Here is a 53,291-nt window from a genome sequence, read left to right as displayed (position 1 = left end):
GCCTATTGCCTAAAAGAGGAAAAGCCGTCATTAGATTTAACATCGCAAGAACTTGAAATTTTAGAGAGTAATAATCTAATGTTGGCTTAACCAGATCTCAGGTTAGTTATTAATATTATTTAAATATCAATTGCCCTGTCTATAAAAGCGTCTATAATCCAGCTGCATTTGCTTGTAAAAGCGATTATTTTGGAGTTATAAATGGGTGATTTAATCGGGATTGCGTTATTAATCTTGATGAGTGCGTTATTTGCGATGTCAGAAATTTCGATTGCCGCTTCACGCAAAATTAAGTTAAGAGTAATGGCGGACGAGGGCAATGTTCACGCTTTGGCGGTTTTAAAGCTGCAAGAGCAGCCTGGGGCTTTTTTCGCCATGATCCAAATTACGCTCAATGCGATTGCGATATTAGGCGGGATTGTTGGCGAGCAAGCATTGTCTCCTTATATGCAAGAAATACTACAGCTGTTTTATCAAGGTCCATTACTTGGGCAAATTAGCTTTGTATTATCGTTTTTAATTATTACCTCGTTATTTATTTTATTTGCCGATTTACTACCAAAGCGTTTAGCGATGATTTTACCTGAGGCCGTTGCGGTGAGAGTGGTGACAATTATGCGCTGGGTTACTTTTGCGCTCACGCCACTGGTACTATTTTTTAATGGCTTAACCAATATTGTTTTACGGGTGTTTAAAGTGCCCAGTGAACGTGAAGATATTGTGACCACTGAAGATATTGTTGCGATGATGGATGCTGGTGCTGAATATGGCAGTTTACAGCAACAAGAGTATGATTTAATAGGAAATGTATTTGATTTAGAAGCGCGTTTTTTATCAAGCGTTATGTCACCGCGTGAGCAAATTGTTTATTTTGACATTGATGAATCTAGCGACGATATAGCAAATAAAATTATAGATCACCCGCACAATCACTTTTTAGTGTGCAAAGGCAATCTTGATAAGTTAATTGGCTCTGTTGAGTCTAAAGATATTTTACGCCAAGTACTCAAAGGTGAGGCGGCAAATATTAACGATGACATGCTTGATAAAGATATTTTTTTCTTGCCCGAAACATTGAGTTTATCTGAAGCGTTAAATGCGTTTAAAACCGCTGTACATCCTTTTGCGGTGGTAGTTAATGAGTATGCTTTGGTGGTTGGGATTGTTACGGTTAAAGATTTAATGAAAGGTTTTATGGGCGATTTAATTACTCATCAAAGTGAAGAGTTAATTATTGAGCGCGACGCGAGTTCTTGGTTAGTAGATGGCTTAACCCCGATTGTTGAGCTGGCGAAGGTACTTGAAATTGATGAATTTCCTGATCAAAATCATTATGAAACCGTGGCCGGATATTTAATCTATACCATGAAACATATTCCTAAACGCGCAGAGTTTGTTTTATTTGCAGGTTTTAAATTTGAAGTTGTGGACGTGGAAGGAATTCGTATTGAGCAATTACTAGTCTCTAGAGTTAATACTGACAACGAATAATGACAGCCAACATAGCTTAAGAGCAGCCAATGAAAGTTCATTGACTGCTTTTTTTATGGGTGTTGCTTAAATAACTCAGCTGTTATTTGTGTTACTTATCTATTCAATTGTAAAAATGTGTAAATGTTGCTCAGTAGCTATTTTTAATTGCTTTACTTTAGTTTAGAATGATCGTTCATTCTAAACTAAAAGGTATTTTACATGCAGCGTTCCCGCATCGCTTTTTTTGTATTTTCGGCCCTCGTTGGTTCTGTTGCTTTAAGTGGTTGTGATCAGGTTGCTGAACAGCCTAAGGCTTCTGCTCCTGCAGCGACACCTGTTGGTGTGGTCACCTTAACAAGCCAAGCTATTACACTTAAAAAAGAATTACCAGGGCGTGTTAGTGCGTTTCAAATTGCTGAAATTCGTCCTCAAGTAAGTGGTATTGTTCAATCTCGCTTATTTGAAGAAGGCACACAGGTTGAGCAAGGCCAAGCGCTTTATCAAATTAATCCTGACATTTATGAAGCAGAACTCGCAGCCAGCAAAGCGGCCGTTGCGCGCGCAGAGGCTAGTATTGCAAGCAGTAAATCTAAAGCGTCGCGTTATAAAGAATTACTAGAAATTAAAGCGGTAAGCCAGCAAGACTTTGATGAAGCCGATGCAGCATACAAGCAAGCACAAGCCGAGCTATTAACAGCAAAAGCACAGCTTAAATCTGCACAAATAAACTTAGATTACAGCCATGTATCTTCTCCGATTAGTGGTCAAATTAGTAAATCGAACGTTACTGTTGGTGCGCTTGTAAGTGCTAATCAAACAACGGCACTGGCAACCGTTACTCAGCTTGATCCTATCTATGTTGACTTAACGCAATCAAGCAACGAGCTAACTCAACTTAAAAAAGCCATTTCTTCTGGTTCACTAAGTGTTGACTCAAAAGCACAAGCCGACGTTGAGCTGCAAATGGAAGATGGCTCTATTTACCCAATTAAAGGCACGTTACAATTTTCAGAAGTAACTGTAGACCCAAGCACTGGGTCGGTAACTTTACGCGCTAAATTCCCAAATCCAGATAAGTTATTACTACCGGGTATGTATGCACGTGCCTCAGTGGTTGAGGGTGTAAAACAAGACGCTATTTTAGTGCCGCAGCGTGGAGTAAGCCGAAACACCAAAGGTGAGCCAACAGCGATGGTTGTAAGTAAAGAAAACACCGTAGAAAGCCGTGTGTTAAAAGTAGATAGAACGATTGGCTCTAACTGGTTAGTTACCGCTGGATTAGCTGATGGCGATAAAGTAATTGTTGAAGGCTTACAAAAAATTCGCCCAGGTGCGCCAGTTAGCCCTTCAGAAGTTTCACCGTCTGCAACAGCCGACAAAGCGCAATAACGGAGAGTTTTAATGTCACGATTTTTTATCGACAGACCCATCTTTGCGTGGGTGCTTGCTATCGTGGTTATGCTTGCAGGTGTGTTGGCTATTCAAAGTTTACCAATAGCACAATACCCGTCAATTGCACCGCCAGCAATTAGCATTACCGCTACTTACCCAGGGGCATCAGCTCGTACCCTAGAGGATACGGTTACCCAGGTTATAGAGCAAAAAATGAAAGGACTAGATGGCTTGTTGTATATGTCATCTACGTCTGAGTCGAGTGGTTCGGCTACGCTTACGCTTTCATTTAGCGCCGATACAGACCCAGACATTGCACAGGTACAAGTGCAAAACAAGTTAGCCACAGCTACACCGCTTTTACCAGAAGAAGTGCAAAGGCAAGGTGTATCGGTGGCTAAGTCTGCACGTAACTTTTTAATGGTATTAGGTTTTGTATCAAAAGATGGCAGCATGACCAATATCGACATTGGTGATTATGTTTCATCTAATGTGCAAGATATTATCTCGCGTGTTGAAGGGGTGGGTGAAGTTCAGCTATTTGGCTCTCAATATGCTATGCGTATTTGGTTAGACCCAGCTAAGTTGCAAAACTACAAATTAACCCCTGCTGATATTAGCACCTCAATTAGTGCGCAAAATGCACAGGTATCTGCTGGTCAATTAGGGGGCATGCCAGCGGTTGAAGGCCAGCAGCTCAATGCAACGGTAACAGCACAAAGCCGTTTGCAAACCGCAGCAGAGTTTGAACAAATTATAGTAAAAGCAAACGCTGATGGCTCGTTTGTTCGCCTTAAAGATGTAGCGCGTGTGGAGCTAGGTGGCGAGAGCTACCGTGTTGTAGCTCGTTACGATGGAAAACCTGCATCAGGCCTAGGTATTAAGCTTGCCAGTGGGGCAAATGCCCTTGATACAGCTGAAGGTGTAAAAGCTGCGATTGCAGAGCTTAAAGCGTTTTTCCCTGAGGGATTAGACGTTGTTGTACCCTACGATACCACCCCCTTTGTATCACTATCGATTGAAAAAGTGGTTCATACCTTAATAGAAGCAGTGGTACTCGTTTTTGTTGTTATGTATCTGTTTTTACAAAACTTCCGCGCTACGCTTATTCCAACGATTGCTGTGCCGGTGGTGTTACTCGGTACTTTTGGTATTTTGTACACGTTTGGCTATTCAATAAATACATTAACCATGTTTGCCATGGTACTTGCCATAGGCCTACTGGTTGATGATGCCATTGTTGTAGTAGAAAACGTTGAGCGTGTAATGAGCGAAGAAAAACTCTCTGCGCTTGAGGCAACACGTAAATCAATGGATGAAATTAAAGGCGCGCTAGTGGGTATTGCTATGGTGCTGTCGGCGGTATTTATTCCGATGGCGTTCTTTAGTGGCTCTACAGGTGTTATTTATCGTCAGTTCTCTATTACGTTGGTATCAGCAATGGGACTATCGGTATTGGTGGCGCTTATTTTAACACCTGCGTTGTGTGCTACGCTTTTAAAACCAAGCCATGTTCACGATAACAGCTCGTTATTCGGTCGTTTTTTCAGTGGTTTTAACCGCGGATTTGATAAAACTAATTCAGGCGCACAAAGTCTTGTCAGTCGTATGATCCGTTTATCTAAGCGCTATCTTTTATGTTATGGCCTTATTGTAGCGGGTATGGTGTATATTTTTTCAAGCTTACCAACGGCATTTTTACCAGATGAAGACCAAGGTATTTTGTTTAATCAGGTGTCATTACCAGCAGGCTCAACGACTGAAGAAACGCTTGAAGTAGTTAAAAAAGTAGAAAAACACTTTTTGAACGATCAATCGGATGCTGTAAATGGTATTTTCACGGTGACTGGATTTAGTTTTGCAGGTTCTGGCCAAAACTCAGCAATTGCCTTTGTTAACTTTAAGCACTGGGATGAGCGTCAAGGCGAAGGTTTATCTGTGCAAGCAGTTGCAGGTAAAGCAATGGGCTATTTTTCTACCATTAAAGAAGCGTTTGTATTTGCATTTCCGCCGCCAGCGATTGTGGAACTAGGTACAGCCAATGGCTTTAATATGTTTTTACAAGACCGTGTTGGACTTGGCCACGAGGCTCTACTGGCCGCGCGTAACCAGTTATTAGGCTTAGCAAGCCAAAGCCCAATTCTCGCGGGCGTACGACCTAATGGCCAAGAAGATATGCCAGAGCTCCAGCTTGATGTAGACCTTGCAAAAGCTCAGGCACTGGGCGTTTCGCAAGCTAATATTAACAGCACGCTTGCAACAGCCTGGGGTAGTAGTTATGTAAATGACTTTATTGATCGCGGCCGTGTAAAAAAAGTATACCTACAAGGCGATGCTGAATCGCGAATGGTGCCAGAGGATTTAAACAAGTGGTATGTACGTAATGATAGCGGTGATATGGTGCCATTTTCAGCATTTGCCAGTTCGCATTGGACCTATGGTTCGCCACGTCTTGAGCGTTATAATGGTTTTTCTGCTATGGAAATTCAAGGAACAGCTGCGCCAGGTTACAGTACAGGGCAAGCAATGGATGAAATGGAACGTTTAGTCAAGCAACTACCTAACGGTATTGCCTCTGAGTGGACTGGTATTTCGTTTCAAGAGCGCTCAAGTAGCGGTCAAGCGCCATTGTTATATGGATTATCACTGTTATTTGTATTCTTATGTTTAGCGGCGCTTTATGAAAGTTGGTCAGTACCATTTGCAGTAATGATAATTGTGCCACTGGGTATTTTTGGTGCGATTGTAGCCGCCTTTATGGGTAACTTATCAAACGATATTTACTTACAAGTGGGCTTATTAACCACCATAGGTTTAGCCTCTAAAAATGCCATTTTAATCGTTGAGTTTGCGATTCATAAAATGGAAGAAGGCTTAAGCTTAGTTGACTCGGCGATTGCCGCTGTACGCCTTCGCTTACGTCCTATTTTAATGACCTCAATGGCTTTTGTGTGTGGTGTGCTTCCATTAGCTATTGCCTCAAGTGCTGGTTCAGGTGCACAAAATGCATTAGGTATTTCAATTATTGGTGGAACACTTGCCGCCTCGTCATTGGTTGTTATTTTTGTACCGTTGTTTTTTGTTTTAGTACGTAGACTGTTTTCAGGAAAAGCTAAAACCACCTCGCAGGAGGAAGTATAATGAGTTTAAGAGCAATCAGTTTTAGTGCTTTTACTTTAGCAATTTTATCTGGATGTCAGTTAGCTCCTCAACAAGAAGCGCTAAATTTACCTGTCCCTGATGCGTATGCATCAGAGACAGGGGATGAGCAGGTGTCCTCGTTAAAATGGCAGCAGTTTTTTAATGATGAAAAACTTAAAACACTGATATCACAAAGTCTTGAGCATAATAAAGACCTACAAATAGCTGCTTTAAATGTTCAGCGCGTGCGTGGTTTGTATCAGATTGAAGATTCAGCGTTATATCCATCACTGGATTTTAATGCATCAGGAAGTCGTCAGCGTTTACCCGGCGATTTATCAGCAAGTGGTCAACCACAAATAAGTTCTCAATACAGTGCAACGGTAGGCATGACGGCTTACGAGTTAGATTTATGGGGTAAAGTACGCAATCAGTCAGAGCAAGCATTACAAACGCTTTATTCAACTCAGCTGAGCCAATACACCATGCAAGTGTCGTTAATTGCAGAGCTAGCTAATGCTTGGTTAAATTACGCGACCGATCAACAGTTGTTAGCGTTGGCACAAGAGACGTTATCATCGCAGCAAGCATCCTTATCATTAACCCAAAAAAGTGTTGATTTAGGGGCAGCTTCTAAAATTACGCTGGAACAACTTAAAAGTACGGTAGCCACAGCGAAAGTTGATATTGCTAAATACCAACGTTTAGTGAAACGCGATAAAAACGCGCTTGATTTATTAGTAGGTAAAACGGTAGGTGAGGATTTACTTCCAAGTAAGTCATTAAATTATTTATTAGACTTGCCTAGTGTGCCTGTGGGTTTACCTTCTGATTTACTAACGCAGCGACCAGATATAAAAGCAGCAGAGCATCAGCTGTTAGCCGCTAACGCTAACATTGGTATTGCCCGTGCAGCGTTTTACCCGAGCATTAGTTTAACTGCCAATGCAGGAACTGCATCACGTGATTTAAGTAATTTATTTGATGCAGGCTCAGGCACATGGAGCTTCATGCCATCGGTAAATTTACCTATTTTTAATATGGGTCGAAATCAAGCAAATTTAGATGTCGCTAACGCAGAGCAACAAGTTGCTGTAGCAACGTACCAGCAAAAAATACAGCAAGCATTTCGTGAAGTTGCTGATGTACTTGCGGATAGAGAAGGCTATAACGCACAGTTAATGGCTCTTGAGGAGTTATTACAAAGCCGAAAGACAACCTTTGAATTATCGCAGGCGCGCTACGACAAAGGGGTTGATAGCTTTTTGCAAGTGCTTGACGCTCAGCGAACTTGGTATAGCGCAAGGCAGCAATTGATCACGGGCCAACAAGCTGTGCTTGCAAGCCAAATCAATTTATACAAAGCGGTTGGCGGCGGCTGGCAGACCACTACTTCAACCGTTAAGTAAATTAGTACGCATAAAGCCTGTTAACAATAAAAGGTTTTATGCGTGATTAAAGTAATGCCCATTTAGCGTTTATTTTTTGTGATCAATGCAGTAAACGCTAAATATTTCGAGTTAAGAGACTCGATACTGGAGTTTCAAATGAAACCTAAAAATAAAAAACACCTAGATCCGGTGCAAGCACAAGCGCGTCGCGAGCAGGTATTAACCGCCGCTGCTGATTGTTTTCGTCGCAAAGGCTACCATGGCGCAGGTATGGCAGAAATAGCTAAAACGGCAGGGATGAGTGCCGGCCATATTTATAATTACTTTGAAAGTAAAGAAGCCATAATTGAAAGTATTATTGAACAAGATATGGAAGAAATGTTTTCCATATTTCAAGAGTTTGAAGATCAACCTGGCGATATTTTAACGGTGTTACTTGATGGCTTACACCATGGTGTGCAGCGTCATATGGACACGGGGGCCTGCGTTGTTGACTTAGACATGATGGCAGAGGCCAGTAGAAACAAAAAAGTCGCTTTATTACTGCGTGAGGCTGACACGCAAGCACGTAACAGAATGCGTGATTTATTAGTCAGTGAAAGTAGTTTAATAAAATCACATTCAGAGCAAGAACTTGAAAGCCGCATTAATGTGATTTTTTCAGTGATGGCAGGATTGTTATTACGAAAAATGCTGTTTCCTGAGTTAACAGAAGAAACCGTGCTTATTGCACTGCGTCCAGCGATGAAAACATTACTTATGCCGTTTGATAATTAATACGCTAAGTTATTAAGTAACCATGAATATTTGACCGTTACAATTGTAAAAAAGAAAGGGCTAGTCTTAGCTATAAACAGCTTTAAGGTTAATATTATAAATAAAGACTAGCTTTGAATAGCTGAAATGGAAACCGAAAATAAAAATATAACTTAGTATTATCAATGCACTAGGTTTTTTTGGCGGTTTGTTGTAAGCTTGCGTTTTATACCTGAATACAGTAAACAAGAATAGTTGCTTTTTGGCGTATTACTTGCAGTCTTTGAGCTATATTAAAAGCGTTAATTTTGCGTTACCAACTTTAAGGAGAGCACATGTGGGCTGCAGTAAGTTATCTTGTAACAGCATTAGTATTTATAGTCTTAGGGTTAACGGTTAACTCCATTTACTTTGCAGTTGCGTTTTTTTGGACCGCACTTTCGCTACTATTAGTCAGCGGTGCTTATTTTTTTAATGCGGGGAAAATATTCAGAAAGCGAGAAAATGGCGTTATCCCTTTTTACATTCGCTGGGCTTTTGTACCTTTTTTATTAGGTGCACAATTTTATAATGCGTGGTCACGCAAGCGCGACAAAGTACCGCCTATTCAACAAATAAACGATAATCTCTTTTTAGCATGTCGTTTGTTTCCCTCAGATATAGATACATTAAAAGAAAATGGTATTACCGCTGTTTTGGACGTTACCTGTGAATTTGATGGGCTTGAGTGGACATCTACCCAAGAAAATATTGATTATTTAAATATTCCTGTTCTTGATCACAGTGTGCCTACACATTCACAGTTAAACCAAGCCATTAATTGGATCCATCACCATATAAAGAAAGACCGTCGTGTTGTGGTGCATTGTGCATTAGGTCGCGGACGTTCGGTGTTTGTTATGGCAGCGTATTTATTGAGTCAAAATAAAGATGCGGATGTACATGATATTCTGGCACAAATCAAAGAAACACGTGAAACTGCTAACCTTAATAAACGCCAATTACGCCATTTAGTTAAGCGCCACCGTAAGGGGGAGCTACTGATAAAAAATAAAGCGTACTTAATTGCTAATCCAGTTTCAGGCACTAAGTTATGGTCTGAAAAAGAGCATTTAATTGTTGCGCGTTTATCTGCGTATTACGATTTAACTATTTTAAAAACTACACCGGAACAAAATGGCATTACATTGGCTAAACAAGCTATAGAGCACGAGCCTGATATTATAATTGCCTGCGGTGGAGATGGCACAGTCACTGAGGTTGCCAGTGTGTTGGTGGGTACATCGTGTCGATTAGGAATTATACCGTTGGGGACAGCTAATGCGTTGGCCCATGTGCTGATGGGAATAAAATCTAAATTTATTCCTGTTGAGCAAGCGTGCGATTTAATAATTGATGGTCAGACAAACCTGATCGATACCGCATATTGTAATAACGATTTGATGTTATTGCTAATTGGCATTGGCTTTGAGCATGCAATGATTGAAAAAGCAGATCGAGAGTCGAAAAATAAATCTGGCCAGCTTGCTTATTTAAATGGGTTTTTACATTCCTTTGGCGAGAATAAAGCGCAAAAGCTTATGGTCAAACTCGATGATAATGAGCCTGAAGCTATTAATACAAATAGCTTTATTGTCGCTAATGCTGCCCCATTTACAACCCTTTTAGCCCAAGGAGGGGGACAACCCGACCACCGTGATGGATTATTAGACGTAAACTGGTTAACGCCAAACAAAGATAATGAAACGACGGTATTGAGTATTGCTGAGCTAATGTTTAGCAGTATTACGCAAACGCATTTTGCCATTAACTCACATTATACCAATGCAAAGCGTGTTGAGATTAGCGCAGATGAGAGACTTAATTATGTGATTGATGGCGAGGTCAAATCTGCAGATAAAGTGGTGGTGAGCATTCAGCCAGCGTCGTTAAATGTAATATGCCAAGAGCAAACAACTGATTAGAAAGGCGTATGTATTACGCCATTGCTATTTTTTGAGCCTTTTATTTTTTAATAGAAGGCCATACAAAACCTGATGTATCAGGTTGTGAGGATTCTGACTGCTTAGTCGATTTATTTCTAGGCTTACGTAACGGCTTGTTATTAATGGTATGGATATAAAGCGCTTCTACTTTATCTCTTGCCCATGGGGTTTTACGTAAAAATTTTAAGCTTGATTTGATACTCGGAGAATCAGTAAAGCATTTTATGTTTACTTGTTCACCCATTGCTTTAAAGCCTAAACGTTGCTCTAGTTCTACAATAATTTGCTCTAAAGTTATCCCATGTAGCGGGTTTTTTGGTTGATTATTCATAGTCACACTGCTTTTTTAAACTGCATGTATTGTAACGTATCCCGCCGCACCTTAATAGTTTGGAGATGGCTGGCAGATTCCAGATTGTTAACCTTGATTAATTTACAGTAATAGTTGCAGGTTTCTTGGGGTAAATAAGGTTACCTTGCTTATCAAGCTTTAGCCAAATCAATTGACTGTTGTTATGTTGGGGGTACTTTGCAGCACAAATAAGCGAAACTGAGTGAACCTGCAGTATAGCTCCTTCGCTGTAACGTTTATTATCATACCAGCACTCAGTGTTTGTGTTTATAAGCTGGGTAGCATCAACAACAGGAAGCGTTTTTATTGTGCTAGCGAAGCTTAAAGCTGAAAAACACAAGCATAAAACAGTAATAAACGAAGTAAAATAATAACGCATCAAAAACCTCAAGGTGTTTAAAATAACTACACTTAGCAAAAAAACATGCTAGGGTAAGTAAGACAACTTCAGTAAAACACAGAACAATAAAAAGGTGAACACATATGCTATTTAATCAAACCATGATTGACGAATTTACGCTATTAGCAAAATTTCCACGCGAGAGCAAAATGCAAGGAATTAAACTCCATTCTGATGCTGAGCCGGCTTTGTTAAGTGCCGCACAGCGTTTGTTTGATAAGGGAGTGATAGACAGCCCAGATGGTGGCTATTTAACCGAACTGGGCTTAGATTTAATTGAGCATGTAACGGTAATACACAGTGTACTAAAAAGTTAATCTACTTTATTAGTTTGCATCAGGTTGATTTTCAGGGGCTGCATCAACAAAAGCTGCCAACTCATTACAACGCTGATATATGGCTGCTATTTTAGGGTAGGCAGCCATATCTACTTTAAAACGAATGGCATTAAATACCTGCGGTACTAAACACACATCAGCTAAGCTTGGCGAGTCGCCTGCACAAAATGTGTTTTTGCTATCTAGCATGCGTTCTATTTTTTCAAAACCCACTTCAACCCAGTGGCGGTACCATTTATTTTTTGCTTCATCATCAACATTGAGCTCACTACTTAAATATTTCAGTACCCGTAAATTATCAATCGGATGGATATCACAGGCAATAGCATAACTTAAATTGCGAATGTGTGCTTTTTGCCATGCATTACCAGGCAGCAATGGTGTTTCAGGGTATTGCTCTTCAAGGTACTCTAAAATTGCTAGAGATTGACCTAATACGCCGTCTTCTGTTTCTAAAGAAGGTAAAAGTCCTTGAGGGTTTTTCTGTAAGTAATCTGTGCTTTGTTGCTCTGATTTTAGTAAGTTTACTGGCACCAACTGGTGATCAATATTTTTGAGATTTAATGCAATGCGCACACGATATGCTGCCGATGAGCGAAAATAAGTATAAAGCTTCATAATCTAATTATCCTTGATTGCCATTAAAGTGTTTTTTGATTGTGCGCCAGCAGTCAGTGTAATTAGCTTGACGCTCTTTACCTTCTAATGCGTATTTAGTCGGCGATATTACATAACGTGACTCAAACATAAACGCCAACGTATTATCGTAGCGTTGTGGTTCTAAGTCCGCATTTGACGCTTTTTCAAATACGTCTGCTTCAGGACCATGCGGCGACATACAGTTATGTAAGCTCATGCCACCTGGCACAAAGCCATGCTCTTTTGCATCATATACCCCTTCTATTAAGCCCATAAATTCACTCATAATATTACGGTGATAGTAAGGCGGGCGGAAGGTGTTTTCAGCGACCATCCAACGCGGTGGAAAAATAGCAAAATCAATATTTGCAACGCCTTCAGTGCCTGATGGCGAGGTTAGTACCGTGAAAATTGATGGATCGGGGTGATCAAAGCTAACGGTATTCATGACATTAAAGCGAGCCAAATCGTATTTGTAAGGCGCGCTGTTACCTGTCCAAGCAACAACATCAAGAGGAGAATGACCAATATCACAACGAAACATATTGCCATTAAATTTAGCAATAAGTTCAAATTCGCCTTCAATGTCTTCAAAAGCCGCTACTGGATAGTGAAAGTCACGGTCATTAGCATAACCATTTGCGCCAACAGGGCCGCGCTCAGCAAGAACATAAGCATGGCCGTAGTTTTCACAAATATACCCACGCGCTGTATCAGTTAATAGCTGCACCTGAAACTTAATGCCACGCGGAATAACCGCAATTTCACCGGCTTTAATACTTAAATGCCCGAGTTCTGTTTTAAGTAATAGCTCGCCGTGTTGTGGTACAAATAACATTTCGCCATCGGCGTTATAAAAAAAGCGCTTGTCCATTGATTTGTTGGCGACATAAACATGAATGCCAATACCGGCTTGCCCATTGGCGCTGCCATTTGCAGCCATAGTGATCAGCCCATCAATAAAATCAGTAGGTGCTGCTGGTATATCAATGGGATCCCATCGCAGCATGGTAGGCGGCGTTGGCACTTCAGTAATAGGCGCTGTTCTAATTAAGCCATTGTCTATGGCTTTGTAATCACCTTGCACAACAGATGGACGAATACGGTACATCCACGTGCGGCGATTATCGGCGCGCGGAGCGGTAAATGCAGTGGTACTAAATTGCTCTGCATATAAATCGTATTTTACTTTTTGCGGGCTAAATTGCCCAATCGGTAATGCACCAGGCAGCGCTTCGGTTTCAAATTCATTACCAAAGCCGGTCATATAGTTTAATTGTGTCGCCATTACTGACTCCTGTGAAAGTGGGGGAGTGTTATATTTTTGTTATTTACGCTAAGATACTCTCAAGTGAGACTAATATCAAACACACTGATTATGACCCTTGTAAATAAAAGTGAACAAATAAAAGTCGTATGTAAATAAATAAGTGATTCAATATGAAAATAGATTTAACGACATTTTTACCTTATCAATTAACACACTTAGCAACACAGGTAAGTAATGATTTTTCGAGTATTTATAAAAAAGAGTTTGATTTAACTATTCCTCAGTGGCGAATAATGGCTAATTTAGCGCAATCAGGCCAAAGCACAGCTAAGCAGTTATGCATTCAAGCAGATATGGATAAGTCGACAGTATCAAGGGCAGTAAAAACGCTAATTGATAAAGGGCTTATTTATAGCGAGTTAAATAAGCATGATAAGCGCGCTGCATTTTTGATGCTAAGTGATAAGGGCATGGCTTTATATGAAAAAATAACCCCACAAGCATTGCAGTGGGAGCGTGCATTATTAAGCTGCCTGTCGGATGCTGAACAGCATCAGCTAATCGCAATTTTTGATAAATTAAAAAATAAATTACAGGCATAAAAAAGCCCACAAAGTGGGCTTTTAAATACACTAATTTAATCAATCAAATTAGAACGTGTAACGAACACCTACACGCATTTCCCATAAAGAGGCATCGCGTTGTACAGACTGTTCAGCACTACGTGCACTGAAGTTTGAGTAAACGTATTGACCTTGGTCATTAATATTTACTTCAACCATCTTATTACCCACGAAAGAGCCTTTTCTTAATACACCCCAATCATCGTTTAACATATTCGTTAAGTTATCGATTACGAAGAATGCTTCACCTTTATGGCCATCCATAAAGCCAGGTACTTCTTGAGTGATTTTAAAGTTAAATTTCACGAACCAATCAGAGTTCTGTTGGTTACGACCAGTGATTTCACCACGTTTAAGACCTTCAGATGCGATAAAGTCATTAAACTCATTGATTTCATCAGCACTCATGTTGTAGACAACGTTTGGATCATTTTCAAGTGGTACATACAATAATTGACGCGCGCCATTGGAGTTTCTATCACCAAATTGAATATCGCCCGCACCCGTGTCGCGATTACTCTTGTAGGTAAAGCTATATGGTAAACCTTTGTATGCTTCACCAAATAGGTTAAAGCGAGTGTTATAACCATCGAAGAACTCGTGTTTATAACCTAGGTTTAATGTAAAGCGATGTGGGATTTCGTAATCAGATGATGCCACGCCAGGGTTACCTGGGTTTGATGTTGCTAGGTTACCGTAGTTTGAGCTGGCTACAGAGCTAGTCATTGGGTTTACATCATCTGCATCAGTGTAAGCGTATGAGAACTGAACGCTAACGCCATTATCAAACGCTTTACTTACTGCAGCAGATATAATTGAAGACTCACCACTATCACCATTCACATTTGTTAGTAATAGTTCACCACTACGATATTTACCTGGATTTAATGGATCTTCTTTTCTTTCATAGATAGGACGACCATCAAAAGTAGTTTTACCAGAATCTTGTAAAGCAATATCTACAAGAGTCGCTGCATCTCGTTTCTTAGTGTAAAGGTAATCCAAAGCAATAACATAGTCGTTTTCTGTAGTATATGTAGCACCTAAAGAGTACTTCCACTCTGATGGGATTTCAAAGTTAGGATCTACCGCGTTCGTTGTAGCATCACCCGAACCAATTTCAGTATTTGCTACTTTGTCAAACATATCTTGTGGAACGTCGTAACCTGGAGTACCACCATTTACATTTGGCGTATCAAATAGGTCAACTAGAGTGACTTCATCATCACCAGAACCAACTTTATAAGAATTACTGATATCGCTGATATAAGCACCAATATTGGTGATACCATCATTTGAATATGAGTTAGACAACCATACATTAGGGTTACCGCCTGAGAACAAGCCAACACCCGCACGTACTTCTAGTGCATCGGTTGCATACCACTCAAAACCTACGCGTGGTTGAATTAAATCAATACCGTCAAAAGTAGACTGATTGCTAAAACCGTAACGATTAGTGAAATTCTGATTTAATGTTGGTTTGTCATCGCTTGAATAGCTGTCGTAACGAAGACCAAATGTTAATGATGCATCGATATCTGAAAAGCTGTATTCATCTTGTACATAAAATGTATTTTGTGAATAAGCAAAGTTAGCAGCTGCATCATTTGGGTTATTCGTACTTGCAGAGTTATTATAATAAACTGCATTAGCAATCCCATTTCTGTATGCGTCAATCGAAGCAAAACGCCATTCACCTTCAGTATGTTGTACGAATTGGTTAAATACTTCTAACTTTTCATACTCAAAACCAGCGGTAATTGTGTGCTGATCAAGGTAGTAGGTACCTGAGAATTTAGCTGTTGTGGTATCGTAGTTTAAATCATTTGATTGACGAGAGTCATCAGGACCAACGTACACCGTGGCATTATCTGTGCTGATTTGGAACTCACCAAAACCGCTTGCTGCGTCTAAAGATTGAACGCGAGCGTCAAGCTCTGATTTACCTAAACGAACTTCAGTTGAAAAGTTGTCATTCCAATCAGAGTAAAGTGATGCAACGATTGAGGTAAACTCAGCACCTTGCTCATAAAAGTGGCTGTCAAATGCGAGCTCATCACCATCTGCATCTGATTGAGATAGGGTAAAGCCATCATTGTAGTTATAAATTAGGTTAGCACGGTGATCATCGTTGATGTTCCAATCTAGCTTCACTAAGATTTTTTCATCTTCTACTGGTGAGCTTGCTGGTGTAGCACCGGCTTCGTAACCATAAACATCACGTGTAATTTGTTTAATTTCATCAATTTCTGCAGAAGACACTAAAGATGAATAGTTAAACTGTTTAACACCTTCAAGTTTCTCGTAAGAGGTAAACAAGAAAAGCGTATCATTGATTAGTGGTAAGCCAACGTTGAAACCATAACGTTTTTCACTGTAATCGCCGTTGTCAACGTCATTACCTTCAATCTTATCGCCTTTCATTGAATCGTTAGTGTAATCGTAGAATATACCACCGTGAATGTCGTTGCCGCCAGATTTGGTCACAGCGTTGATGTTACATGATGTGAAACCACCATATTGAACATCAAAAGGGGCTAATTCTACCGCTACTTGCTCGATTGAATCAAAAGAGAACGGAGCGCGAATAGTAGGGTAACCGTTTGAGCTTAAACCAAAGTTATCGTTCATGCGAACGCCATCAAGGGTTAAGCTGTTAAAACGTGGATTACCACCACCACAGTTGATTGAACCACGGCTATCATCGATAGCAACGCGAGGGTCAATACGAATAATATCTTTTAAATCACGGTTAATAGCTGGTTGATTTTCAAGATCGCTTAATGTGAATGTTGAAGCAGGACCCGTACCACCAGACATAGTGCTGATTGGACGCCCAGTTACTACAATTTGTTCAACATCTGAGATATTTTCAAGTGAAGTATTAACAGGGTAGTCGCTACCAATGTTCAAGATAATATTATTGAACTCTTGGTCAGCGTAGATGTCTGAGTCTACGATTACTTTGTAAGGGCCGCCAACACGAAGTCCTTTAGCAGTAAAGTAACCGGCGTCATTTACTTCAGTTGTTTTAACAGAGCCTGAAGGAACGTGTAAAATAGTAATTTTAGTTCCTGCAGCAGGGTTACCGTTAGGTCCAGTTATTTGACCTTTAATTGCTGAGGTTGTTTCGTTTGCAATTGCAGCACCACTCACACCAACACATGCTGCTATAGCAAGTGATAGAGCTGTTTTGCGAAGTTGAATTTTCATTTTATTTTCCCGTGTAGTTAAATAAACTTTTAATAGCTTTTTTATTTTAATTTTGGATTAAGCGACCGCAAAATACACTTAACCCAAAATACTTACATAGTGTACCTCATTTGTTTGTTACAAATAAAATACAACTGTAATTTTTTTATTATAAAACACTTTATTTATGAAATTTAGCATTTTATCTATGTTTCAATATTTACCATGCAAATAGTAAGTAGCTTTTATGACAAACAGATGAAAAGTGATCTTTTCCATAAAAAAAGCCATTACATGCATGTAATGGCTTTTTAATTTTATGAGCTTTTGAAGTGCAAGTTATAGGTTAAAACTTATAGCTAACACCGATTTTAGCTTGCCAAGCTGATGAGCTAGTTTGATATTGGCTATAGTTACGAACATCTGCACCGTTGTATCTAGCATTAATGATGTAACGGCCATCATCATCTAAGCCAGCAAGGTCATAAACAGCTTGATCAGAGTAACCTAGACGTTTTTCCACACCCCAGTCACTGTTTAATAAGTTTGCAAAGTTATCAATCATAAAGTAAACCTCACCGCTATGACCTTTTGCAAAACCAGGGATTTCTTGTTTAACGCTAATATCCATAGTGGTAACCCATGGCTGAGTACCCGAATTGCGGTCTAGGATTTGACCACGCTCATTAATACCTGCACGGTTTAATAGGGTTTCAAGCTCTTCCCATGACAATTTAGAACGATCCCAATTTACGTTTGCATCATCTGGACCTGTAGGAATATATGCTAAGTAAGCTGAACTCGAGTTAAAGTCACGAGAGTCGCCTAAATCCCCATTTCTGAACATACCCATAGTATAACTAAATGGACGACCAGAGCGACGTTCAAAATACACATTAAATCTTGTGGCATAGCCACTGAAGAACTCAGTGTTATACGCTAAATTAACTTTAAAGCTATGCTCTACTTCATACGCACCACGGGCAGCAAAGTCTTCATTACGGCTCTTAGTAATATTGTACTGATAGTTGCTTTGTGCACGTGAAGAAGAACCTGAAGACGCTTCTGTTACATCTTGATGTGCATAGCTTGCTGAAATATAAAGGCCATTTTCCCACTCTTTAGCAAGTGCTGTTGTAAAAATAACAGAGCGACCGTCTTCTGCTGAATTAGTCATTGCTATATCAAAGTTATCAGCTAAATCACCGTTGTAAATACTTTCATAGATGATACGTTCGCCGTCGGCTGCTACACCTACAGGTTTAATGGCGGTGTTATGCCACACAGCTTCGTTTTCTTTTTTGTGATAAGCAATTTCTGCTTGCCATTTAAAGCCTTCGCCTAGTAACTCAGAATCAAAGTCGTACTCAAAACCAAGTTGTGCACGAATACTTGACGGTAGTTCAAAATTTGGGTCAACATAGTTTGTACTACCCGCACCTTGTACTAGTGACCCTTTTATAGCGTCTGGTACTTGAGTGATATCAGCTTGATTATTAGCATAGTATTCGTCAATAACGCTTTGTGGTGCATCTACAAAAGTAATGCCATCGTTTTGGAATGAGTTATTGTACCAAACGTTAGGAATACCGCCTTGGAAACGACCTACACCACCGTTAACTGTTAACGCTTCAGTTGCGTAATACTTAAAGCCAATACGTGGGAGTATAATATCTAAACCATCTAGGTTTTCTTGGTTGCTAAAGCCATAGGTGCTTAAAAAGTTTTCATTGAGTGTTGGTTTATCATCAGAAGATAAGCGCTCATAACGAACACCTGCCGTTACTTCTAAATCATCACCAACATAAAAAGTATCTTCAATGTAAAGCGCTAATTGATTACGAGTTGCATCGTAAGCAGTATCGTTCGGGTTATTTGTATAAGCATTACTGTAACTAAAGTCATACTGACCTGCGAAGTTGCCTACTTCACGATTTTCAAAACCATTAAAGTTATCAAACTCCCATGAACCCAGTGAATTAGCTGCAAAAAGGTTGTATAAGTTTAACGACTCATATTGCATACCAAAGTTAATTTCATGCTCGTCCATCAAATAAGTGGCATCAAGAGAAAGTGTTAAATTTTCTGTTGCTGAGCTATTGGCATGTCGAAACTCATCGATACCAAAGTTATAAGAAGGTCCGCGGAAGTATTCTTCAACTTTAACGCTACCAATATCAGAATTTGTTAAACTTCTTGATGATACATCTTTGTATGCAATACCGATTTCAGTTGAAAAGTCTTCGTTCCAATCCGAGTATAATTTGGTTGCAAAGTTATTAAACTTAGTGGCGTATGTGTAACGACTTGATGCAAGCTGAACTGATGTACCTCCAGTACCAAAGTTTGTTTCATCTTTGTCATCTTGCCACTGATAGGTAAAATCTAAACGATGATCATCAGCAATGTTCCAGCTTAATTTTACAAGTAATGTTTCATTGGTGTCTTTAGGGTCGCCACCAAGAGAATCGGTTAACCCGTATTCGTTATTTAGAATATTAAGAAAGCGGTTATAGCTTTCTTCACTCACATCGTATTCGTTGGTTGCGCCTGAACCTTCAAAACCATAGTCTAAATCTAGTTCGCTCGACCATTTATTGTAGTTAACAAAGTAAAATAAGGTATCGTCTATAAGTGGGCCGCCAACATTAAAACCGTAGCGTTTTTCAGTTTGATTTGGCTCTACTTGTTCGACAATATATGTACGGTGGCCATCGTCATCTAAAACAGGGCGGTTATCAGCAAACACTTGAGATATGCTGTCTACATCGCCTGCAATATCAGGTGTTGATGTTTCGTAAAAACCAGAAAACTTAAATTCGTTAGTACCTGACTTAGTTACCGCGTTAATAGTACCACCACCAAAGTTACCTTTAGAAGCAGAGAATGGAGAAACATCAACAGATATTTGCTCAATTGCATCAAGGGCTACCGGAGGCTGTGAAGTCGGGTAGCCGCCGTAACTTAAACCAAAGTCATCATTTTGGCCAATACCATCTACGGTTAAACCATTCGTACGTGGGTTGCTGCCAGCAAAAGTTAGCTCACCATTACCATTAATACTCGCAAGCGGATTTAAACGTGCGATATCTTTAATGTCACGGTTAAAGCTAGGCATATTATTGATAGTATCTTCGCCAAAAGTACTACTAGAGCCACCTGACTGTTGTACAATTTTATAACCAGAGACTTCAATCTTTTCAATGTTTAGCGGCGCTAATTGCGATGTTAATCTGTAAGTTTCGCCAAGGTTTAAAAAGATGTTTTCAACGGTGGTATCGTTAAACGTATCAGAGTCGATGATCACAGTGTAAGGTCCACCAACACGTAAACCATTCGCAATGAAAGTACCACTTTCATTGGTCGTTAGTTCACTAATTGTGCCGGTTGGTTGATGAACAACCTTAATTTTAACGTTTGCAGCGCTCGCACCTGAAGGTGTGGTTATTTTACCACGCATTGCAGACGAAGTGTCAGCAGCCATAGCGCTTGTTGAAACTCCTAGAGCTAGAATTACAGCCCCAGTTAATTTCGAAAGGCGAAGCTTAGTCATAATGTTGATTTCCCATGTAGATGATTTAAGTTAGAAACTAAATTTAATTTTGTGTTTGCTGTGTTAAGGCCATTTTTGATTGCGTGTTAGCAGGATCAAATAATGTATTTAACAATCCAGCCAAGCGAATGCCCGCTTGTTGCAAGCGTGTTTTCACAATAGGGGTGTTGTTGTAGATATAGTCGTAACTAATTTGTTCTTCTGTTGATTCATATATTTTTAGGGCTAAGTTGTGCGACTCTTCAAGCCAGCTTGTTGGTGTACTTTGTAAATATTCACTAATTAGCTCGCTGTTGTTGGTATTTACAAACTGAGCGTACTCAGTAAAAGATAAGTTTTCGTTTTCAACTAGTTTGGTGTCCCATAAGCTATGTAGGTTGGTCTGTTGATTAAATAAAGAAACCTTAACGCGATTGCCGCCTCTATCTTCTGCTCTTCCTGCATGAAATGGTTGATGGCTGTCACCCACTAAATGCACCAAAAAACGCAAGCTAAACTGTTTGGCCGCGAGGCTTGATTTATCATCTTTCAACACGCGGATAGAGTAGTGAATGCCTTCTAATATGTTTGTTACTGATTCTTTGTGTTTAGTGTGGTCGTGGTCAAAACTAAAGGTCGCGTTGTCATCAGCATTAATGTAATGCCAACGAGATGATTTTTTTTGCCAAAAGTCACCTGGTGCAGATCGCATTTCGTCAGGCCATGTTGAAATCTGAGCTAAAGATTCGCCATTGAGATAGGGGATAAGTGCAGTCTTAGTAGTTTCGCTTATGTGCGACTCTGCAATTTTACCCACTACACGATGCCCGTTTTGGCCCCAAGCATTACAATCTGTGCTTGCAAATATTGCACTAATTAAAAGTGTTAAAGAAAGCGAATATTTTACATTTTTGTACATTGAAGCATCCTAGTTAGTGTGACATTTATTTGGTAAACGCTGATAAGGTCAATTGTCCTCATTTTTTTAGTTGATAGAAAGGACTCAATAAAATTCATACTTTCTTATTTAAAATTATTTATATTCAATGGGTTGCGTTTAATGAGTAAAATTACCTGTTGTAATAAGTAATTAAAATTGTTCAAATGAGCTATTACTCTAATTTAAACGGGTGTTTTTTGAATATTAAGAAGTTAATGTTGCATAAAACAGCGATTGTTACATTTATGTTTCTGGTCGTGTTGCTAAGTTGGTTTTCAGGTCAAGTTATTGTGGGCGAGGAAGATATAACGTTTCCAGTAATAATTGAGACATCAACGACATGTCAAACAACGGCAACAGCTAATAAGAGTCAACTTATAGTATTTACCCCCTCAAAATACGTTGCTCAATTACTTACTCAAAATCTCTGTGGTGACAAAGTAGTGGCAAAACAGTATGGCTCTGTCATTGGCTATTGGGGGTATAGAACCGTTGATAGCTTAGAGTTTGTAGGTAAAGGTATTGCAGATTTAATTTTAGCGAAAAATAATATTATGGATGCGTTTAAGGCTGAATCTACTTACAACTATCAGCCTGTGGTTGGCTTTTCTGATTACACTGCGTTTTTTATCTCTTCAAAAGAAAAACCAAAGATCAGCAAACAATATTTTTTAGATAAAAAAATCGGTCTGTTAGATTATCCAACGAGTCGCTCAGGGCACATTTTACCCAAACAAGCCTTTAAAGAGCTAGGCCTAAACATTGCTCATCTAAAAATAACCTATGCGAGTTCACACAATGAGTTGAGAGAATTATTGGCGAACGGGGAAGTAGACCTTATTGCCTCTTTTTGGAGAGAAAGTGACAGTCAGCGTTTTTCAAAAAATTATATTACGCCTATTAGTAGTAATGTGGCAGGCACCCGTTGGTACTTAAAAATGCAGCATAACAATACTGATTTACTCTGTGCTGTACAGTCTCACTTATTGAGTATGTCTAAAGAACAATCGTTTCAATATTATCAAGATGTTGAGCCATATTGGCAGTGCAATAGTTACCCCGTTACCTTTATAGGGGAGTCGTAATGAATAGGTTAATATGGATAATATGCACAATTTTTTTATTCTTGGTTTTCTCGTCTGTTTTTTATGTTTCGACAATGCAAAAACAACAGCAAGTAAATAAATTACAAATAATACAAATAGAAAAACGAATCGCTTTAGACTTACCTTTGTTAGATTTATCAAATGAGCTGCTTAAACACTCAGGTAATAAAGCAGCTTTACTTAATTATATTCAAATCTTAAACACCTTTATTGATAGAACCGGTATTGAGGTTGTAGCTATAACGCCACAACATGAATTTGATGCTTCTTTAAAAACTTCCACAGAGTTTATTCGAGAGTTAAATAGTAATAATGGTGTGGTGTTTATTGTTTTGTCTTTGAGGCAGCCGTATTTTAAGCATGATGTGGTGGCTATTTATGGGATGCTTTTTATTCTTAGCGTATTACTAACATACCTAATAAAATTAGCCTATATCAACAAAAATGATGATAAGCAGGTTATTCACGCAGAATCAAATACTACAGAGTCAAAACCATTAACCCTGATCATTGACTTAAAAAGTAAAACCTTATCGAGTAGCGTTTCTTTGGATCACCAAGTGGCTTTGGCAAACAAACCTCTATGTTTTTATTTAGCGCTTGTTGAATATTGCACTAACAATTCAGAGATCAAGCTTAATCATAACAAGAATGTACCCGAGGAATTGATAGAGCTTGCCAATAAGTATTTCTATCGTTTAGTTGAGCTTGGTCATACAGTAAGAAAGCGTCCAAACTTTAATAACAGTCTAGAGAAAACATTAAGTGAAATTCGTGCCGCACTGGATGACGTGTTAAATGATTGCCCTGAACAAAAGGGATTATACTACCCACCGAAAGCATTTGGAGAGGGCTCACGCTCACGAATGCACAGTTATGGGTTAGCAAATGTGGGTCAAGGAAATATAGAAATAATAGGAAAGTAATCGTGGTTTGCTACTTAACCATAACTCTGATTAAGAGAGCTTAAATTGGCCTGGATAGCACATAAATCGCAACGATGAGTGTCATTACTATATCAATGACACTCATCGTTGTTCAATACAGATTACTATTTAGGTGCAAACTCATGTGCATCAACAGGGCTATGCTCTGCAAAAAATCGTTTTAATGCCTGAGCGTCCGTTTCATCGGTGCTTACGAATCCTTTCATGTGAGTAATTTTAGGGTAACTATCGCCACCAGAAGCATTATATTCATTAATACTCATGCGGTATGTTTTGTTTATATCAAGCGGCTTGCCGGCGATGAACACGTTAGTTACTTGATCCTCTTTAAGTTCAAAGGCTAGGTTGTGGTATTGCATGTAGGCTCCAGAGTCTGGTGGGAAACGCGTCACGACATTTAAATAGGTTAAAATATCATTGCCTTTGAAATCGATATAGGCGACACGGTTTTTAAAAGGCTGTACTTTGAGTATGTCTTTATAACTCACGTCACCTGCATTGATGCTATCGCGAACACCGCCACCACTGATAATGCCAAAATCGGCACCTACGGTATTCATTTGCGCTTGAATAATTACCCGAGCAAGGTTAGTTTGTTCAAAGCGTACTTTGTTACGATCACCCTCGAGTCTGTCATTCACAAAGCCAATTTTACCTTCAATTTGCTTTGCACCTTTTTTTTGGTACGCCGCTAAAAAGGTTTGTAGCGCTGGATCTGGTTTAATGTAATTTGCAGCAAGTACGGATTTTACGCTACCGTCTTTTTGCTTTTTATCTACGTACAAATTAACGGGCAATAATTGATAACTTAGCAGTGATAATTGACCGTTTTCTAATTTAAACTCCGCTTTACCCACATACTTACCCCATTCATGGGCTTGCATTATCCAGGTTCCATTTTGCTGATCAGGTTTACAGGCTAAACCTGGCTTAAAATTCTCATCTGTGACATTTTCTGCAGCCATACACACTGGCTCTTGGGAATGGCCACCAATGATCATATCAAGGGCGTTTCTATCTAAAGAACGAGCAAGCGTAACATCACCTGGGGCATTTATCCCATAATTGGCATCTACATAATGCCCCATGTGCGTTACCGCAATAGTAATATCGGGATTGTATTTTGCTTTTAATGTTTGGGTAAGTGAGGCGGTTATCTCAACCGGATCTTTAAAATCTAAGTGACCAATGTATTGCGGGTTACCAATTTTAGCGGTGTCTGTCGTTGTTAACCCAATTACGGCAATGGTTAAGCCGCCTTTGTTGAATATTTTATAACGTTCAAAAATAGTTTCGTTAGTTTGTTTATCAAAGATATTAGCCGATAAAAGAGGGAAGTTAGCCCATTGCTGTTGCTGTCTTAATACACTTAATGGATTATCAAACTCATGATTACCTAGTGCCATTGCGTCATAGCCAATTTTCGACATGCCTCTAAAATCAGGCTCAGCAAATTGCAGGTCTGATTCAGGGATACCAGTATTAATATCACCACCTGATAATAATAACACCTGATGCCCTTGTGCTTTTGCATCGGCTCTTAGCTGGTCGATTAGGGTTTTACGCGCAGCCATACCATATTCGCCTTTTTCATTATGCCAAAAACGACCATGATTATCATTGGTATGAAGAACAGTTAAGTAGTGTACTGCAGGTTTATTGACAGAGTCACTGGCACAGCCATATAAACCAAGAAATAAAATGAGAAAAACAAGAGTACGCATAAAATACCTATCGATTAACAAAACTCAGTATAGTAGGCGGCTAGTTTAAACTAGTTCGAGTTTAAAAAAACGCACTTATTCATGTTTTTTCAGCCAATGAGGCTTCACGTTGCTGCTCTACAACCCGTTTTCTGCGTGCGAGCTCATCATGTGCGTATTGAGATTTTTGATGATTTACATCAATCATCCATTTCAAAAAGCTGACGGGAAGTTGGGTGTATGGTTCACCTTGGTGTAGCCCAAAGTCACAAATAGTCGTGTTGTTTGCCATTATATTTACTCCTATCACTGTGTAGGCTGATAATAACAAAAAAAGAGTGATTGATAAGGGGCTTTTTAAGTACCTTGCTAGGCTTAAAGTTAATTAAAAAAGAGTCACCTTGATGTATTACAAGGCTCTCAGACAATTAACTATTCATAACGTGTTTAAAATCAAAATGTAAACAGTTGTAACTGCAGTGTAATTACTTTGATATGAATTGTAGTGTTAAGTGCTTATGTATCGATTTATAAAATGAATAACACTACTCTAATGACGCCTAATGACAATAAAAAATAGGAATAATAATGAAGAAGCTTATCTTAGCGTCAATTTTAACTGCAGCGAGCTTTTCAAGCGCAGCAACCATAGTCGAAATGCAAACGAGCCAAGGAACGATAGAAATTAACTTGTTTGATCAACAAACACCTAAAACAGTAGAAAACTTCCTAAGTTATGTTAATGATGCTGCGTATAATCAAACAGTAATACACCGCTCTGTTGATAAGTTTGTCATTCAAGGGGGAGGTTTTACTTTTTCTGATGAAATGGATCCCATTACAACCAAGCCAGCGGTTATTAACGAACCTGTTTACTCAAATGTAAAAGGCACAATTGCCATGGCAAAGCAGGGCGGCAATGAAAACAGCGCCACTAGCCAATGGTTTTTTAATATGAGTGATAACAGCCAAAACTTAGATTTACAAAATGGTGGGTTTACCGTTTTCGGACAAATAACAGCACAAAGCCAAGAAACTTTAGATAAAATAGCGGCCTTAGTTCATTGTGCAGAGGTACCATTGGTTGGTATTACTAAAGAGCAATGTTCAGATGAAAATGTGGTTATTAGTAATCAAAACTTAGTATCAATACAAACGGTGGTTGTGCTTGATGACGATCCTAATTCAGCACAAAATTTAACACCTAAAGAGAATACATTAATTGATAACGTAGAAGTGACACCACCACAAAGTTCAGACTCTAGTGGCAGTATGGCATGGTTATTAGGCGCACTATTGCTTGTAGCACCTAGGTTAAAACGCACTAAATAAGCCGTAAAAATAACGGCGACTTATCATAGCCGCCGTTTTTTTAGTTGTAAAGTACGCTCACCAGTAACATTACCCACATTACAAACACAGCTAAGCAGCCTAGCAAAAATACTCTAAAACGGGCTCTTAAATGATTACTACCAAGATGAATGAGGCTATGAATAATGCGTGTCGCTACAAATATACACGCCAATACTGCAATAGGGACACTCGCCATATTAAGCTGTAAAGCAAGCAAACATCCCGCATAAAAAAGCACAGGTATTTCAAATTGATTACTAAAATTACGATCAGCGACTCTGACATGATCGCCCGCATTATCAAGGCGCATAGCAGCAAAGTCACTTAGCTGTATGTGTTTGTTTTTAGCCGCCGCAAAACGTCGTTTTCCCATTATTACCATCACAACTAATGAAAGTGTTACCTGAACGAACATGGCTATTATTATTATCTTTTCCATAACTTACCTTATTATTTATATTAACTATTCACAATGTGTTACACAATTAAGTGCTAATTAGTAGCATAGTATTAATAGATAATGGTAGCTTATAAGTGATTTAGTCTTTTTATAACACTAAGCCCATATTTAACAGCAATGGATATAACTAAAATGAAACACATCATCGGCTTAAGTGCAATTGCACTGGCAATATTAAGCGGTTGTTCGAATACCGCCACTCTTTCTCAATCATCACAAACATCACTTTTATCACCAACGCTTGTTGTAAGCCCTAACGATAATCGTGAATACAAAACACTAACACTTGCCAATGATATTGAAGTGATTTTAGTTTCTGATCCAAGCGCAGAAAAATCAGCTGCTTCATTGAGTGTCGGTGTCGGCCTGCTGCACGACCCAATGAGCCAACAAGGAATGGCGCATTATTTAGAACATATGTTGTTTTTAGGCACTGAGCGCTACCCTGACACTAAAGGGTACTCCGATTTTATGACTAAAAACGGTGGGGCGCATAATGCCTATACGTGGCTCGATATTACAAACTACATGTTTAAAATTAATAACGATGCGTTTGATGAAGGCTTAGACCGCTTTTCAGACTTTTTTAAAGCCCCTAAGCTTTACCCAGAATACACAGAAAAAGAAAAAAACGCAGTGAATGCTGAGTGGTCAATGCGTCGTGAAATGGACTTTTTTGGCCAATTTAAACTTGCACGTAAAATGATGGGTGAACACCCAGCTAATCGATTCTTAATTGGTAACCTTGAAACGTTAGGCGATAAAGCTGATAGTTCATTACACAAAGAAACTGTTGATTTTTATAATAAATATTATTCATCAAATATTATGAAAGTGGCGTTAATTTCTAATTTACCGCTTGAAGAAATGCAGAAAAAAGCAGAAAAATATTTCGCTGATATTAAAAATAAAAATATTGAAAAGCCAAAAGTATCAGCCAAGCTAGATTTTGATAATGCCGGTGGTAAACGTGTTTTTTACTCGCCAAACGAAGACGTTAAACAATTACAACTCGATTTCACAATTACTAATAATCAAACTGAATTTGCAGTAAAACCTAATCGTTTTGTTGCCTATTTACTTAGCAATGAAATGCCAGGTAGCCCAGCACAAATATTACGTGATAAAGGCTGGGTATCGCAGTTATCAGCGTCTGCTTCACCAAATCAATATGGTAACTATGGCTCTTTAAATGTGAACATAGAGCTGACTGATGAAGGCATGAAAAACCGCGAATCAATTGTCGCGACAATCATGCAATATATTGACTTGATTAAGCGTGAGGGCGTTAATAGTAAGTACTTTAATGAAATTCGCACTTCTTTAAATAATCAGTTTAAATTTTTAGAAAAGGGCGATGAGTTTAGCTACGTCAGTGCGCTGACTCAAAGCATGCAAGATTATCCGTTAAATCATGCGATAAACGCACCGTACTACTATGCTAAGTTTGACGCTGATGCGGTGAACAATGTACTTAAGCAACTTAATGCCGATACACTGCGCATTTGGTATATTTCTCAACAGGAAGATACAGATTCTGAGCTGCATTTTTACGATGGCAAATATAAAATTAACGATATTAGCGACGCAGAAATTGCCAGCTGGGAAAAACCAAATGAATTTAATTTAGCCTTACCCAGTGTTAACAATTTACTGCCAGAGAGTTTTGCAATTAAAACGCAGGCTTTTAAAGAGCAAAAACACCCTGAACTTAGCTATGATAAAAACGGTGTAAAAATCTGGCGCCAAGCAAGCCAGCAGTTTGCAGAGCAGCCTAAAGGTTTAGTTGAGGTGTATATCAACACACAAACAGGGTTGCGTGATATTAACTCAACCGTCCTTTATTCTGTGTGGGCAGATTTATATAACACCCAATTAAGTCAGCTACGAACCGAAGCGGCTATTGCCGGTATGAATGTTAATTTAAGCTCAAGCAATGGCTTAGTTTTATCATTAAGTGGTTTTACCGATAAACAAGATACTTTACTTAAACAAGCGTTAGCTGGATTTGACGATGAAATTTCAGCGCAAGCATTTAATCAAGCGATTGACCGTTATCAACGTGATTTACTCAATCAGCAAAAACAGTTCCCGTATGCACAAGCGTTTAGTGAATATTCAAAACTGACTAGAACCGGTAGTTTTGATACTGACGCGCTTATTAAGGCAGCTCAATCACTGACACTCGCTGATTTACAAGCATTAAAACAAAGCACCTTAGCGAATAATAACTTACGTGTATTTAGCTTTGGTAACTATGATCAAAAAGATATTGATGCCATTGCTGCTGAATTAACGGCTATCTTACCAAATAATCATACAAAATCTGAGTTTGCTCGCAGTAAAGCTTGGTTACCACAACAAGGTGAAGCGCGCGTATTACACAAAGATATTGATGTAGCCGATGTAGCCGTTGTCGATATGACCATTCACCCAACGCCAGGTTACAAACAAAAAGCGCAGGCGGCGGTTTTACAAGGACACTTTAGAACAATCGCGTTTGACAAAATGCGTACCGAAGAACAACTAGCTTATGCGGTAGGGGCGTTAGCGCGTCCTATTGAGGATTACTCTGGTATTGGTTTGTTTATTCAAACACCGGTTAAAGGGCCAAAAGAAATTCAAGTACGCTTTGATAAGTTCAAAAAAGAGTACGCTTCTGAGCTTAATGCTATGAGTGAAGAAACATTTGCACAGCTTAAAAATGCAACTTTGGTTTCGTTAAAAGAACAGCCAAAGAATTTAAGCGACGAAATGAGTCCATTGATTAACGATTGGTACCGTGAGAACTTTGATTTTGATTCAAAACAAAAGTTAATTGCAGAAGTAGAAAAAGTCACCCTTGCTGATATTAAAGACTACTACCAGCAAACCATGTTAAATCCACAAGCAGCACGCTTAAATGTGCAATTACGTGGCAGTAAGTTTAGTGATAGCGAGTTTGCTGATTTGCCAAACCAAACTAAAGTGACAAGTTTAGATGCTTACTACAGCGATATAAAATTGCAAAAGTAAGTTGAAATTACTCAAAAACCAAACAAAACCCAGCCATTGTTGACTGGGTTTTGTTTTAACGGCGTTAATTATGGTTTTAGTAAAATGGCTACCATTGCCATGTTAGGCCATAAGTAAAAAGCCAATGATGGCAAAGCCTGCAGCAATTAAGGTATAAGGTAATTGCGTTATAGCATGACTGATCAAATTACAGCCAGAGCCTTGTGCTGCTAGTACGGTTGAATCAGAGTAAAAACAGGCTTGGCTACCAAATGAAGACGCTGAAAGTAATGCGCCAATCACCAATGGAATATTTGCATCAACCGCCGTCGCAAGGGGCATGACAATAGGAATTGAAACCGCAAAAATCCCCCAACTTGAACCCGTCGCAAACGCTAATATCGACATCGCAATAAATACCACCGCAGGTAAATAGCCAGCGGTCATATACGGGCTTAAGCTGCCAATCACAAATTGTGGTAAGCCAATTAAGTCGCATACATCTTTAAAAATAAAGGCGGCAATCACGGTTCCAATTGCGGGGATCATACTTTTAAAACCATCCAGCATACGCTCAATCATTTCGCTAAAGCTCATTAATTTTTGTAACGCATAAAATGGCAAAGTGACAGCCATTGTCGCTAATAGACCTTTGTACACATCTATTTCAAAATATACGGTAAATGCGACTAATAAAAAAATCGGCAACAAAAAGTTATATAACTTACCTTTAGGATCCGCATCTTCAAAGTGTTCTTCCGCTGCTTTTACTGCATATTCATCGGCGGTTTGTACTTGAGTATAAATCGCAGGCTCTAAAATAGGAGCGTGACTTAGCGCCTGTTGCTCGGCTTTTTTCATTGGGCCAAAAGTAGGGATCACGCCGGCAATAACCAGCACCACAGTCAACACCGCAAACCAGGCATAAAACATATACGGAATGGCTTGAATATAAACGGCAATGCCTTTGCCTTCTTCTGCGATGCCGTTATCCACTAACAGGCCACCAAAAAATACAGCCCACGTTGACAAAGGGACGAGTACACAAATAGGCGCTGCCGTTGAATCAACAACGTAAGCGAGCATTTCACGACTCACTTTAAATTTGTCGGTGATCCGCTTCATGGTTTCACCCACGGTAAGCGCGTTTAAATAATCGTCAATAAATATCACGACACCCAAACAAAAGGTCATAAATAAGGAGGAGCGTTTACCTCGGGTGTACTTTAAAGCCAAACTACCAAACGCAGAAGCCCCTCCAGTACGCACTAATAAGGCAATAAGCGCACCAAAGCCGCCACACACAAGTATTAACCAACCAATGGTTTCATCTGTCATTACTTTGAGTGATGTGCTGGCAAAATTTGAGAGAACTTTGCTAGGGTCAGCTAAAATAAAGCCAACTAATGCACCAATCAGCAATGATAAAATAGGGCGGCGTAAAACAACAGCCAATACAACCACTACCGCAGGCGGCAGTAGAGTTAACGCAGAAGGTTCAAGCATTTATAAGATCACAAAATTAAAAGCAGATTTAAAAAGTAAACTGCTTATACAAAAACAAAGAAGATGATAAGTTCGTTGTTAAATCATCTTCCAAGTCACTGCTTTTGCACGCGTGAAGGGCACTTAAAAAATTATGTTAAATTAATAGTTTTAGTGAAACGCGTTGGCTTTGGCGCCAGCCGGCGCAAGGAATGCATGCCGCTATTGTTGTGCCTTTAAAAACATCGGCGCAAAAATAATCTTCTTTTTTATTTCAGTCAATAAAAAAATATCGGGTCGTGAAAAATATTATCAGGAGTTATTTTGAATATTGCTTTTACAACAGAGCGCTTACACATACGCTTCGCACAAATAGCAAATGCGGCGGAGTTACTTAAGTTGGTTAATCAGGCTAATTTCACTAAATACATTGGTGATAAAGGTATTTATACCTTAGACGACGCTAAAAAATACATTAAAGACAGTTTTATATCTGCTCATAAGCAGCATGGCTTTGGGCCTTATATAATCGCATTACAGGATGAAACACTAGTTGGTATTGTTGGGTTTTATCAGCGAGCTGTTCTGCAATATCCTGACTTAGGGTATGCGCTAAAAGACGGTTTTGAAAAAAAGGGCTATATTTTTGAAGCGGCAAATACCTTGCTAAACCATAGACAAAACTTAGGGATTAAACAGGTTACGGCGATCGCCCGTTGTGATAACCGCGCATCAAAAAATGTATTACAAAAGCTCGGTTTTAAAACCCAAGGTCAAGTTATAATAGAAAGCACTAACATTGCGGTAGATGTATATTTACTTAATACAGAGAAATATTAAATTCGCGCTTTTTCAATTTCTTTTGCCGCAAGGATGTTGATTTGTTGCCACATTTTTTCAAGAGTAGCCACCAATGAATCATAGCCATCAGCATCGATTGGCATAACAGATGAAAAATTATGGATGCCTAGTAAACGCCTACCCGATTCTGGGTGAGTGTAGTATAAACGCCATAGACCTGAAATATCTGCATTACCTTGCAGATCACCGTTAAAGTGGTGTAGTTCGTATTCTAATTCGTAAAATGTTTGTTGCTGTTGGTCGGTAATAACGGGTAAGCCTTTAATAACCATCCAGTTTGTCATGGTATTAAATAATGTTTGCTGCGCGCTGGCACTGAGCATAACATCTGGCGACTCGCCCCATAGATGATAATTAGCAGCATGGATTTGATTACTATCTACTTTCATAGCAATACCCCGGTTATTCAATGCGCCTCTTAAGGTGACTGTTTGCACGCGCAGTTGTGCCTGTGTATCTTGCACATTTCGCGAAGAGTCATTAATGGGCTGCTCAAATTGGTAATACTGAATTGTTGTTTGAATAGCAGAGCTGCAACCACTGATAAAGATCACACCCGTTAAAAGTAAAAATAGTGCTTTCATTATTGCTTCCTCGGTTGTGGATCGTTAGGTAGTGATTTGTCAAAAATGAGCATATTAGGTTGCTCGTTTAAGCCACGAGTAAGAGGCTGAAACTCTTCTGTTAAACGCTTAATTTGTAGCAGTGTTTGCTCAAGTTGATAGTGCATTTGAGAGCCTGCTTGATAGCTTGCCATGGTTTTGTCAAACTGGCGCATGGTTATTTCAAACTGTTCCATGCTTTTGGTTATTTTTTCGAGATTACGATTAAAGTCACCGGGTAAATTTTGGGTATCGGGCTTATTTAATAATGTGCGCATCTCACTGGCCAGAGCTTGATACTCGCTAAACGTAGTTTGCATTTTGGCTAAACTGTCTTCAATTTTTAAGTTATTCACTTTATTAAGTACATCCGATACTTGATCGGCAAGTACCGTTATACCGCTCGATACACTAGGAAATACATCGTATTGAGCAAGTTTTTTAAGCTCGCTTTTTGGGGTGTCGGTATAAAAGTCAAAATCGACGTAAACTGCACCGGTTAGCAAATTACCCGGTTTAAGTGACGCTCTCATGCCATTTTTAATCCACTCGTTAACGCTTGTTTTCCAATACTCTTTTGCTACCGAGGTGATATGGTATAAACGACCATATTCTACTTTTATCAATACTGGAACTGCGGTATTTTTGGCGCGAAAATGAGCCGGTTTCCCATCTATAATTACATTGGTGGGCGCTTCAACCACTGTGCCGACGCGTGTACCTCTATACTCAACTGGCGCACCAACACGGAGTCCTCTAATCGATTGTTCGAATTCAATAAGGTAATAATCAAAATCATAAAAACGCTCTTCTAAAGCTTGCTTATAACTTTGACTCAAAGAAAAGCTATGACCATCTTGTGCTAAATCGCCAGGGGCTTGCTGATCAGGTAAGCCAACAGAAATACCGCCTTTTAATAATTTGCTTAGTGAACCGGTGTTAATATTTATGCCATCAGCAGAGAGATCTATTTCAATACCTGAGTTAACCCAAAAAATAGAGTTTAAGGTGATCAGGTTCTCATAGGGGGCTTTAATAAAAATACCGTATTGCATTGCTTGGTTTTTCCAATCAAAGGTGGCGGTTTCTATTTGGCCTATTTTGTAGTTTTTAAAAAATATGCCAGTACTCACATCAAGTACTTCAGCATTGTAACTGAGTAACTTAAAGCGCCCACCTTGAACATCTTTACCAATTAATGCGGGCTCTTCTTGCAGGGTAAAGCGTTTTTTAAGTTGGTTACTTTCTCCCGGTGAAAACTCTAAATAAACCCCTGAAAGTAGGGTGCTCATACCACTGATCCCAGTTTCATCAATGCGTGGTTTTACTACCCAAATACTGGCATCTTCGGTGAGTAAATTATCATAGTTTTTATCTATTTGTGCTCGGGCTATTACACTGTCTTGGCTATCAGAAAGGCGGACGTGATCAATTTGACCTATTTTGACACTTCGCACTTTAATTTCTGTTTTACCAGCAATAATCCCCTCGGCTTGGGGCATAGTGATGTAGATTGTTTGCCCTTTATTTAATTGATACTGATAAAGCATCCAAACACCAACAAATAAGGCAACCACAGGAATGATCCAAATTGCAGAAATACTTGGTTTTTGTGCTACGTTAGCTGTTTTAATCATGCTTTATTCTCTGCGTTATTATTTTTGGTGAGTCCCACAGTAGGCGAGGGTCAAATGCGTGTGCCGCCATCATTTGGCATAATACCATAACGGTAAAAAAGACGATGCCCAAACCGGGTGTAACCGACATTAAGTTTCCTAGTTGCACTAGTGCAACTAATATAGCCACAACAAACACATCAATCATAGACCATTTACCTATAAATTCAGTAAGTTGATACACTTTTGTGTAACCTTTTGTATGCAGGTTGGCAGGTTTTGTAACCATAAAGCACAAAAAGCTCAAAATAAGCGCTTTGGCTAATGGCACCACTACACTGGCAAAAAATATAATAATAGCAATAGGGTATGAGCCGCTATTCCATAACGTAATAACACCCGAAATAAGGGTTGCAGGTGTTTCATCCCCTAGGCTAATAGTGTACATAATAGGGAGCAAATTCGCAGGAATATAACAAATCAGAGAAGTAACTAACCATGCAGCCGCTTTTTGTACGCTGTAGGGGTTTCTTAAATACGTTTTACTGTGGCAACGAGGACAGATTGATTCAACGCTCAGTTGATGGCAAACATGGCAGGCTTTTATATTCTCATCAATAGCCCGCTCAGTGTTTGAAGTATTTTGAAGTGTAGTGACAGGGCTTACTTGTGACCACAGCCTAGCACGATTTAAACGCGTTAATGCACTAATATAAAAAATAACAAATCCCACATAGGCAAAAAAGCTGATACCAAAGCTAACCTCAGCCAATGACATTATTTTTACCATGCTAACTAAAACACCAATCAAAAATATTTCTGACATGATCCAAGGCTCTAGCGTTAAAGTGAATTTTAATAGCTTTCTTGCAACTGCTTGCGGCAGTGCTTTGAGTGCGCCTAAATGCAAAGGGATCAAAATAATCAGCAAACTCATAGGTAAAATAATAATGCTGATATCGATAAATAAGCCAAGTAGGTCACTATCATAGTTAAATAAAATCCGTGCTGCGTCGGGCAGGGTAATAGTTTGGGTAATGCCATTACTACTAAAAGAGATAAACGGATAAAACATACTGCTGAGCAACATTAATAATGCGCTTAAACTCAGTGCGACTATTTCAGTGTCATGGTTTATGTTAATACCGCGGATCTTATGGCTACAGCGTGGGCACAATGCCACTTGTTTGGCATTAATCTCGGGAATATCAATGATAAGATCACAGCTTGGGCAGGCAGTTTGCAAAATGTTAGCTTGTAATTAATTTAATAATTTAAATATTGCTATAAATAATAGTTAAATACAAACGCTGCGGCTAAATTACTAAAGAAAAGTAACCCCAATAACTGAAAATAAAAACGGATTAGGTGAAAGAGTGAAAATTGTATTTTTATTGGCCTTAGTGTGTTTATGTGGCGATAGTTTTGCATTTGTTTATGGTATTAAGCAGCACCAAGTCATTATTGCGGCTAACCCGACTGTTGCGCCTTATGTAATAAGTGAAAATGATTCAGGTATTCAGCTCGAGATTGTAAAGACAGCACTTAATAATCAAGACATAAATTAGGTTGATGTACATTACATGTCAAATCAGCGTGCAGATGCTTTATTGAACCAAGGCCATGTTGATATTGCATTGAATTACTCGGGTATTTTAATTGCTGGCATATATCGAAGCCAATCGGTTGTTAGTTATGAGAATGTGGTAGTGAGTCTTAAAAAGAGTAACTTCACTATTAATGCTATTTACGATCTGGCGACTAAAAGTGTTTTAGCATTTCAAAATGCGCCTGCTTATTTACCTAAAGAATTTGGTCAAAACTTAGAGAACTTGAGAGGCTATGAAGAAGTATTCAATCAACAAGCGCAGATACACCATTTAATGGCAGGGTGGGTTGATACGATTATTCTCGATAGACTTATATTTCTTCACTATTTAAAGGAATATCAAAAAGCCAATGCCACTAAAGATTTTGTTATTCATGCTATTTTTCCATCTGTGGCAAGGCCTGCGTATTTTAACAATGATTTGCTGAGACTGCAGTTTGATAAAGGCTTGGCCAACATAATTCAAAGTGGTGAATATCGCATCATCATGCTTAACTTAGATAAGCAATATACTTAGCGCGACTTCACTGCTCTTTAATTAATCAAATAAGGCAACAGTTTGACGGGTGAGTGCAATAAGCTCCCCCGATTGTGACCAAATACAGCCATCTTCTAAGCCGTAGCCATCTTTTGAATGATGAGTGATTGCTTCAAAACCCAACCATTCACTTGGCACTAAATTAGGCGCTTGTACAAACTCTAAATACCACGACATGCTACTAGCCGGTGCTGGTTGCTTAAACATTTGTAGTAATGTTGGCGGCCATGCGTCAGTAAGAGCAATAACATGAGCTTCTGTAATTTCTTCAGGCTTGTGTTTAAATCGCATCCAACCACCAAGGTGAGAGGTTTGCGCACTACTAAACGGCATGGCGCCTTGCTGTGGGCATAAATCAACATGCTGAAAAAACTCTGGCATTTTCCCAGGGACAAAGCCTAAACAATGGCCTTCGTTTACAGGGTGTAAGGTTAACGACTTTGATACCGGCACATTAATTGATGAGTTACGATTTTTTGCAAAACAAGCCTGCACGATGACACACACCGCATCATCTTGAATAGCCTTGGCGAGCACTTGGGTACTGCTTTTACCTTCACGTAATATTTCTACCGATAATGAAAACGGTTTTTCAGCCAATAATGGCCCTACAAAGTTTGTACTTAAAGAAAGCAATCTTCTTGATGAATCAACTTTATTGCGCATTGCTTGATAAAGTAACGCAGCAGAGAGGCCACCAAAAGCAGTACGACCTTGGCACCAGTTAGCAGGAAACTGCATAGTATTGGTTAACGGGTCAGTTTCCTGACTCGCTTGGGCAGCTTGTTTTAATAATTGTTCAAAGTGCACAAATAATGTCCTTTTGCTGTTATTTGCTAAATTTATATCACACCCAAACTCATCAGACTAGACAAAAAATAAGCTCCCAAATTACAAAAAATCAGCAATCCCTACTCTTTTTAGGGTTATTTAGTAAATAAATTAAAAAAAATGCGTTTTTTTTCATTTTTACAGTTGAATTAACTTTGTGGCATCCCTATTAACTAGTCATCGAATGTATTAACGAATTTAGAAGTTGGAGAAGATTCATGGGTAGAATTATTGGAATCGATTTAGGTACTACTAACTCTTGTGTTGCAGTACTTGATGGTGACAAAGCACGTGTTATTGAAAATGCGGAAGGCGATCGCACAACCCCGTCTATTATTGCTTATACGCAAGACGGTGAAACGTTAGTAGGTCAACCTGCAAAACGTCAAGCGGTAACTAACCCAACAAACACGTTATTTGCAATCAAACGTTTAATTGGTCGTCGCTTTGAAGACGAAGAAGTACAGCGTGATATCGGCATCATGCCTTTCAAAATTATCAAAGCAGATAATGGCGATGCATGGGTAGAAGCAGGCGGTGAAAAACGCGCTGCACCACAAATTTCTGCTGAAGTATTGAAAAAAATGAAAAAAACGGCTGAAGACTTCTTAGGTGAAGAAGTAACTGAAGCGGTAATCACAGTACCGGCATACTTTAACGATTCACAACGTCAAGCTACAAAAGATGCGGGCCGTATTGCGGGTCTTGAAGTAAAACGTATTATCAACGAGCCAACAGCTGCAGCCCTTGCATACGGTATGGATAAAAGCCGTGGCGAAAACGTAGTAGCGGTATACGACTTAGGTGGTGGTACTTTCGATTTATCAATCATTGAAATTGATGAAGTTGAAGGTGAGCACACATTTGAAGTACTTGCGACAAATGGTGACACTCACTTAGGTGGTGAAGATTTCGATAACCGTGTAATCAACTACTTAGTAGCTGAATTTAAGAAAGACCAAGGTATCGATTTACAAAATGATCCGCTTGCTATGCAACGTGTTAAAGAAGCGGCAGAGAAAGCGAAAATTGAGCTTTCATCAGCACAATCTACAGAAGTTAACCTTCCGTACGTAACTGCCGATGCATCAGGTCCTAAGCACATGAACGTTAAACTAACGCGTGCTAAACTTGAGTCATTAGTTGAAGACTTAGTAACTAAGTCAATTGAGCCACTTAAACGCGCATTGGCTGATGCTGACCTATCTGTGAACGATATCAACGATATTATTTTAGTAGGTGGTCAAACGCGTATGCCACTTGTTCAAAAAACAGTTGCTGAGTTCTTTGGCAAAGAGCCACGTAAAGACGTTAACCCTGATGAAGCGGTAGCTGTGGGTGCTGCGATTCAAGGTGGTGTACTTGCAGGTGACGTGAAAGACGTACTATTACTAGACGTATCACCATTATCTCTAGGTATTGAGACAATGGGGTCAGTAATGACAGCACTGATTGAGAAAAACACCACGATTCCTACTAAGAAATCGCAAATATTCTCAACAGCAGAAGACAACCAATCTGCAGTAACCATTCATGTGTTACAAGGTGAGCGTAAGCGTGCTAGCGACAACAAATCTCTGGGTCAATTTAACCTAGAAGGTATTCGCCCAGCACAACGTGGTACGCCACAAATCGAAGTAACATTCGATGTTGATGCGGATGGTATCTTACATGTATCTGCAAAAGATAAAGATACAGGTAAAGAGCAAAAAATCACTATTCAAGCATCTTCTGGTTTAAGCGATGAAGAAGTTGAAAAGATGGTTCGTGATGCAGAAGCGCATGCTGAAGACGATAAAAAGTTTGAAGAGTTAGTAGCTGCACGTAACCAAGCTGACGCACTTGTTCACGGTACACGTAAGCAAATTGAAGAAGCGGGTGATGCACTGCCAAGCGAAGACAAAGACGCGATTGAAGCGGCTGTTGTTGACCTAGAAGCAGCGATTAAGAGTGACGACAAAGCTGAGATTGAAGCGAAAACGCAAGCGCTTGTTGAAAAGTCTCAAAAGCTAATGGAAATCGCTCAAGCTAAAGCACAACAAGCTGGTGGTGACGCTGGTGAACAACAACAGTCAGCTAAACAAGATGACGATGTTGTTGATGCAGAGTTCGAAGAAGTTAAAGACGACAAGTAATTGTTGCTAACGCTTCTCGCTAATTTAAAACACATGACCAAATCAAGTGTTTGAGTTAGGATGAACACATGAGGCGCGTAGGCTAAAGCTTAACGCGCCTTTTGCATGTAAAGAGAAGCGAATAAAACGCTTTAAAAATTCAATGATAAATCGATATGATTTATCGGTTTGTCCAGCAGCTAACGCTGTAAATAGAAAAGAGTAGTGTGATAGATATGTCAAAACGCGATTATTACGAAGTCCTCGGCGTAAGCAAAGATGCGAGTGAGCGAGACATAAAAAAAGCGTATAAACGCTTAGCGATGAAATATCACCCCGATCGTACCGCCGGTGATAAAGACCTTGAAACTAAATTCAAGGAAGTTAAAGAAGCTTACGAAATACTGACTGATGCGCAAAAGCGTCAAATGTATGACCAATACGGCCATGCAGCCTTCGAACAAGGTGGTGGCGGTGGTCACGGTGGCTTTGGCGGCGGCCAAGGTGATTTTGGTGATATTTTTGGTGACGTATTTGGTGATATTTTTGGTGGCGGCGGTGGTCGACGTCAATCACGCCAGCAACGTGGCTCAGATTTACGTTACAACATGGACTTAAGCTTAGAAGAAGCGGTTCGTGGTAAAGAAGTTGAGATTAAAGTACCTACTTGGGTTAGTTGTGAACCATGTGATGGCAGTGGTGCTAAAGCGGGTTCAAAGCCAAAGACATGTACAACCTGTCATGGTGCAGGCCAAGTACAAATGCGCCAAGGTTTTTTTGCCGTGCAGCAAACCTGTCCGACTTGTCATGGACAAGGTCAGATCATTTCAGATCCTTGTAATAAATGTCATGGACAAGGCCGTGTAGAAAAAACTAAAACGCTATCGGTTAAAATCCCGGCAGGCGTAGATACTGGCGATCGTATTCGCTTATCAGGTGAAGGCGAGGCAGGCATGCATGGTGCACCAGCAGGTGACTTGTATGTGCAAGTATCTGTTCGTGAGCACAAAATATTTGTTCGTGAAGCCAATAATTTATACTGTGAAGTACCAATAAGCTTTACCACTGCAGGCCTTGGCGGTGAAATTGAAGTGCCTACGCTTGATGGGCGTGCAAAGCTTAAAATACCGTCAGAAACACAAACGGGCAAAATGTTCCGTATGCGTGGCAAAGGTGTTAAGTCAGTACGCAGTGGCGCTCAAGGCGATTTAATTTGTAAGGTTGTGATTGAAACGCCAGTTAATTTAAACGAGCGTCAACGTGCCTTACTTAAAGAATTAGATGAAAGTATGGGCAAAGACAGCTCAAAAAACCGCCCTAAAGAGCAAGGCTTTTTTGATGGGGTTAAAAAGTTTTTTGATGACTTAACTAAGTAATGAGCAGGATCAATAGACCTTAGTAAAAACGGCGCTTTTTTAGCGCCGTTTTTTTATGTTTAATGTGCTAAATTATTAGGGGAATTTATTTTTGGACTTTATCAGATGACCCCCGCTATAGAGCAGCTAAAAAAAAGCGATATTAAGTTTGACATACTTAGTTACGAGCACGATATAAACAATACTAATTACGGCCTCGAAGCGGTTGAAAAGCTTAATCTTAACAGCGCCCAAGTATTTAAAACCCTAGTGCTAGAAACCTCAGAGCAACAGCTTATTGTAGCGGTGACTCCCGTCACTCAGCAGGTTAATTTAAAACAGCTTGCGAAGCTTTGTGCAGTAAAAAAAGTGATGATGGCAGACCCACAAAAAGTGCAGGCGAGTACCGGTTATATTTTGGGAGGAGTTAGCCCCGTTGGCCAAAAAAAGCGGCTAAAAACATACATACACTCCAGTGCGTTAGATTTTGAAATGATATATGTTAGTGCCGGAAAACGAGGGTTAGAAGTAACACTAAGTGCAAAAAGCTTAGCACATATAACCCAAGCTTCGTTTGGAATTTTTTAAACTTTTGTTTAGCTAAAATAAGGGGATACAAGTATCCATCTGATTACTTGCGGCAATAGGTATTGTTAACTAATGTTGTTACTACACATAACACGTTTTTGTTAATACCTTTTAGATTGACGTGTCGCCTTTACTTTGTTTTAATGAAAATTTGCTCGCAGCTATTTTGGTAAAACATACGCATGAAAATACTTGTTGTTGATGATATGCCGTTAATGCGTCATGTATTAATTAATATGTTAAGGAGGTTAGATTATATAGATATTGTTGAAGCCACAGATGGGCTTCAAGCATTAAACATACTGCAAAATCAAATGTTTGATTTGGTTATAACAGATCTTCATATGCCTAAAATGGATGGCATTACTTTACTTGATAATATTAGAAAAGATGCCGAGCTGAAAAACCTTCCTGTACTTATGGTGACCTGTGAAGATAGTTCTTCGACTGTCAAAAAAGCGATTAATGCTAAAGTGTCAGGCTTTATCGTAAAGCCTTTTAATATGAATGTGTTATCAGCTAAATTAACCCGTTTATCGATAAAAGCCTAAAGCGAATCGTTTATAAAGTAGAGTTATCTACCGACTGTTTAAAAAATATATTAGCGCAACAGCCATTCATTATTTTCTACCGCTGATGTGATAGCATTATGCTATTAACTAATCGTAAAGTAATTATTGAGGAAGTATGGCTAAGCCCAATAAAAAAGGGCCTACAAAAACGGTCGATATATTTTGTTCTGGGTGTAAGGCACCGTTATTCAAATACCGTAAAGGTGGCAAAGGTGCTTTAGTAAAATGTTTTATAGAAAGAATAACCCAAGATCACACCCATACTGAATGCGTATGCCCAGGCTGTGAACGACCTTTTGCCCGCCCTACAATTATAAGAGGAACCCCTGCCTATAAAATGATTGGTGGTAAAGTTACTTTTAAATAAACCTTTCGTTTATAGCCTAAAGTAGTGCGGGGCGGACATAAGCCCTTGTTTGCTTTTATTTCACTGGTAAGCTTCGCTGGTTTTGCTGTTTCAATGATTGAAAAAAACCCTCCCCATGGATTGGGCCAGTCAGTTGGGTTTTAAAATGGAAAAGGATAGACGTGTGATCGCACTTTTATTTGATATTGTTGGTATGAGTGGTACTTTTTTAGTGGTTGGTTCATTTTTTTTGCTGCAACTAAATAAAGTTTCACCTAAAAGTTTAACGTATAACTTAATGAATTTAAGTGGCGCTATTTTGTTACTTATTAGCCTTTGTTATAACTTTAACTTAGCAAGCTTTGTGATTGAAATATTTTGGATTGCAGCCTCATTAATTGGCTTATACAAATATTTTAAAGACAAACCTGTCGTTGCAAAAGCGTAAATTAAGCTAAAACAGCACACCTTAAAAGGTGATTAAACCGTGGAATGTAATATTTCACGGTTTTTTAGTTTCAGTATAATTGTTAACAAAAAGTTTCTTCTGCAAAGGGGGATAACTCGTTACAATATTGGCTATTACTTATTATTGGCATCATAGTTGTCATAGGCGTTTATGTTCTCCATCCCCAAAAAAATTATTTTTGCCTGTATATTGTTAGTACTATTATTGGTGATCACCTTTTCGTTTGGTCGTGCTTATGATTTAGGGCAAGCCAAAATTCAAGCTGATCAACAAGTCATCCAATTAAATAATTATATCGATAACGAACTCGCTCGATTTGCGGCTATCCCTCAGCTGCTAATTGAAAATAACGTATTGATTCGTTTTACTAATAATGAATCACAACACTTTAATGCAATTAACAATTACCTTGCTGATATTCAACAAGCCAGTGGTGCCTCAGATGTATACATACTAGATACTCATGGCGATGTTATTGCCAGTAGTAACTGGCAAACCGACTATACATTTTTAGGTAGTAACTTTGCATTTAGACCTTATTTTAAACAAGCGTTTGCCGGTGAAAAGGTCGCATACTTTGCACTTGGTCAGCGCTCAAAAGAGCGCGGAATTTATTTTTCCCAAGCTATTTACCTAGATGGAAAAGCCATTGGCGTGGTGGCGCTTAAAACTAATGTCGCTAAATTTGAAAACGATCGTTCGCTTTTAAATACTTCAAAAGGAAGCCATTTTTATTTGCAACTTGCCGATAATATTATTGCCATGTCAGATGAACCCGCATGGCGTTTAAATAGTTTTACAGAGCTTGATATTACCGCGCGTCGTGATATTAAACAGCGCCGTGCTTACTTAGATCATCAACCGCTACAAATTAAGCAACAGCGCTACAAAAGCCAAGGCATTGAGCAATTTAAAATTGCTGAAGATGAATACGTTGCCGCCTCAAGACCCTTAACTCATCTGAATGCAACCATGACAGTGCTTGTTGATATTTCAAACATTAACGCCTTACAGGTGCCTAGATTACTATGGCTAGTGTTATTTTATTGGGTGTTTATTTTTGTTGGATATAGCTTATTGGCACGCTTTGCCGGGTATAAAAAATTACTGTATTCGCGTCACAGTTTAGAGCTCGAAGTACTAGAGCGTACTCAAGCACTCGAAAAAGCCCAAACCGCATTAGTACAGTCGGCAAAATTAGCCACTATTGGGCAATTGAGTGCGGGCATTAATCACGAAATTAACCAACCGCTCAGCGCAATGAACACCTATTTAGCCAGTGCTAAAATTTTCCTAAAAAAGGGAAAGCTCAACGCATTAAATGAAAACTTAATCATTATCGAGAATTTGGTAGAGCGGGTGCATAAAATAGTGGCGCAGCTTAAACACTTTAGTAAACCGGCGGCCATGCAACTGCGACCCCATCCACTATCGGCGTTATTAAACAATGCGTTGATGATCACCCATCCGCAACTTAAACAAGACGATGTTAACGTAAGTGCACCGCAGTTTTCGCAAGAGATCACGGTGTGGGTCGATGCGTTAAAGTTTGAACAAGTATTGGTTAATGTGATCACCAATGCATCACAGGCAATGAAAGGTGAGCCAGTTAGAGAGCTCAGTTTTGATGTTGAATGCTTTGAAGAGCGCGTTAAGCTTTCTATATTAGATAGTGGCCCTGGTATTGAGCATCATGTGTTGGGGTCTATTTTTGAACCTTTTTATAGTACCAAATCAAGTAACGGGTTAGGGCTGGGCTTGTCGATTTCAAAGCAAATTATTGAATCATTTAATGGGTACTTAACTGCACATAATCGCCCTGAAGGCGGTGCGCAATTTATTATTAGTTTATCAAGCATAGAGGCCACTAAAAATGATTGAAGCCGTTGTTTGCAAACAGATTATTGTTATTGATGATGAAGCGATGATCCGCGATTCATTGAATCAGCTATTAACGCTCGAGGGGTATGAGGTACAGTGTTTTAGTGATGCAAGTGTTGCCTTAAGTCGCTTAAATCGCAGTTTTTGTGGCATTGTACTTAGTGACATAAACATGCCCACTATGGATGGTTTAACGTTTATTGAGCAGGTAAAAGCATTCGATAGCGAACTACCAGTGATATTTTTAACCGGTTATGCTGATGTTTCTGTTGCGGTAAAAGCGATGCAATTGGGCGCGTATGATTTATTTGAAAAACCACTGAACGAAAATTTATTAGATTGTATTGCCAGAGCCTCAGATAAACGTGCCTTAGTAATGGAAAACAGAGCGCTGAAGCGCGCGGTTGAGAAAACGTCGGCGCCCGGTGTACGTATTTTAGGTGATACGCTTAAAATGCAGCATATGATGAACCTACTCAATACAGTGATTGATACCCCGGCTGATGTGTTAATTGAAGGTGAAACTGGCACAGGTAAAGAATTAGTGGCTCGCTATTTACACGATCATAGTAACCGTTCAAGCTGTCAGTTTGTGGCTATTAACTGTGGCGCAGTCCCAGAGCAATTAATAGAAAGCGAACTGTTTGGGGCTATCAGCGGAGCCTTTACTGGCGCAACACACGATCGCAAAGGTAAATTTGAGTTTGCTCAAGGCGGCACCGTTTTTTTAGATGAAATTGAAAGCACTCCTTTATCACTTCAAGTTAAATTACTACGGGTGCTTGAAGAGCGAAAAGTAACCCCCGTTGGTGCTAATAAAGCGATAGAGCTTGATATTCGTATTGTCGCAGCCACCAAAGTCGATTTACTTTCGCTGGTAGAAAAAGGTGAGTTTAGAGCCGATTTATATTACCGATTGAGTTTAGTAAAAGTCAGTATTCCTGCATTGAGAGACAGAAAAGCAGATATTCCACTGTTATTTAAGCATTTTAGTTCTATTGCTGCGACCCGCTTCCATAAACCGTTAGGGGCGCTCAATATAGAACTACAACAACGTTTACTAGCGCACGATTGGCCTGGCAATGTGCGGGAATTGAGAAATCAAGCCGAGCGCGCGGTATTGCTAGGCCCCGATCTGGCATTTGCACAAAGTGATTCAAGCAACAGCACGCTATCATTAGATTTGAGCCTAGCCGAAAAGGTCAGCTTTTATGAGCACTCCTTAATTGAAGAGGCGCTAGAGCTTAACCATGGCAGCATTAAAGACACCATGACAACCTTACAAATTGCGCGTAAAACCCTCTACGATAAAATGAGTAAATATAACCTTAATCGAGATATGTTCACCGATTAATGGGTGGAAATGGTGATATTGAGTGTTTTTTATGTGTGGAAACCCGCACATTTCAATGTTTATTTTTAAACCTTTATTTTTTAAATTACTGAAAGTATTTATTATTTTTTAGTTGGTCATGTTCTTGCTTTGTAGGTGCAGACAACAAGTAGCATCACATAATTAAGACACATAATGAAAAACAATATATTCCAAGGTTCAGTACTTGCTGCGTTATGCAGTGCTGCCACGTTACCTGCAACCACTTTTGCAGCAGACTACACAGTGTATGGTAAAGCCGAAGTACAAATTGCTAACACCGATACAGGCATAATGCGTTACGCTGACGAAGGCACGCAAATAGATGCCCCTTTTTCGCGTATTGGCATTAAAGGTGACCATAAATTAAATGAGTATTTTACCGCGGTATTTAAATACGAAGTTCAAGTAAAAGGTTTTGAACACGACGATACCAATGAGCCTTTTGCAGCACGCAATACTTACTTGGGCCTAAAAGGCGCATTTGGTGAAGTGGTGGTTGGGCGAAACGACACGCGCTTTAAATATTCAGAAGGTAAGCTTGATAATTTTAACGAAACCCAAGCTGATATTGCTCAAGTAATTGCAGGGCAAGACCGCTTAGGCGATACCATCACCTATACCTCTAAGTATTGGCATAACGCGCAGTTTTCATTTACCTATGCACCAAAAGATGACAACAAAGATAACGAAGCAGGATTTGCTGCTACGCTAATTTACGGCGACCGTAATTTAAATAAAACACCTTACTCTATTTCAATCAGCCATGTCGATTCGCTTAATAACATAAAAGCAAGCCGTATTGCGGGTGTGTATAAGTTTGAAAAATTACAATTAGGGGCATTGTACCAGCATTCAGAATCGATTGACGGCGCTAAGTCTGGCAACGGTTATGTACTAAGCGCAAGCTATAAGTTAGACAAATGGGTACCTAAAGTACAATTTGCAAAAGATGATTCAAAACTACGTCAAACATCAGACGCTACCCAGTGGACCACGGGTGTAGATTATGTATTTGACAAGCAAACCACAGCTTACCTTTTATACACTGACCTCGACCTAGACCTAGAAGAAAATGCTGATAGCAGTGTTGCACTTGGTCTTAAATATAAATTTTAAGGGCTAAACAAATGACAAAACGTATTTTAGAAAATAACGCGAATAAAAAGCCATTTATGCAATGGCTGTTATTGTTACTTGGCCCATGTGTCATGCTACTTACTTGCTTAGTTGAGCCGCCAGTAGGGATGTCGGCGGCAGCATTTAAAACCGCAGGCTTAGCATTTTGGATGGCCTCGTGGTGGGTGAGTGAGGTAGTGCCTATTCCTGCTACTGCGTTACTCCCTTTAGTGATTTCGCCAATTGTTGATATAGCAGCGATAAAAAGTGTTGCAGCGCCTTATGCGCATCCGCTGATCTTTTTATTTTTAGGTGGCTTTTTAATCTCAATAGCGATGGAGCGTTGGGGGTTACACAAGCGTATTGCATTAAAAACAATGCGTTATGCAGGTAAAAAACCAAGCTTACAAATTTTAGCGATGATGTTAGTGACTGCATTTTTATCAATGTGGATGTCTAATACCGCTACCGCAGTAATGATGCTTCCTATCGCTTTATCTATTACCCATTTAGTTAAAAGCTCAGATCCTAGTAATGAAGGTTTTGGTAAAGCCCTTTTACTGTCGATTGCTTATGGCGCAAGTATTGGTGGTATTGCTACATTAATTGGTACTCCACCAAATGCATTAATGGCTGCGTACCTATCAGACAGTTATCAGATTGAAATTGGCTTTGCCGAGTGGATGATTGTTGGTGTGCCATTAGCGCTCGGTATGTTGCTGATCAGCTGGATTTGGTTAACTAAATTCACTTATAAAGTCGATGCGAATGTACAAGCGAACAAGCGTATTGATACCAAAGCGGTATTCTCTTCACAATTAAAAGACTTAGGTCTAATGCAGCGTGCTGAAAAGGGCGTGTTGTTTGTATTTGTGCTTGCCGCTATTTGTTGGATATTTAGACCTTTATTAGGTGATGTTACCGGGCTTAAAATTTCAGATACCGGTATTGCTATTGCTGCAGCATTACTACTGTTTGTACTACCGGCAAATAAAGGCAGCGATGCGCGTATTTTAGATTGGGAAAGTGCCGCTAAAGTGCCGTGGGGTGTGTTGCTTTTATTTGGTGGCGGATTAACACTTGCCTCGCAAATAAAGTCATCAGGATTAGCTGATTACATTGCTAATATGATTGAAGGGGCGAGTACTATTCCATTAGTAATGAGCATTCTTGTTGTGGTTGCGCTGATTACGTTCCTAACTGAAATAACCAGTAATACGGCAACTGCAGCAGGCTTTTTACCACTGCTAGGCCCCGTTGCTGAGTCAGTAACAGGCAGCCCGTTAGTGTGGGTTATTCCAGCTGCGATTGCGTGTAGTTGTGCGTTTATGATGCCAGTAGCCACACCACCCAATGCGATTGTGTTTGGCTCGGGTGAAATTAAAATGAAAGACATGATCCGTGCTGGCTTTGTGTTAAATATTGTCGCTATTGTTTTAATTACCTTAGTAACAATGACCATAGCAGCCCAAGTTTTTGGTTTTTAATAACCCACTTTAATCAACTAACAAAACAGATAACCGATGCACACAAAAGCAGTGCATCGGTATGCGTTCCAACCAACCTGTTGAGTGTTTTTGCAATCCTTTTCCTCGTGTTGCAAAATCACTCTTTATTGCTCGAGTAACAGAACAAGGTTATAGTCTTGAAAACGTTATAAATCGAGTAGCTTATTTTGAATACTGACACATTATCTACAGGATCTTTGCGTTCGCAATTTAATGAACTAAAGCATGCTTTTGAAGACACCCCTTATTTACCCATTGAGCAACGTCTTGCTTTACTCAAGAAAGTACGCGCTAACATTGTAACGTTAGAGCAAGACTTGATTGCTGCAGTATCTAAAGATTTTGGATACCGAACGGCGTTCGATACCTTTGTGGGAGATATTTTGCCCACCATGCAGGGACTTGCGCATATTATTAAAAAGCTACCTCGCTGGTCTAAGCCTAGTCATCGCAGCGCGGGGTTAAGCTTATGGCCCTCAAAAGTAAGTGTCACCTATCAGCCTATTGGTGTGGTGGGTGTGATTGCACCATGGAACTATCCTATTCAACTAGCATTGGTACCTGTTATTACTGCGATTGCAGCGGGTAACAGGGTGATGTTAAAGCTCAGTGAATTTACGCCTAACACCAATGCCGTTATTGAAAAAATATTTGCAGGTGAATTAAGGCAACACTGCACCATTATTCAAGGTGGTAGCGACGTGGCAAGTGAGTTTTCATCATTGCCATTTGCGCATTTGCTGTTTACAGGCTCGACGGCTGTTGGCAAGTTAGTTATGGCTGCGGCCAGTAAAAATTTAACGCCGGTAACATTAGAGCTCGGCGGAAAATCGCCCGTCATTGTGTTAGAAAAAGCAGACGTAAATAAAGCCGCGCGTGCTTTATTATTTGGAAAAATGGCCAATGCAGGGCAGATATGTGTAGCGCCTGACTACGTGTTTGTTCCTAAAGCATTAGAGCATCAATTCATTAAAGCGCTTTGTACCCTTTATAAAAAACACTTTAAGCAAGGTGTAGAAGGCAAAAACCTGACCTCGATTATAAGCCCTGCACATTATCAACGTTTGCTAGGTTATTTAGAGCAAGCACAAGAGCAAGGCGCTAAAATTACTAAACCGCTTGAACAAAACCAGCAAGATGGCGAAAAGCATCGTATGGGTCTGCATATTGTTACGCACGTAACAGATGAGATGACATTAATGCAAGAAGAGCTATTTGGTCCCATTTTACCCATTATGAGTTACGACAAATTAGAGGACGTGCTTAATTATATTCGATTACGCGACCACCCATTAGCCCTTTACATTTTAGGTCAAGATAAACAGGCGCAACAGTACATTATTAAGCAAACACTCAGCGGAACAGTTGCGGTAAACGACACATTAATACAAGTAGCTGCCGATGATGTGCCGTTTGGTGGCGTGGGGCATTCGGGGATGGGGCATTATCACGGCAAAGAAGGTTTTCTCACCTTTAGCCATGCAAAAAATACCTTAGTCTCTGGCTCGGTTAACCCGCGCATTGGTTTATTACTTAAACAAAATAAATTACTGATCAAAGTGCTAAAGTGGCTTTATGTAAAATAGCCTGCAACGCTTAAAACAGAAAAGCTGAATGAATCACTTCATTCAGCTTTTATAATAGCTAACTTAAAACAGGCGTCCTTCGCCAGCATAAGTACCCGCTAAAATTTTGGTATAAATTGCATCGGCTTTTTCTTTGGCCTCAGCTACCTCTTTAGGAAGCATAGTACGTTCATCAAGTTTACGGCTGTGACTCGCTTGCATGTTGCCGTTATACTCGGCAATGGTATTCCACACATACGACATTTCAAGATTTTTTGGCATTCCTAAGCCTTCAAAATACATCAGTGCTAAATTAAACTGCGCCAATGTATAATTATTAGCAGCGGCTTTTTCATACCATGTTCTGGCGACTTTATAATCTTGGCTAACACCATCGCCATTTGCGTACATTACACCTAAGTTATACTGTGCTGCGGGAAGGTTCTTATTGGCTGCTTTTTCGAATAAGGTTATGGCCATTTGTTTGTCTAATTTAACGCCATTACCTTCATCATATAAAACCGCAAGTGCAAACATTGAATCTACATGGTTCTTTTTAACGGCTTGTTGGTACAGCTCAGCTGCTTTGTAATAATCACGGGTAACGCCATGGCCACCTTCGTATAGCTTACCTAATTCGTAAATACCCGGTGCATAGCCTTTGTCAGCTAAATAATTAAACTCTTTAAGTGCTTCTTCAAATTCACCCGCATTAGCAGCTCTGATCCCTTCTTCTAGTCCAGCATGGGCAAGAGGGGTAGCGAGCATAATACCGGCCAGTAGCAGTGCTTTAAAATTAGACTGTGACATAAGCATGTCTCCAAATTAGTTGTCGTTCTATGTAAGCGCCATAAAAGTAAAACTTACCTAGTGAATCTATTGGGGATAGGTAAAAAATTATGAGCTAAATTAATAACGCCAACGTTTATAACCTAGGTATACAAACGTATTAACAAGTAGCTTTAACTATAGCTCAAAAATTCTAAACTTAAGCACATAGTCATGATATAAATTGCGTTAGCTTGCGATTCTATAGAAAAATGAAAAAAATAAAAGCGAGCAATAGCTTACATAATTACTTATGATGATTTTTGGCAACCAAAGCATCATAAAACGGGGTCTGTTAATGTTAAATAATTTAAAAAATATAAAACTAAGCAAAATTATTTTTATAACCAGTTTATTGTTTATTGCCAGTTGTTCTACCTCCTTTGCTTATAACAACCTTGGTTGGCTGTCTTCGTTTTGGATAGACGATTATGTCGACTTAAACAAAAGCCAATCAACGCAGTTAAAAGTGATTATTAATAACACCCGAGATTGGCACCGAGAGGTTGAGTTACCAAAATATAAAGCCGATTTACTCGACTTAAGGCAGTTGCTCGATAAACAAGCCGATACAGCGCAGTTGATGGCAAAAATAACACAGGTAAAGCAGCATTGGCGTAATTTACTTTTGTACGCGAGTGATCCCTTAATTGAGCTGGCAAAAACGTTAACTCCATCACAACGCAGTGAAATGGTAGAAAACATTCGTGAGCAAATTAATGATGAAATAAAAGAGCACGCTTCATTAACCAAAGAGGAGCATCAGCAGTCTCGTTTAGACAGGCAACTAGACTACTACGTACAATGGCTTGGTAAGCTCACCTCAGAGCAGCGAACGCTAGTGTCACAAGCTAACAGTGAATATATCAGTACCAGCAATTTATGGTATGACTATAAACTAACTCGGTTAAGTGCACTTGAAGCACTGTTTAATCAGCAAACCCTTGATGATGCCCAATTTGCGCAGCAGTTACGCACTATCATTACAGAACGAGAGCTGTTTATGAGTGCTGAACTCATTGAGAGAAATGAGGAAAATTTAAGGGCATACGCACAGTTGCTGGTTAAATTAAATCAAACCTTAAGCCCTAAACAAATTGCACATGTTGATGAGGAGTTTGCTGACTTAGTTGGCACAGTTAATGAATTGCTTACAGAATAGCTGCATTTAACCAGTCCTTTTTGCTTATTTTAAAGATGGTTGTTAAGCGTAAGGTTGTAATTATTGCATTTCAGGGTTAATTTAAACCAGTAGCTTTGATTTAAGTCTTTTATGGATATAGCCGCTCTCAACAGTACAAAAATATTACGTAAGCATGTCTTAAAATGGATGTGTTTATTTTTAGGTTTGCTGTCATTTATTTTTGCTGTGTTTAACCTATCAAAAAATCATTTTTATATTGTAGGTGGCTTAGAAGTGTAATTTCCGCACTTTGTTTTTATGCTTTTATACCATTGGTTAAAAACAAGCAACGAAATTGGTATGCCATAACGGTTTGTATGACTGTAACGCTCGTTATATTATGTGGAACCTTTTTGGCACCACTTAAAAATGGTTTGTTTTTGTGGGCGTTTTCTTTACCCATTTTGTATTATCTACTTCTTGGTCGAAAATACGGTATTGTGTTATCGGCCACACTTTTGGTTATGCAATCATCAGTGTTGCTTTATAAATTACCAAGCCCTTCTTTTTCCTCTTTTAACCAAGCGCTCAACTTACTGTTTATTTATATTATTATATGGGTCATTTCTCATGTTTTTGAAGAAAATAGGGCCGAATTTTCTAAGCGACTTAAAAACTTGGCCTTACTTGATCCTCTCATGGGCGCAGGAAACCGTTTATCTGTCAGTCATTATTTTGAAGTGGAGATAAAAGACAAGTCACAGTTGTACTTGTTTTTAATTGATCTTGACCACTTTAAACAAATAAATGATGAATACGGCCATGATTTAGAAGATAAAGTGCTGGTTGAGTTGGCAACTCTATTTAGGATTACTTTTGCAAAAGGGTATGTGTTTAGGGGGGGGGGGTGAACAATTTT

The 53,291-nt window shown here is 39.4% G+C and carries 44 protein-coding genes and 1 pseudogene; 29 read left to right on the top strand and 16 right to left on the bottom strand.

Annotated features, from left to right (window positions below; translation table 11 throughout):
- Positions 1-201 precede the first annotated feature (201 nt).
- The 6 genes from paeA (at position 202) to CWC30_RS02050 (ending at position 10,117) form a co-directional block, all read left to right on the top strand.
- Entirely contained in the window at positions 202-1,491 is a 1,290-nt protein-coding gene (paeA, locus tag CWC30_RS02075) for a polyamine export protein PaeA (protein WP_036983877.1), read from the top strand.
- A gap of 201 nt (positions 1,492-1,692) precedes the next feature.
- Positions 1,693-2,862, top strand: coding sequence for an efflux RND transporter periplasmic adaptor subunit (locus CWC30_RS02070; RefSeq protein ID WP_138626294.1), 1,170 nt, complete (start codon positions 1,693-1,695; stop codon positions 2,860-2,862).
- A 12-nt stretch (positions 2,863-2,874) separates the two neighbouring features.
- Positions 2,875-6,006, top strand: coding sequence for an efflux RND transporter permease subunit (locus CWC30_RS02065; RefSeq protein WP_138626293.1), 3,132 nt, complete (start codon positions 2,875-2,877; stop codon positions 6,004-6,006).
- Positions 6,006-7,415 (top strand): efflux transporter outer membrane subunit, encoded by a 1,410-nt coding sequence (locus CWC30_RS02060; RefSeq protein ID WP_036983880.1) that lies wholly within the window; start codon positions 6,006-6,008, stop codon positions 7,413-7,415. The genes CWC30_RS02065 and CWC30_RS02060 overlap by 1 nt, the downstream gene beginning before the upstream one ends.
- 138 nt (positions 7,416-7,553) lie before the next feature.
- On the top strand, positions 7,554-8,174 hold the full coding sequence (locus CWC30_RS02055; protein ID WP_008112329.1) for a TetR/AcrR family transcriptional regulator: 621 nt from the start codon (positions 7,554-7,556) through the stop codon (positions 8,172-8,174).
- A gap of 314 nt (positions 8,175-8,488) precedes the next feature.
- Entirely contained in the window at positions 8,489-10,117 is a 1,629-nt protein-coding gene (locus tag CWC30_RS02050) for a diacylglycerol kinase family protein (protein ID WP_036983882.1), read from the top strand.
- Between the two features lie 40 nt (positions 10,118-10,157).
- Here CWC30_RS02050 and CWC30_RS02045 read toward each other — a convergent pair whose 3' ends face one another.
- Positions 10,158-10,469 (bottom strand): VF530 family protein, encoded by a 312-nt coding sequence (locus tag CWC30_RS02045; protein ID WP_138626292.1) that lies wholly within the window; start codon positions 10,467-10,469, stop codon positions 10,158-10,160.
- Positions 10,470-10,566: 97 nt separating this feature from the next.
- Complete coding sequence (locus tag CWC30_RS02040; protein ID WP_138626291.1) at positions 10,567-10,869, bottom strand: DUF1496 domain-containing protein; 303 nt, start codon at positions 10,867-10,869, stop codon at positions 10,567-10,569.
- 104 nt (positions 10,870-10,973) lie between these two features.
- On the opposite strand from CWC30_RS02040, the gene CWC30_RS02035 reads away from it, so the two are divergent.
- A complete protein-coding gene (locus CWC30_RS02035; RefSeq protein WP_036983885.1) occupies positions 10,974-11,207 on the top strand; it encodes a TIGR02647 family protein in 234 nt (77 codons plus the stop codon).
- Positions 11,208-11,216: 9 nt separating this feature from the next.
- Here the strand turns inward: CWC30_RS02035 and maiA are convergent, their stop codons facing one another.
- On the bottom strand, positions 11,217-11,846 hold the full coding sequence (maiA, locus tag CWC30_RS02030; RefSeq protein ID WP_138626290.1) for a maleylacetoacetate isomerase: 630 nt from the start codon (positions 11,844-11,846) through the stop codon (positions 11,217-11,219).
- 7 nt (positions 11,847-11,853) lie between these two features.
- Positions 11,854-13,155: a homogentisate 1,2-dioxygenase gene (gene hmgA, locus CWC30_RS02025; RefSeq protein ID WP_138626289.1), complete on the bottom strand. Its 1,302-nt coding sequence runs from the start codon at positions 13,153-13,155 to the stop codon at positions 11,854-11,856.
- A gap of 152 nt (positions 13,156-13,307) precedes the next feature.
- On the opposite strand from hmgA, the gene CWC30_RS02020 reads away from it, so the two are divergent.
- Complete coding sequence (locus CWC30_RS02020) at positions 13,308-13,739, top strand: MarR family winged helix-turn-helix transcriptional regulator (protein WP_138626288.1); 432 nt, start codon at positions 13,308-13,310, stop codon at positions 13,737-13,739.
- A 48-nt stretch (positions 13,740-13,787) separates the two neighbouring features.
- Here CWC30_RS02020 and CWC30_RS02015 read toward each other — a convergent pair whose 3' ends face one another.
- The 3 genes from CWC30_RS02015 to CWC30_RS02005 all read right to left on the bottom strand — a co-directional run bounded on the left by CWC30_RS02015 (position 13,788) and on the right by CWC30_RS02005 (position 21,406).
- On the bottom strand, positions 13,788-16,976 hold the full coding sequence (locus tag CWC30_RS02015; protein WP_138626287.1) for a TonB-dependent receptor: 3,189 nt from the start codon (positions 16,974-16,976) through the stop codon (positions 13,788-13,790).
- Between the two features lie 325 nt (positions 16,977-17,301).
- Positions 17,302-20,508, bottom strand: a complete 3,207-nt coding sequence (locus CWC30_RS02010) for a TonB-dependent receptor (RefSeq protein ID WP_138626286.1) — start codon at positions 20,506-20,508, stop codon at positions 17,302-17,304.
- A gap of 43 nt (positions 20,509-20,551) precedes the next feature.
- Complete coding sequence (locus CWC30_RS02005) at positions 20,552-21,406, bottom strand: S1/P1 nuclease (protein WP_138626285.1); 855 nt, start codon at positions 21,404-21,406, stop codon at positions 20,552-20,554.
- A gap of 236 nt (positions 21,407-21,642) precedes the next feature.
- Here CWC30_RS02005 and CWC30_RS02000 point away from each other — a divergent pair, with 236 nt between their 5' ends.
- Positions 21,643-22,512, top strand: coding sequence for a type 2 periplasmic-binding domain-containing protein (locus CWC30_RS02000; protein WP_069438984.1), 870 nt, complete (start codon positions 21,643-21,645; stop codon positions 22,510-22,512).
- Positions 22,512-23,459 carry a hypothetical protein gene (locus CWC30_RS01995; RefSeq protein WP_138626284.1) on the top strand — a complete coding sequence of 316 codons (948 nt, stop codon included), beginning with the start codon at positions 22,512-22,514 and terminating at the stop codon, positions 23,457-23,459. Before CWC30_RS02000 ends, CWC30_RS01995 begins: the two co-directional genes overlap by 1 nt.
- A 125-nt stretch (positions 23,460-23,584) precedes the next feature.
- On the opposite strand, the gene ushA is transcribed toward CWC30_RS01995, so the two are convergent.
- Together ushA and CWC30_RS01985 are read right to left on the bottom strand one after the other, a co-directional pair.
- On the bottom strand, positions 23,585-25,204 hold the full coding sequence (ushA, locus tag CWC30_RS01990; RefSeq protein ID WP_138626283.1) for a bifunctional UDP-sugar hydrolase/5'-nucleotidase UshA: 1,620 nt from the start codon (positions 25,202-25,204) through the stop codon (positions 23,585-23,587).
- A gap of 79 nt (positions 25,205-25,283) precedes the next feature.
- Positions 25,284-25,475 (bottom strand): hypothetical protein, encoded by a 192-nt coding sequence (locus CWC30_RS01985; RefSeq protein WP_036983896.1) that lies wholly within the window; start codon positions 25,473-25,475, stop codon positions 25,284-25,286.
- 296 nt (positions 25,476-25,771) lie between these two features.
- On the opposite strand from CWC30_RS01985, the gene CWC30_RS01980 reads away from it, so the two are divergent.
- On the top strand, positions 25,772-26,515 hold the full coding sequence (locus CWC30_RS01980; protein ID WP_008112351.1) for a peptidylprolyl isomerase: 744 nt from the start codon (positions 25,772-25,774) through the stop codon (positions 26,513-26,515).
- A gap of 40 nt (positions 26,516-26,555) precedes the next feature.
- On the opposite strand, the gene CWC30_RS01975 is transcribed toward CWC30_RS01980, so the two are convergent.
- Positions 26,556-26,975, bottom strand: coding sequence for an MAPEG family protein (locus CWC30_RS01975; protein WP_028834120.1), 420 nt, complete (start codon positions 26,973-26,975; stop codon positions 26,556-26,558).
- A 153-nt stretch (positions 26,976-27,128) separates the two neighbouring features.
- Between CWC30_RS01975 and CWC30_RS01970 the strand changes: the two genes are divergently transcribed.
- Complete coding sequence (locus CWC30_RS01970) at positions 27,129-30,011, top strand: insulinase family protein (protein WP_138626282.1); 2,883 nt, start codon at positions 27,129-27,131, stop codon at positions 30,009-30,011.
- 102 nt (positions 30,012-30,113) lie between these two features.
- Here CWC30_RS01970 and CWC30_RS01965 read toward each other — a convergent pair whose 3' ends face one another.
- Positions 30,114-31,496: a Na+/H+ antiporter NhaC family protein gene (locus CWC30_RS01965; RefSeq protein ID WP_138626281.1), complete on the bottom strand. Its 1,383-nt coding sequence runs from the start codon at positions 31,494-31,496 to the stop codon at positions 30,114-30,116.
- Between the two features lie 303 nt (positions 31,497-31,799).
- Between CWC30_RS01965 and CWC30_RS01960 the strand changes: the two genes are divergently transcribed.
- Positions 31,800-32,315, top strand: coding sequence for a GNAT family N-acetyltransferase (locus CWC30_RS01960; protein WP_138626280.1), 516 nt, complete (start codon positions 31,800-31,802; stop codon positions 32,313-32,315).
- On the opposite strand, the gene CWC30_RS01955 is transcribed toward CWC30_RS01960, so the two are convergent.
- From CWC30_RS01955 to CWC30_RS01945, 3 genes are read right to left on the bottom strand one after another with little or no spacing between them, the layout of a single operon-like run.
- Entirely contained in the window at positions 32,312-32,920 is a 609-nt protein-coding gene (locus tag CWC30_RS01955) for a PqiC family protein (protein ID WP_138626279.1), read from the bottom strand. The genes CWC30_RS01960 and CWC30_RS01955 overlap by 4 nt on opposite strands.
- Complete coding sequence (pqiB, locus tag CWC30_RS01950) at positions 32,920-34,575, bottom strand: intermembrane transport protein PqiB (RefSeq protein WP_138626278.1); 1,656 nt, start codon at positions 34,573-34,575, stop codon at positions 32,920-32,922. Before pqiB ends, CWC30_RS01955 begins: the two co-directional genes overlap by 1 nt.
- Positions 34,568-35,800 (bottom strand): paraquat-inducible protein A, encoded by a 1,233-nt coding sequence (locus tag CWC30_RS01945; protein WP_036983904.1) that lies wholly within the window; start codon positions 35,798-35,800, stop codon positions 34,568-34,570. Before CWC30_RS01945 ends, pqiB begins: the two co-directional genes overlap by 8 nt.
- Positions 35,801-35,930: 130 nt before the next feature.
- Between CWC30_RS01945 and CWC30_RS01940 the strand changes: the two genes are divergently transcribed.
- Together CWC30_RS01940 and CWC30_RS01935 are read left to right on the top strand one after the other, a co-directional pair.
- Positions 35,931-36,122, top strand: a complete 192-nt coding sequence (locus CWC30_RS01940) for a hypothetical protein (protein WP_138561213.1) — start codon at positions 35,931-35,933, stop codon at positions 36,120-36,122.
- A gap of 15 nt (positions 36,123-36,137) precedes the next feature.
- Complete coding sequence (locus CWC30_RS01935) at positions 36,138-36,680, top strand: type 2 periplasmic-binding domain-containing protein (RefSeq protein WP_138561212.1); 543 nt, start codon at positions 36,138-36,140, stop codon at positions 36,678-36,680.
- A gap of 21 nt (positions 36,681-36,701) precedes the next feature.
- Here CWC30_RS01935 and CWC30_RS01930 read toward each other — a convergent pair whose 3' ends face one another.
- Positions 36,702-37,511 carry an acyl-CoA thioesterase gene (locus CWC30_RS01930; RefSeq protein ID WP_138626277.1) on the bottom strand — a complete coding sequence of 270 codons (810 nt, stop codon included), beginning with the start codon at positions 37,509-37,511 and terminating at the stop codon, positions 36,702-36,704.
- A gap of 239 nt (positions 37,512-37,750) precedes the next feature.
- On the opposite strand from CWC30_RS01930, the gene dnaK reads away from it, so the two are divergent.
- The 11 genes from dnaK (at position 37,751) to CWC30_RS01875 (ending at position 50,442) form a co-directional block, all read left to right on the top strand.
- Complete coding sequence (gene dnaK, locus CWC30_RS01925; protein WP_138626276.1) at positions 37,751-39,667, top strand: molecular chaperone DnaK; 1,917 nt, start codon at positions 37,751-37,753, stop codon at positions 39,665-39,667.
- Between the two features lie 215 nt (positions 39,668-39,882).
- Positions 39,883-41,022 (top strand): molecular chaperone DnaJ, encoded by a 1,140-nt coding sequence (gene dnaJ / locus CWC30_RS01920; RefSeq protein ID WP_138626295.1) that lies wholly within the window; start codon positions 39,883-39,885, stop codon positions 41,020-41,022.
- 105 nt (positions 41,023-41,127) lie between these two features.
- Positions 41,128-41,589: a Cys-tRNA(Pro) deacylase gene (ybaK, locus tag CWC30_RS01915; RefSeq protein WP_036983909.1), complete on the top strand. Its 462-nt coding sequence runs from the start codon at positions 41,128-41,130 to the stop codon at positions 41,587-41,589.
- A 182-nt stretch (positions 41,590-41,771) separates the two neighbouring features.
- The gene (locus CWC30_RS01910; protein WP_138561211.1) at positions 41,772-42,140 is read left to right on the top strand and encodes a response regulator; all 369 of its coding nucleotides are present in this window, start codon (positions 41,772-41,774) and stop codon (positions 42,138-42,140) included.
- Positions 42,141-42,276: 136 nt separating this feature from the next.
- Positions 42,277-42,528: a hypothetical protein gene (locus CWC30_RS18580; protein ID WP_138626275.1), complete on the top strand. Its 252-nt coding sequence runs from the start codon at positions 42,277-42,279 to the stop codon at positions 42,526-42,528.
- 163 nt (positions 42,529-42,691) lie between these two features.
- A complete protein-coding gene (locus CWC30_RS01900) occupies positions 42,692-42,955 on the top strand; it encodes a CBU_0592 family membrane protein (protein WP_008112375.1) in 264 nt (87 codons plus the stop codon).
- Positions 42,956-43,126: 171 nt separating this feature from the next.
- A complete protein-coding gene (locus CWC30_RS01895) occupies positions 43,127-44,857 on the top strand; it encodes a sensor histidine kinase (RefSeq protein WP_138626274.1) in 1,731 nt (576 codons plus the stop codon).
- Positions 44,850-46,211, top strand: a complete 1,362-nt coding sequence (locus CWC30_RS01890; RefSeq protein ID WP_036983912.1) for a sigma-54-dependent transcriptional regulator — start codon at positions 44,850-44,852, stop codon at positions 46,209-46,211. Before CWC30_RS01895 ends, CWC30_RS01890 begins: the two co-directional genes overlap by 8 nt.
- A 174-nt stretch (positions 46,212-46,385) precedes the next feature.
- Positions 46,386-47,348: a porin gene (locus CWC30_RS01885; protein ID WP_138626273.1), complete on the top strand. Its 963-nt coding sequence runs from the start codon at positions 46,386-46,388 to the stop codon at positions 47,346-47,348.
- A gap of 11 nt (positions 47,349-47,359) precedes the next feature.
- Positions 47,360-48,835 (top strand): SLC13 family permease, encoded by a 1,476-nt coding sequence (locus CWC30_RS01880; protein WP_036983914.1) that lies wholly within the window; start codon positions 47,360-47,362, stop codon positions 48,833-48,835.
- A 188-nt stretch (positions 48,836-49,023) separates the two neighbouring features.
- Positions 49,024-50,442 (top strand): coniferyl aldehyde dehydrogenase, encoded by a 1,419-nt coding sequence (locus CWC30_RS01875; protein ID WP_138626272.1) that lies wholly within the window; start codon positions 49,024-49,026, stop codon positions 50,440-50,442.
- Positions 50,443-50,505: 63 nt separating this feature from the next.
- Here CWC30_RS01875 and CWC30_RS01870 read toward each other — a convergent pair whose 3' ends face one another.
- Entirely contained in the window at positions 50,506-51,231 is a 726-nt protein-coding gene (locus tag CWC30_RS01870) for a tetratricopeptide repeat protein (protein ID WP_064664106.1), read from the bottom strand.
- Positions 51,232-51,547: 316 nt separating this feature from the next.
- Between CWC30_RS01870 and CWC30_RS01865 the strand changes: the two genes are divergently transcribed.
- The 3 genes and pseudogenes from CWC30_RS01865 (at position 51,548) to CWC30_RS19185 (ending at position 53,283) form a co-directional block, all read left to right on the top strand.
- Entirely contained in the window at positions 51,548-52,411 is an 864-nt protein-coding gene (locus CWC30_RS01865; RefSeq protein ID WP_138626271.1) for a DUF6279 family lipoprotein, read from the top strand.
- 111 nt (positions 52,412-52,522) lie between these two features.
- A pseudogene (locus CWC30_RS19190) lies at positions 52,523-52,983 on the top strand (GGDEF domain-containing protein); the annotation flags it as partial.
- 87 nt (positions 52,984-53,070) lie between these two features.
- Positions 53,071-53,283, top strand: a complete 213-nt coding sequence (locus CWC30_RS19185) for a diguanylate cyclase (protein WP_502704747.1) — start codon at positions 53,071-53,073, stop codon at positions 53,281-53,283.
- Positions 53,284-53,291 lie beyond the last annotated feature (8 nt).

Origin of the sequence: Pseudoalteromonas sp. S4741 (assembly GCF_005886135.1) — a bacterium.
Classification (GTDB): Bacteria; Pseudomonadota; Gammaproteobacteria; order Enterobacterales; family Alteromonadaceae; genus Pseudoalteromonas; species Pseudoalteromonas tetraodonis.
The sequence above is the reverse complement of the archived record's forward strand: the minus strand, read 5'-3'. Positions and strand labels throughout refer to the sequence as shown.

Bases quoted from the DNA above. Each gene is read 5' to 3' on its own strand.
- paeA (WP_036983877.1), top strand. From the start codon at position 202: ATGGGTGATTTAATCGGGATTGCGTTATTAATCTTGATGAGTGCGTTA.
- CWC30_RS02070 (WP_138626294.1), top strand. From the start codon at position 1,693: ATGCAGCGTTCCCGCATCGCTTTTTTTGTATTTTCGGCCCTCGTTGGT.
- CWC30_RS02065 (WP_138626293.1), top strand. From the start codon at position 2,875: ATGTCACGATTTTTTATCGACAGACCCATCTTTGCGTGGGTGCTTGCT.
- CWC30_RS02060 (WP_036983880.1), top strand. From the start codon at position 6,006: ATGAGTTTAAGAGCAATCAGTTTTAGTGCTTTTACTTTAGCAATTTTA.
- CWC30_RS02055 (WP_008112329.1), top strand. From the start codon at position 7,554: ATGAAACCTAAAAATAAAAAACACCTAGATCCGGTGCAAGCACAAGCG.
- CWC30_RS02050 (WP_036983882.1), top strand. From the start codon at position 8,489: ATGTGGGCTGCAGTAAGTTATCTTGTAACAGCATTAGTATTTATAGTC.
- CWC30_RS02045 (WP_138626292.1), bottom strand. From the start codon at position 10,469: ATGAATAATCAACCAAAAAACCCGCTACATGGGATAACTTTAGAGCAA.
- CWC30_RS02040 (WP_138626291.1), bottom strand. From the start codon at position 10,869: ATGCGTTATTATTTTACTTCGTTTATTACTGTTTTATGCTTGTGTTTT.
- CWC30_RS02035 (WP_036983885.1), top strand. From the start codon at position 10,974: ATGCTATTTAATCAAACCATGATTGACGAATTTACGCTATTAGCAAAA.
- maiA (WP_138626290.1), bottom strand. From the start codon at position 11,846: ATGAAGCTTTATACTTATTTTCGCTCATCGGCAGCATATCGTGTGCGC.
- hmgA (WP_138626289.1), bottom strand. From the start codon at position 13,155: ATGGCGACACAATTAAACTATATGACCGGCTTTGGTAATGAATTTGAA.
- CWC30_RS02020 (WP_138626288.1), top strand. From the start codon at position 13,308: ATGAAAATAGATTTAACGACATTTTTACCTTATCAATTAACACACTTA.
- CWC30_RS02015 (WP_138626287.1), bottom strand. From the start codon at position 16,976: ATGAAAATTCAACTTCGCAAAACAGCTCTATCACTTGCTATAGCAGCA.
- CWC30_RS02010 (WP_138626286.1), bottom strand. From the start codon at position 20,508: ATGACTAAGCTTCGCCTTTCGAAATTAACTGGGGCTGTAATTCTAGCT.
- CWC30_RS02005 (WP_138626285.1), bottom strand. From the start codon at position 21,406: ATGTACAAAAATGTAAAATATTCGCTTTCTTTAACACTTTTAATTAGT.
- CWC30_RS02000 (WP_069438984.1), top strand. From the start codon at position 21,643: ATGTTGCATAAAACAGCGATTGTTACATTTATGTTTCTGGTCGTGTTG.
- CWC30_RS01995 (WP_138626284.1), top strand. From the start codon at position 22,512: ATGAATAGGTTAATATGGATAATATGCACAATTTTTTTATTCTTGGTT.
- ushA (WP_138626283.1), bottom strand. From the start codon at position 25,204: ATGCGTACTCTTGTTTTTCTCATTTTATTTCTTGGTTTATATGGCTGT.
- CWC30_RS01985 (WP_036983896.1), bottom strand. From the start codon at position 25,475: ATGGCAAACAACACGACTATTTGTGACTTTGGGCTACACCAAGGTGAA.
- CWC30_RS01980 (WP_008112351.1), top strand. From the start codon at position 25,772: ATGAAGAAGCTTATCTTAGCGTCAATTTTAACTGCAGCGAGCTTTTCA.
- CWC30_RS01975 (WP_028834120.1), bottom strand. From the start codon at position 26,975: ATGGAAAAGATAATAATAATAGCCATGTTCGTTCAGGTAACACTTTCA.
- CWC30_RS01970 (WP_138626282.1), top strand. From the start codon at position 27,129: ATGAAACACATCATCGGCTTAAGTGCAATTGCACTGGCAATATTAAGC.
- CWC30_RS01965 (WP_138626281.1), bottom strand. From the start codon at position 31,496: ATGCTTGAACCTTCTGCGTTAACTCTACTGCCGCCTGCGGTAGTGGTT.
- CWC30_RS01955 (WP_138626279.1), bottom strand. From the start codon at position 32,920: ATGAAAGCACTATTTTTACTTTTAACGGGTGTGATCTTTATCAGTGGT.
- pqiB (WP_138626278.1), bottom strand. From the start codon at position 34,575: ATGATTAAAACAGCTAACGTAGCACAAAAACCAAGTATTTCTGCAATT.
- CWC30_RS01935 (WP_138561212.1), top strand. From the start codon at position 36,138: ATGTCAAATCAGCGTGCAGATGCTTTATTGAACCAAGGCCATGTTGAT.
- dnaK (WP_138626276.1), top strand. From the start codon at position 37,751: ATGGGTAGAATTATTGGAATCGATTTAGGTACTACTAACTCTTGTGTT.
- dnaJ (WP_138626295.1), top strand. From the start codon at position 39,883: ATGTCAAAACGCGATTATTACGAAGTCCTCGGCGTAAGCAAAGATGCG.
- ybaK (WP_036983909.1), top strand. From the start codon at position 41,128: ATGACCCCCGCTATAGAGCAGCTAAAAAAAAGCGATATTAAGTTTGAC.
- CWC30_RS01910 (WP_138561211.1), top strand. From the start codon at position 41,772: ATGAAAATACTTGTTGTTGATGATATGCCGTTAATGCGTCATGTATTA.
- CWC30_RS18580 (WP_138626275.1), top strand. From the start codon at position 42,277: ATGGCTAAGCCCAATAAAAAAGGGCCTACAAAAACGGTCGATATATTT.
- CWC30_RS01895 (WP_138626274.1), top strand. From the start codon at position 43,127: ATGTTCTCCATCCCCAAAAAAATTATTTTTGCCTGTATATTGTTAGTA.
- CWC30_RS01890 (WP_036983912.1), top strand. From the start codon at position 44,850: ATGATTGAAGCCGTTGTTTGCAAACAGATTATTGTTATTGATGATGAA.
- CWC30_RS01885 (WP_138626273.1), top strand. From the start codon at position 46,386: ATGAAAAACAATATATTCCAAGGTTCAGTACTTGCTGCGTTATGCAGT.
- CWC30_RS01880 (WP_036983914.1), top strand. From the start codon at position 47,360: ATGACAAAACGTATTTTAGAAAATAACGCGAATAAAAAGCCATTTATG.
- CWC30_RS01870 (WP_064664106.1), bottom strand. From the start codon at position 51,231: ATGTCACAGTCTAATTTTAAAGCACTGCTACTGGCCGGTATTATGCTC.
- CWC30_RS01865 (WP_138626271.1), top strand. From the start codon at position 51,548: ATGTTAAATAATTTAAAAAATATAAAACTAAGCAAAATTATTTTTATA.
- CWC30_RS19185 (WP_502704747.1), top strand. From the start codon at position 53,071: ATGGGCGCAGGAAACCGTTTATCTGTCAGTCATTATTTTGAAGTGGAG.